This window comes from Mangrovicoccus algicola (assembly GCF_014903745.1).
Lineage (GTDB): Bacteria > Pseudomonadota > Alphaproteobacteria > Rhodobacterales > Rhodobacteraceae > Mangrovicoccus > Mangrovicoccus algicola.
In genome coordinates, this window is record NZ_JACVXA010000046.1 from 1 (window position 1) to 42,431 (window position 42,431).

A 42,431-nucleotide genomic window follows, 5' to 3' on the forward strand; every position below is an offset into this window, starting at 1 on the left:
TCAGGATCCCAAAACTGAATCCCTGTCACCGATAAGTGCAACAAGGTCTCCCGCAGCCCTGGCCTCATTCGCCTGCCGGAGCCGATGGCGCTGCTCTTTGCGCCATGGCGGCAGCTGTACTGGAGCCATGGCCGCGCGTGCGGAAGGCCAACCCTTGGGTTGATCCGTGACCCGGGCATTCGCCTGCGGCGATGATCGCAGGCAAATGCCCTCGCGGGCGGTGCGATCCGGATGCGGCCCGCGATGGCAGAGGCGGAAACCGGAGGGCGGCCGCCGGAAACGGGGAAATGCTGATGTCCGGCGTGAAGACGGCACAGACGGGTCGCCGGGGCCGCTCCCCTTCAGCGGGGGTGCGAAGGTATTGCGCATGGCGCGGCGGCCGACCGATGGCGGACGGATGTCCGGCCCGGGCGGCGAGGGCGGGGCAGGCCGTCCGCCCCGCCTGCCGGATCAGTTATTGGGGCAGGTGCCCAGGCTGCGGCAGGTCGCCCCCGCCGCGCCGCCGATCAGGGCCCCGGTGACCGGGTCGCCGGAAATCACCTGCCCGGCGGCGCCGCCGATCGCCATCCCCGTCAGGGCGCGTTCGCCGTCCGTCTGACCGCAGGCGGCGAGCGCGGCCATGCCGCAGAGCGCGGCCATCCATGTCATCCTTGTCATCTTCCAGTTCCCTCTCCTTGGGGTGCGGCGCGATCCGGCGCGGCCTTTCCGTGCGAATGCCGGGACCGGGCCGCGGGTTCCGCCGGTTGCACAGAATGCCGAGGGCTGCCGCCGCCGCAAGTCCCTTCGTCATCTGCCGGCCGCCGCCGGCGGCGGGCTGCCGCCGCAGCCGGGTTGCGCCCGCCGGGGCTGGCCTTTTCGGGGCGTGCGCCTAGAGTTCGGCGTGACCGGATGGGGGTGCCATGAAGATATTGCTGGTCGAGGATGATGACCGGATCGCGACATTCGTGGCGGAAGGGCTGGCCCGGGAGGGCCATGCGGTGGAACAGCTCGGCGATGGCCGTGCCGCGCTGGCGCGGTGCCTGGAGGCCGAGCCCGATGTGGCGGTGGTCGACCGGATGCTGCCGGGGCTGGACGGACTGTCGCTGGTGCGCGCGCTGCGCGCGGCCGGGGCGGCCATGCCGGTGCTGGTGCTGACCGCGCTGGATCAGGTGGACCAGCGGGTCGAGGGGTTCCGCGCGGGGGCCGATGACTATCTCGGCAAGCCCTTCCATTTCGCCGAGCTCCTTGCCCGGGTCGAGGCGCTTGGCCGGCGCAAGGGCGGCGCGGCGCCGGAGACCGCCCTGAACGTGCATGACCTGACCCTGGATCTGGTGACGCATCGCGCGACCCGCGCCGGGCAGGACATTCCGCTGCATGCACGGGAATACCGGCTGCTGGAACTGATGATGCGGCAGGCGGGGCGGGTGGTGACGCGCTCCATGCTGCTCGACCGGGTCTGGAACATCAATTTCGAACCGGGAACGACGGTGGTGGAGACCCATGTGAGCCGCTTGCGGGCCAAGGTGGACAAGCCTTTCGACTGTGCGCTGATCCATACCGTGCGCAATTTCGGCTACGTGATGCATGGGCCGCGCTGAGCGGCTGCGCCGGGCCGGGGCGGGCCTGACCTCGGGGGCCGCCTTCCGCGGCGCGCTTTACGGGATCGCCGCCTTCTGCGCGGTGCTGCTGCTGTCGGGCGTGGCGGTGCTGATGGCGGCGCGTCACGCGGTGATGGCCGATATCCAGGCGGGGCTGGCCGCGCAGCTGGCCATCGTCCAGGAAATGGCCGCTGCCAATGATCCCGTGGCCTTCGAGGCCACCGTGACCGACCTGGCGCGCCGCTTCGCCGCCGCCAACATGGTGGTCGCGGTCTATCAGCAGGGGCGCGTGGTTGCGGCCAATGCCGCGCTTCCGGCCACCCCCGCGACCTGGCGGCTGGTCGATGACGTCACGACGATCCGTGGCGAGACGCTGGAACGGGTGCTGGTGCTCAGCGGGCGGGCCGGCGGGTACACGGTGGTGCTGGGGCGCGACCTGGCCGGGGTGCGGCGGGTCAGCCATGCCATCGCCGGGGTGCTGGCCGGGGTGGGCGCGGTGATGGTGGCCACGCTGATTGCCATCGGCTGGGGGCTCAGCGCCCGGTCGGAACGGGCGCTCGGCCGGATCGAGGCGGCGCTGGACCTGGTCTCGCGCGGCGAGTTCGGGGCCCGCGCCCCGGTGGCGGCGGCGCCCGATCAGATCGACCGCGTGGCGGCCAAGATCAACATCCATCTCGACCGGCTGGAGGTGCTGATGGCCGAGGCGGCGAATCGTGCGGCGGCGATAGCGCATGACCTGCGGACGCCGCTGGCGCGCGCCATGCTCAGCGCCGAACGGCTGCTGGCCGCGACGGATGGCGGCGCGGAAGAGACGGAGGCCGCGGCCCTGGTCGAGGAGCTGGACCGGCTGGCGCGCATCTTCGACGCGATCCTGCGCATCGCCCGCATCGAAGGGGCGCAGGACGCGCGTCCGGCCGAACCGGTGGACCTGGGCAGCATCCTGGCGGAGGTCGCCGATCTCTACGGTGCCGCGGCAGAGGCGGCGGGACAGAGGCTGTCGGCCGAAGGGCAGGCCGTCGTCGCGGGCGATGCGGTGCTCCTGACCCAGGCCGCGGCCAACTTGGCCGCGAATGCGGTGGCCCATGCGGGGCCGGGGGCGCGGATCCGCCTGCGGGCGGGCGCGCCGGGGCCGGAAGCCGGGGCCGTGCTGGTCTGCGAGGATGACGGCAGGGGCGTCCCGGCGGCACAGCGGGGGCGGGTGCTGGATCCGTTCGTGCGGCTCGACCTGGCTGCGGAAGGAACCGGGCTGGGCCTGACCTTCGTGCGCGCGGTCGCCGAGCGGCACGGCGCGCGGCTGGAACTGGCCGATGCGGATCCCGGCCTGCGGGTGACGATGGTCTTTCCGGCGCGCCTTACGGATTTGTAAACTTCGCCGCATTGGGCCGTAAGGGGGTCTGCCCATCTGGATTGCGTGACCAACGAAACCCATGGAGGACAAGATGGCACAGCGCATGACCCCCGGCCGCAGGCTCGCGATTCTTCTGGCGACCGCGGCGGCCCTGGCCTCTCCGGCCGCGACCGTCGCCGTTGCCGCCGAAAGCGGCCGCGCCGCCGAACAGGCGCAGCAGGCGGCGCCGGCCGCAACCGATCCGGGCTATGCGACGCAGGACGCGCTGCTCCGGGCGTCGCAGGAAGGGCTGGAGGTGCTCGGCAAGGTGCATCAGGCGCGCGCCGAATTGCAGGAGGGCCAGTCCGACACGGCGGGCACGCTGCTGGAGGAGGCCTCGGCCACGCTGGATGACGCGGGCAAGGATCTGCGGCAGATGATGGTGGCGGATACCGAAAGCGCCACGGATGACCCGGTTTTCGTCCCTGTCGACGTGCAGATCGGCTATGGCGAAAGCTTCGTGCCGGACGATGCCTCGAAACAGGCGCTGGACGAGGCGGGGGCGCAGTTGCGCGCCGACCAGCCCGGCGAGGCGCTGAAGACCATGCGGCTGGCGGAGCTGGACATGCAGGTCGTCGCCGCGATGATGCCGCTGCAGGAGACCCTGGGGCATATCTCGGATGCGCGCACGGCCATTTCCGGCGGCGATACCGCGCAGGCGCAGGCCTCGCTGGCGGCGCTGGAGGACGGGGTCGTCGTGCGCGGATGGGATATCGACGCCATTCCGCGCCAGGGCGACGGATCCGTCCAGCAATCCTCGGCCGCTTCCGCCCTGTCGCAACCCGCGCCGGGACCGGCGCGGGCGCCGGTCACCGCGGCGGAGTGACCTTGCCCCGGTCCGGTCCCGCGAAGAGACATCCGGGACCGGGCCGGTTCAAGCGCGGCGCCATGCGCGCTAGGATGCCTCCGGTGACCGGCAGCGGAAGGATCGGCCGACATGGACATTCCCAGGCGTGCGGGGCTTGCCGCGCTGGCCGCCCTGGCGGCGAACGGGCTTTACCTGCTGTTCTCGGCCGTGCTGGGCCTTCTCGTGGCCGCCCTCGTCGGGGCGGCTCTCGGCTATGCCCTGCGCGGCGGCGGGGGTGCGGGGATCGCGCAGGGCGGGGCGCGCCTTGCGCGACGGGCTCCGGCCCCCGCCGTCCCTACGCCGCCATCGGAATTCACCGCTGCGGTGGAAGAACTGCGCCGCCTCGCGCGGCGCTGCGAGCCCGAGGCGCGCGCGCCGTTGCTGCGCATCGCGCGCCATTTGTCGGTGCTGTCGCGGGCGGAGCTTCCCGACACGGAAACCCGGCGGGAACGCGAGATCGCGGAGGAGTTGCGTGCCGGGCTTTCCCTTTTGCGCCGCCGCGGGGGTACGGTCGCGCCGGAGGCGGTGGCGCCTTTGCTGGCGCTGGCCGAGACGCTGGAGCGGGCCTCGGCCGAGGCCCGAAGGACGCGCGAGCACGCCTTTGCCGGGCAGGTCCGCGCGCTGGTCTCGGACCTGCGCCCCGATTGAGGGACGCCGCGCGCCGGCGGCCGGGCGCCCTCAGCGGCAGACGCGCTGGGCCGTCGTGCCGAAGGTCCGGTAGCGGCGCCAGAAATCGGAATGCCTGTCATTGTCCGATTGCCGGATATCCTGCGCCATCTGCGGATCGCGGAAGAATTTCGCCGCCATGCGCTGATCCGACCGGGTCAGGGTCTGGTCGGCGACACGCTGGATGCAGGTGCATAGCGGCGCCGAGGCGGCGGTGCGTTCGGAGCGCAGGCAGGCCTTCTCGATGCGGGCGGCCATCGCCGTGGTTGCGGTCAGGACGAGGGTGGCGGCGATCAGGCCGCCGACGCCGACCGCGCGCGCGGTCGGAAGACGGGTCTTCGCGGGGGACATGCTCTGCCTCGGTTTTTTTGAGTCTTGTGCGGCAAGAGTAGGAAAATCGGCCTCCCCGGGCAAGGGGCCGCCGGAATGCCGGTCGGCATTGACGCAGGATTGACGCAGGGGCGTTTCCCTGCGGCGGGGTCGCGGCCGAGGATGGCGGGCGGGCCCGCGCTCCGCCGGGCGGTTGCCTGCCTGTCGCCCTGCCGGGGGTCGCAGGCAAGTTCTTGTTGGGTTGCAGCGGCTTGCCCGCGGGCGGCGGGCATCGGCGCGGGATCGGGCGGCGCTGCGCGGCGCGAAGGTCGCGCATAGCCATTGACGGCGCGCGGAAAGCCTGCAAATGCAGCCGCATGACCGAGCTTTCCCGCATCCGAAACTTCTCCATCGTAGCCCATATCGACCACGGCAAGTCCACGCTGGCCGATCGCCTGATCCAGTCCACCAACACGGTGTCGGAACGGGAGATGAAGGAACAGCTGCTTGATGCCATGGATATCGAGCGGGAACGCGGCATCACCATCAAGGCGAATACCGTCCGGATCGAGTATATCGCCGATGACGGCGAACTCTACGTGCTGAACCTGATCGACACGCCCGGCCATGTCGACTTCGCTTATGAGGTGTCGCGGTCGATGCGCGCGGTCGAGGGGTCGCTGCTGGTCGTGGACTCCACCCAGGGCGTCGAGGCGCAGACCCTGGCCAATGTCTATCAGGCCATCGAGGCGGATCACGAGATCGTCCCGGTGCTGAACAAGATCGACCTGCCCGCTGCCGATTGCGAGCGCGTTGCCGAGCAGATCGAGGACGTGATCGGCATCGACGCCTCCGATGCGCTGCGCGTCTCGGCCAAGTCGGGGATCGGCATCAAGGAGACGCTGGAGGCGATCGTCACCCGGCTGCCCGCGCCCGGCGGCGATGCGGCAGCGCCGCTGAAGGCGATGCTGGTGGACAGCTGGTACGACGCGTATCTGGGCGTGGTGGTCCTGATCCGGGTCATGGACGGCGTCATCCGCAAGGGCGATCGCATCGTCATGATGGGCACCGGCGGCAAGTATCCGGTCGAACGTCTCGGCGTGTTCCGTCCCGCGATGCAGAATGTCGACGAGCTGGGCCCGGGCGAGATCGGGTTCTTCACCGCCTCGATCAAGCAGGTCCGCGACACCCGGGTCGGCGACACGATCACCCATGAGAAGAAGGGCGCGGACAAGCCGCTGCCCGGCTTCAAGCCGTCGGTGCCGGTGGTGTTCTGCGGCCTCTTCCCGGTCGACTCGGCCGAGTTCGAGGACCTGCGCAGCGCGATCGAGAAACTGGCGCTGAACGACGCCTCCTTCTCCTACGAGATGGAAACCTCCGCCGCGCTCGGCTTCGGCTTCCGCTGCGGCTTCCTGGGGCTGCTGCACCTGGAGGTGATCCGCGACCGGCTGGAACGCGAATATGACATCGAGCTGATCACCACCGCGCCGTCGGTGGTCTATCACCTGTTCATGAAGGACGGCTCGCAGACCGAGTTGCACAATCCCGCGGACATGCCCGATCCCAGCATCGTCAGCCATGTCGAGGAGCCGCGCATCAAGGCGACGATCATGGTGCCCGACGAATACCTGGGCGACGTGCTGAAACTCTGCCAGGACCGCCGCGGCATCCAGCTGGACCTGACCTATGCCGGGTCCCGCGCGATGGTGGTGTACGACCTTCCGCTGAACGAGGTCGTGTTCGACTTCTACGACCGGCTGAAATCGGTGACCAAGGGCTATGCCTCCTTCGACTACCAGATGGAGGGCTATCGCGAGGACAACCTCGTCAAGATGCAGATCCTCGTCAATGACGAGCCGGTCGACGCGCTCTCGATGATGGTCCATCGCGACCGGGCGGAGATGCGGGGCCGGGCGATGTGCGAGAAGCTCAAGGACCTGATCCCGCGGCACATGTTCAAGATCCCGATCCAGGCGGCGATCGGCGGCAAGGTCATCGCCCGCGAGACCCTGTCGGCGATGCGCAAGGACGTGACGGCCAAGTGCTATGGCGGCGACGCCACGCGGAAGAAGAAGCTCCTGGAGAAGCAGAAGGCCGGCAAGAAGAAGATGCGCCAGTTCGGCAAGGTGGAGATCCCGCAGGAAGCCTTCATCTCGGCGCTGAAGATGGACGAGTAGGGCCCGCAGCGGCCCGCCCCGGAAAAGGCGCCCCCGGCGGGGCGCCTTTCGCGTTTCAGATCGCCGCCAGAAGGCCTTCGCCGGCCGAGATCTCGCAGGTGCCGGGGCTTTCCTCGAGGTGCAGCGTCGTGACGACCCCGTCCTCGACCAGCATGGCGTAGCGCTTGGACCGGCCGATCAGCCCGGCGGGGGGCGCGGTGAAATCCAGCCCGAGCGCCCTGGTGAAGCTGCCATCTGCATCGCCCAGCATGGTGATCCCGGCCGCGGTCGCGCCGGTTGCCTCGCCCCAGGCCTTCATCACGAAGGGGTCGTTGACCGAGACGCAGACGATCTCGTCCACGCCTTTTTCCGCGAACCCGTCCTTGGTGCGGATGAAGGAGGGCACATGCGCCGAGCTGCAGGTCGGGGTATAGGCGCCGGGCACGGCGAAGATCACCAGCTTGCGGCCCTTGGTCAGCGCGCCGATCTCCACGGCTTCGGGGCCGGCCTCGCCCATTTTCACGAGCGTGCCCTCGGGCAGGGCCTGTCCGGGTTCGATGGTCATGGTCGCGCATCCTTCTCATGTTTGCGTCCGTTCCGCGGACCGTTATAGGGGCTCGCAGCGCCCGCGCCAGAGTCCACCGCGGGTGCGCGACGAAAGGTGAACCATGCGCATCATTGCCGGAGCCTGGCGCGGCCGCGCCCTGACCCCCGTCGGAAAGGGCGACCCGTCCCATCAGCTGCGCCCGACCACCGACCGGGTGCGCGAAAGCCTGTTCAACGTGATCGCGGGCGGCCGTTTCGGCGACCCGGTCGAGGGGGCGCGGGTGCTGGACCTGTTCGCGGGAACCGGCGCGCTGGGGCTGGAGGCGCTCAGCCGCGGCGCGACGTCGGCGGTCTTCGTGGAAAGCGGCCGGGTCGGGCAGAGGCTGATCCGCGCCAACCTGGCGCTGCTGGGCGCCCGGGGAAGGCTGATCGCGCGGGATGCCACGCGGCTGGGCCCGGCGGAGCCGGGCGAGGCGGCGGATCTGGTCTTCCTCGACCCGCCCTATGGCCGCGATCTGGGCGCCCGTGCACTGGCCGCGGCGCAGGCGGGCGGATGGATCGCCCCGGGCGCCCTGGTGGTGTGGGAGGAAAGCACCCCGCAAGCCGCCCCGCCGGGATTCGAGCTTCTGGAACAGCGCCGCTACGGCGACACGCATGCCAGTTTCCTGCGCGCGCCGGAGGCGGACAGCCCCGCGGAACCGGAACGGGGCTGACTCGCCGCCAAGGTCGTATTAAGGTTTTATTAACCTTTTCCCCGCCAGATCCGCGGGGGAGGGGCGTGCCGCGCCGCCCCGGTCCGGCCTGTCCGAGGAGCCTGCCGATGCGATATCCAGCCTGCCTGACCGCCGCCTTCCTGGCGATGGGAACCCCCGCCGCCGCCGTGGTCGTCAATGAAGGCTTCGCCGGAACCGGCGCATCGGGCGCCGTCGCGCTCTCGGCCTGGCTCGGGGCTGCCCCGGATTTCGACGCCGTGGCACGGTTGCGCACCGATGCCGGGGGGACCTGTTCGGGCGTGCTGATCGCGCCGGACGCGGTGCTGACCGCGCGCCATTGCGCCGACGCCGCCGCCACGGAAACCTGGAGCGCCGGGTTCATGAGCGGCGGCACGACCACCGGCTATCGCGTCAGCGCCGCCGCCAGCCTCAGCCCCGCCCCGGATGCCGGCCGGGCCTATTTCGACGGCAGCGACCTGACCGTCTTCACCCTGGACGGGCCGGTGGCGGGGATCGACCCGCTGCAGGTCTATTCCGGACCCTATCTGATCGAAAGCTTCGCCATGGTGGGCTGGGGGCTCTACGGCACCGGAACGACCGGTGCGGTCCAGGGGCCGTCGGCGGATCATCGCGGCTTTGCCGTCAACACGCTGGAGGCCTATCTGGCGGATCGCGACGGGGAAGTGTCGCTGCTGCTGGCGGATTTCGACAATGCGGCGGGGACCGAGAACAGCCTGGTCGATCATGTCGGCGTGCCCAGCGATGCGGCGGCGCTGGATTACGAGGGGCTGATCGCCCCGGGCGACAGCGGCGGCCCCATGCTGCTGCTGCGCGACGGGCGCTGGGTCGTGGGAGGGATCACCACGGGCATCCTGGGCTATGACGAGGCCGCCGACAGCGATTACGGCGATGTCGGCGTCTGGACGGCCATCAGCTCGGCCGCGGCGCGCGAGCTGGTCGCAAGCGCGGGGGGCGTGTTCCACGGCGCCATCGTGCCGCTGCCCGTCCCGGCCGCCCTCCTGGGAAGCGCGCTGGCCGGGCTCGCGCTGCTGCGGCGACGCCGCCGCGCGGGCTAGGCTCAGCCCGCGCTGGTGTGGAACCGGCCTGCGGGCGACAGGGTGAAGATCTCGCAGCCATCGGCGGTGACGCCGATCGAATGCTCGAACTGCGCCGAAAGCGACCGGTCGCGGGTCACGGCAGTCCAGTCATCGGGCAGGATCTTGGTCTCCGGGCGGCCCAGATTCACCATCGGCTCGATGGTGAAGAACATCCCTTCCTCCAGCACCGGGCCCGATCCGGGGCGACCGTAATGCAGGACATTGGGCGGGGCGTGGAAGACCCGGCCGAGGCCATGGCCGCAGAAATCCCGCACGACGCTCATGCGGTGGCTTTCCACGAAGCTCTGGATCGCGTGCCCGATATCGCCGAAGGTCGCGCCGGGGCGGACCGCCTCGATCCCCTTCATCAGGGAATCATGCGTGACCTGGATGAGCCGCTCGGCCTTGCGGGGCAGCTTGCCGGCGACATACATCCGGCTGGTATCGCCGAACCAGCCATCGACGATCACGGTGACGTCGATATTGAGGATGTCGCCATCCTTCAGGACCTTCGGCCCCGGGATCCCGTGACAGACCACGTGATTGACCGAGATGCAGCTGGCATGCTGATAGCCCTTGTAGCCGATCGTCGCCGACACGCCTTCGGAGCGGTCGATATGGTCGGTGATCGCCTGGTCGATATCGGCGGTGGTGGCGCCGGGGACGATCAGGGGCGCGACCTCGTCGAGGATTTCCGCGGCCAGACGGCCCGCGCGGTGCATCCCGGCGAAATCTGCAGCTTCGTGTATTCTGATGCCTTCGCGGGTCAGACGCCCGCGGCCCTGTCCTTCCAAGAACCCAGCTCCTTCTGTCTCGGGACACAGTGATAGAGCAAAGCGGGCACGGGGGCCAGAGGACGAATCATCACGCTTTCGCGCCGCGGGCGCCTCAGCGGCGCAGTGCGGCGAAAGCGGCCGAGGCGGCCCAGCCCGCCGCGATGGCGATGATCAGCGACAGCGCGCCGTAGACCAGCGGCTGTTCATGGGCCAGCGAGAAGGTCCAGCGTTCCAGCCCGACCTTGTGCACGTAGATGACCGTCTCGTAGCTATCGACCACCTGCCCCCCGCGCGTCAGGAAGATGCGGGTCTTGTAATTGCCGACCGTCAGGTTGGCCGGCATGCGGATCGAGGTCCGGAACAGCGTTTCCTGGTCCAGCGCCACGGCGCCTTCGCGCACGAGATAGCTGCCTTCGCCCTGGCGCAGCCGCTTCAGCGCGGCGAGGTAGGAGGGGGCGTCCTGCGCTTCCTCGGCGGCGCCGATCGTCCGCACCGCGCGGTCCAGCGAGACGCGGTGGCGCAGATCCTCGGTCTGGCTCAGCGCGACGGAGAGCGGCCGCGTGGTGGCCACGGCATAGAAACTGGGCGCGACATCGATCTCCACGGCGCCGCTGTTGATCCAGATGCCGAAGCGGCGCGCCTTCTTGCGCACGGTCACCGTCTCGGTGGGGCCCTGAACGGCGATCACCACGTCCAGCGGCAGGTCCGTGGGCGGCGGGGCCTCGCGCTTGACGGCGCCGAAGATCAGGATGCTGGATCCGTCGAAGGTCGCGGTGATCGCCACCTCGTCCTGGCTGAGGCCCAGCACCACCTCCTCGGCCTGGGCGGTCCAGGGCAGGATCAGCAGCAGGAGAAGGGCGGCAAGCCGTCTCAATGCGCGACCCTCTCGGCGATGGAATAAAGTTCCGCCGGGGTCAGCAGGAGGTCCAGCGCGATCTTGGCGCAGACCACCAGGACCATGCCCGCCAGAAGGATGCGCAGCTGCTCGGCCTTCAGCCGCACGGCGATGACCGATCCGATCTGCGCGCCGATCACCCCGCCGATCAGCAGGAGCACCGCCAGCACCGCATCCACGGTATAGTTTGTGGTGGCATGCATGATCGTGGTGAAGGCGGCGACGAAGATGATCTGGAACAGCGAGGTGCCGACCACGACCTTGGTGGGCATGTGCAGCAGGTAGATCATCGCGGGGACCATGATGAAGCCGCCGCCCACCCCCATCACCGCCGACAGCACGCCGACGAAGGCCCCCACCAGCACGACCGGGATCGCCGAGATATAGAGGCCCGAGGTGCGGAATTTCATCTTCAGCGGCCAGGTATGGACCCAGCCCTTCTGGGACCGCTTGCGCGGCACGTAATCCTTGCGGCGCGACCGGCGGATGGCATTGAGGCTCTCGATGAACATCAGCAGACCGATGACGCCCAGAAACAGCACGTAGCAGAGCTGCACCATCAGATCGACCTGGCCCATCTCGGTCAGGATCTCGAAGATCTTCACCCCGATCGCCGCGCCGACCATGCCCCCTGCCAGCAGCACGGTGCCCATTTTCAGATCGACGGTCTTGCGCTTGAAATGCGCCAGCACGCCGGAAAAGGACGAGGCGACGATCTGGTTGGCCTGGGTGCCCACGGCGACGGCCGGGGGGATGCCGATGAAGAACAGAAGCGGCGTCAGCAGGAAGCCCCCGCCGACGCCGAACATGCCCGACAGGATGCCGACGATCCCGCCCAGCCCCAGAAGGAGGAAGGCGTTCACCGAGACTTCCGCGATCGGAAGGTAGATCGTCATGCGAGGCCTCCCCGGGGCGTCAGCGTTCCTTCACATAGGGCGTGCCGCCCGCGCGCGGCGGGATGGCCTTGCCGACGAACCCCGCCAGGATCACCACGGTCAGGATGTAGGGCAGGGCCTGCATGAACTGCACCGGCAGGGCGATGCCCGCGATCTCGATCGACTGGAACCGGTTGCCGAGCGCGTCGAGCAGGCCGAACAGAAGGCAGGCGCCGAGCGCCGACCAGGGCCGCCACTTGGCGAAGATCAGCGCCGCCAGCGCGATGAAGCCGCGCCCCGCGCTCATGTCCTTGACGAAGCCCGCCGCCAGCCCGGTGGACAGGTAGGACCCGGCAAAGCCGCACAGAAGCCCGCAGATCATCACTGCGGCATAGCGCAGCCCGGTGACCGACACGCCCGCCGTATCGACCGCGCCCGGGTTCTCGCCCACCGCGCGCAGCCGCAGCCCGAAGCGGGTGCGGAACAGCACGTACCAGGTGGCCGGAACCGCGAGGAAGCCGAGATAGACCAGGATCGTATGTCCCGAGAGCAGGTCGCCATAGACGGGGCCCAGGACCGGCACGCCCGACAGGGCCTCGGCGAAGGGCAGGGTGATCGGCTGGAACCGGGCGCCGCCCTCCAGCTGCGGGGTGCGCCCGCCCTGGGCGAACCAGTCCTGCGCGATCAGCACGGTCAGGCCGGTGGCGAGGAAGTTGATCGCCACGCCGGAAATCAGCTGGTTGCCGCGGAAGGTGATCGAGGCCAGCCCGTGGATCGCCGAAAGCACCATCGAGGCCGCGCAGCCCGCCATCAGCCCCAGCCAGACATTGCCGGTCAGCGCCGCGGCGGCGGCCGAGAAGAAGGCCGCGATCAGCATCTTGCCTTCCAGCCCGATATCGAAGACCCCGGCGCGTTCCGAGAAGAGCCCGGCCAGGCAGGCGAAGAGCAGCGGCGTCGCCAGGCGCAGCGTGGAATCGAGGATCAGCAGGACGGTGTTCAGATCCATCAGGCGGCTCCCTTGCGGAGGCTGGCGAAGACCCGCTCCAGCGGCGTGCGGACCATCCCGTCCAGCGCCCCGGTGAACAGAATCACCAGCGCCTGGATGACCAGGATCATCTCGCGGCTGATCGCCGGGATCTCGAATTCAAGCTCGATCCCGCCCTGGTAGAGCGCGCCGAACAGGATCGCGGCCAGCAGCACGCCGACCGGGTGGTTGCGCCCCATCAGCGCCACGGCGATGCCGACGAAGCCCGCGCCCTGCACCGCGTCGAGCGTCAGGCGTTCGGCCTCGCCCATCACCGCGTTGATCCCCATCAGCCCCGCCAGCGCGCCCGAGATCAGCATCGTGACCATGATGATCCTCACCGGGCTGATCCCGGCATAGACGGCCGCCGGTTCGGATTTGCCGAAGGCGCGAATCTCGTATCCCAGCCGGGTGCGCCAGATCAGTATCCAGACCCCCCAGCAGGCCGCCAGCGCCACCAGGAAGGCGACGTTCAGCGGCGCGAAGCGGTTGAACGGGATGCCGAAGAGCCCCAGCACGTCATAGGCGGTCGGCAGGTGCGACCCCTCGGGGAAGCCCGCGCTTTCCGGCGCCATGCCCGGCGCCTTGAGGATGTTGACCAGCAGGTAGACCATCAGCGCCGAGGCGATGAAGTTGAACATGATCGTGGTGATGACGATATGGCTGCCGCGCCGGGCGTTCAGCCAGGCCGGGATCGCCGCCCAGGCCGCCCCGAAGACGGCGCCGCCGATGATGGCGGCCGGCAGGGCCATCCACCAGAAGGGCCAGTCGACCGCCAGGCAGACCAGCGCCACGCCCAGCCCCCCCAGCGCCGCCTGTCCCTCGCCGCCGATATTGAACAGCGAGGCGTGGTAGGCGACCGCGACGGCCAGGCCGGTGAAGATGAAATTGGTGGCGAAGAACAGCGTATAGCCCCAGCCGCGGGTCGATCCCATGGCGCCGTTGACCATGACCTTCAGCGCCTGCAGGGGGTTTTCCCCGATATAGAGGATGACGAGGCCGGAGACGAGGAAGGCCAGCGCCAGGTTGATCAGCGGGAGCAGGACCACGTCGGCCCATGCGGGAAGCTTCTGCATCAGGCGGCGCGTCCTTCCATCCCGGCCATCATCAGGCCCAGTTCGGTCTCGTCGGTCTGTCCCGGCAGGCGCTCGCCCATGATGCGCCCGTCGAACATCACCGCGATGCGGTCCGACAGGGACAGGATCTCGTCCAGCTCGACCGAGACCAGCAGGATCGCCTTGCCCGCGTCGCGCAGCTCGACGATGCGCTGATGGATGAACTCGATCGCGCCGATATCCACGCCGCGGGTCGGCTGGCCGATCAGCAGCAGGTCGGGATCGGCCTCGATCTCGCGGGCCAGCACGATCTTCTGCTGGTTGCCGCCCGAGAAGTTCTTGGCCGCCAGGTTCGGGTCATGCGGACGCACGTCGAACCGGGCCATCTTGGCATCCGTGTCCTCGCGCAGCGCGCGGTTGTCCATCATCAGCCCCTGGCAGTATTTCGGCAGGTCCTGGTAGCCGAAGCCGGTATTTTCCCAGGCCTTGAAATCCAGGATCAGCCCCAGCCGGTGACGGTCCTCGGGCACATGGGTGATGCCCGCGCGGCGCCGCGCGCGCGCATCCGATCCCGGGCCCGAGAGGCTCAGCGCCGCATCGTTCAGCGTGACCGCGCCGGTGGCGGCGCGGATGCCGCCCAGCACGTCCAGCAGGTCCGACTGGCCGTTCCCCGCGACGCCCGCGATCCCCAGGATCTCGCCCGCGCGCACCGTCAGGTCGATGCCGCGCAGCCGCTCCACCCCCTGGCCGTCGGTGACGCGCAGGTCCTTGACCTCCAGCACCGTCTTGCCGGGCCGGGCCGGGGCCTTGTCGACGCGCAGAAGGACCTTGCGGCCGACCATGCGCTCGGCCAGGTCCTGCGGGCTGGTCTCGGCGGTCTTCACGGTGTCGGTCATCTCGCCGCGGCGCATGACGCTGACCGTGTCGGTGATCTCCATGATCTCGCGCAGCTTGTGGGTGATCAGGATGATCGTCTTTCCCTCGGCCTTCAGTCCCCGCAGGATGCGGAACAGGTGGTCCGCCTCGGCGGGGGTCAGAACGCCCGTGGGTTCGTCGAGGATCAGGATGTTCGCCTCGCGGTAGAGCGCCTTGAGGATCTCCACCCGCTGCTGGTGGCCGACGCTGAGATCCTCGATCTTGGCATCCGGGTCCACGTTCATCTCGTAATCGCGCGCCAGATCCGTCAGGTGCTTGCGCGCCCGCGCCAGGGTCGGGCGCAGGAAGGACCCGTCCTCGGCGCCCAGCACGACGTTTTCCAGCACGGAGAAGTTCTCCACCAGCTTGAAATGCTGGAACACCATGCCGATGCCGGCCTTGATCGCCGCCTGGCTGTCGGGGATCTGGGTTTCGCGGCCGCCGATCAGGATCTCGCCGCTATCGGCCTTGTAGAACCCGTAGAGGATCGACATCAGCGTTGATTTCCCGGCGCCGTTCTCGCCGATGATGCCGTGGATCGTGCCCGGCATGACCTTCAGGGATATGTCCTTGTTGGCCTGGACCGGGCCGAAGGACTTGCAGATGCGGCGCAGCTCGATCGCGGGGGGCGGGGTCATGCGCGCGTCGCCCCCGCCCGCCGGGCGGCAGGCGCAGCCGTGGCTGCGGGAAGGGGCGGCAGGAAGGGAAGGGCAGCCATTCTGGGTCTCGCTCGGGTCGTGTGGCCCGGCGCGCGGTCTGGGCGCGCGCCGGGCGGGATCTGCTGGGCCGGGATCAGAGCGCCGGGCAGGCGCCGTCGGTGGAATAGTCGTGCACCTCGATCTCGCCCTCGATGATCTTCTGCTTGGTCGCCTCGACCGTGGCCTTCATCTCCGCCGAGATCAGCTCCTCGTTATACTCGTCCAGCGCCCAGTCGACGCCCTGGTTGGCCAGGCCCATCACCTGGATGCCGGGGGTGAAGCTGTCGGTCTCGCCTTCCTCGAAGATCTGGAAGACGGCATTGTCGACGCGTTTCAGCATCGAGGTCAGCACCGAGCCGGGATGCAGGTAGTTCTGGTTGCTGTCGACGCCGATCGAATAGACGCCCTCGTCGGCAGCCGCCTGCAGCACGCCGACGCCCGATCCGCCGGCCGCCGAATAGATCACGTCCGATCCCTGGGCGATCTGCGCGCGGGTCAGTTCGGCACCCTTGACCGGGTCGTTCCAGGCGGCGGGGGTGGTGCCGATCATGTTGACGATCACCTGCGCCTCGGGATTGACCGCCTTGACGCCCTGGGCATAGCCGCAGGCGAATTTCGAGATCAGGGGCACGTCCATGCCGCCGACGAAGCTGACCGTGCCGGTCTTGCTGGCCATCGCCGCCAGCACGCCGACGAGGAAGCTGCCCTGGTGTTCCTCGAAGACCACGGATTTCACGTTCGGCTGGTCGACCACGCCGTCGATGATGGCGAAATTCACCTCCGGGTAGTCGGGGGCGATCTTGTCGAGGGTGGAGATGTTCATGAAGCCGATGGTGATGACCGGGTTGGCGCCGCTCTCGGCCATGCGCCGCATCGACTGTTCGCGCTGCGCCTCGGACTGAAGCTCGGTCTCCTTGTAGGCGCCGCCCTTCTCGGAAATGTAGCGCTGCGCGCCGGTATAGGCGCTTTCGTTGAAGGACTTGTCGAATTTCCCGCCCAGGTCGATGATCAGGCCCGGCTCCGCCAGGGCGGCGCCCGCGGTCACGGCCAGGGCGGCCGCAGCGCCGAGCAGAGTGTTCATCATGGTCATTGGTCTTCCCCTCGTTGGACAGGTGCCGCGCGATCCGCTTGCGCCGCGGGCCTTTGCACCCGGTTCGAGCCGATAGAGCCGCAGCCCCGGCGCAGGGTCAACCGTTTTCGCGGCGATGCGGCAGGCTGGCGGGGCGCGCAAATGGGCATCTGCCCTATTTCCCGGCAGGCCCGGCAGCGGGCAGATCCCGGCTCAGCACCAGCGCATCGACGGGCCGTCCCGCCGGGTCGCGGTAATAGCCGCGGCGGCGCCCTGCCATGCCATAGCCCGCGCCCAGATACAGCGCTTCCGCGGCCGCGTTGTCCGCGGCGACTTCCAGGAAGGCGCGCTCGGCCCCGCGGTCGCGGGCGGCGGTTTCGAAGGCGGCCAGAAGGCGGCGGCCCAGCCCCTGCCTGCGGCAGGCGGGATCGACGGCGATGGTCAGCAGCTCCGCCTCTCCGGCGATGGCGCGGCCCAGGGCGAAGCCGCCCGGCAGGAGGGCGGCGAAGCAGCCGGGCCCGTCAAGCAGGGCGGCGATCTCGGCTTCGTTCCAGGGGCGGGGCGTGGTGAAGCTGGCCGCATGCAGCGCGGCCATCTCCGCCGGGGTCATTCCAGGATGACCGGGGCCGGGTCGCGCGGCGGTGCCGCATCGGCGGGGCGGATGTAAAGCGGCGCGGGGCGTTGCGGTGCCCGGTCCAGCCGTCCCGCCGCAACGCGGGCGATGGCCTCGGCCAGCGGCAGGGCGGCGGCGCGGGCATCGGGCCCCTCGCCGATCCGGGGCAGCGCGGCGGGCAGTTCCGCAGGATCGGCAACCATCGCGGGCTCGGCCAGCAGACCGGTGCCGAAGCCCTGGACATAGACGGCGCCGCGGCGCGCATCCAGCACGGCCAAGGCGGGGCGGGGCCCGCCTTCCGCCATCGCCTCCAGCACCGAGACGCCGATCGCCGGAATGCCCAGCGACAGCGACAGGCCGCGCGCGGCGGCGACCGACAGGCGGATGCCGGTGAAATTGCCCGGGCCGGTGCCGACCGCGATGGCGTCGAGACCGTCCAGGGCCAGCCCGGCATCTTCCAGTGTTTCCGCGATCAGCGGCATCAGCCGTTCGGCCTGGCCCTTCGCCATCTCCTCGCGGCGGGCGGACAGCACAAGGCCGTCCCGGAGGACGGCCGCGGCGCAATGCGCGCCGGATGTGTCGAAGGCAAGAAGCGTCGCCAAGGTCAGAGCGCGACCGGGCGGACTTCGATCACCTCGGGGATGTAATGGCGCAGCAGGTTCTCGATCCCCATCTTCAGCGTCAGCGTCGAGGAGGGGCAGCCGGCGCAGGCCCCCTGCATATGCAGGTAGACGATGCCCTTGTCGAAGCCGTGGAAGGTGATGTCGCCGCCATCCTGGGCCACGGCCGGACGCACGCGGGTGTCCAGCAGGTCCTTGATCTGGCCGACGATCTCGCCATCGGGCCCGTCATGTTCGGCATGGCCTGCCGGAGCGGGCTCGCCTTCCATCACCGGCGCGCCGGACTGGAAATGCTCCATCACCGCGCCGAGGATGGCGGGTTTCAGGTGGTCCCATTCGACGGCATCGGCCTTGGTCACGGTCACGAAATCGTGGCCGAAGAACACCGCGGTCACGCCCTCCACCGCGAAGATGCGCGCGGCGAGGGGCGAGGCGGCCGCGGCCTCGGCTGCGGGGAAATCGGCGGTCCCGGCCTGAAGCACGGTCTCGCCGGGCAGGAATTTCAGGGTCGCCGGATTCGGCGTGGATTCGGTCTGGATGAACATCGGCGCCTCCGTTTCGTCGCATATGAGCGGCGCGGGGCACGGAGTCAAGGTTTGGAACGATTCCAAACTGGCCGCGCCGCGCCATGGGCGCAAAGCCGCGCGCCCCGGGCCGGTCCTGCCCGGCCGCCTTCGGGGCGCCCGGGCGGAGCGCCGCCTCAGGTGATGTGTTCCAGCTGTTCCTTGGACAGGTTGCCGGGCACGACGGTGACGGGCACGCGCAGCTGCGGCATGGACTTGATCAGCTGCGTCACCAGGGGCCCGGGCCCCCCGGATTCGGTGGAGGCGCCCAGCACCACGACCCCGATCTCGGTATCCTCGGCGATCTGGGCCAGCACCTCGTGATAGGGTTCGCCCTCGCGGATCACCAGTTCGGGATCGATCCCCTGGCGGTCGCGCATCCACTTGGCGAAGACCTCGAAATGGGCGGTGATGCGTTCGCGGGCCTCGCCGCGCATGATGTCGCTCACCCCGATCCAGTGGTTGAACTCCTCGGGCGGAATGACCGACAGGATCGCCACCGCGCCGCCGGAATGCGCGGCGCGCATCGCGGCGAAGCGCATCGCGTTGAGGCATTCGCGGCTGTCATCCAGCACGACCAGAAACTTGCGCATCCCATTCCTCCGGCCCGGATCCTTCGCGGCACCTTGGGCAAGGGGGCCGCCTTTGGCAAGCCTTCCCCCGGCGATCAGCCCGCGGCGTCGCTGCGCGCCCAGGCCCAGTACAGATCCAGCGCCTGGCGCGTCACCGGGCCGTGGGGATAGCGCGTGCCGTCGAATTCCGTGACCGGCGTGACCTTGTTGAGATTGCCCGACAGGAACACCTCGTCGGCGGCATGGACATCCGCGAAGCTCATCACCGTCTCGTGCACGCTGACGCCCGCGGCCCGCAGGTTGGCAATGTGGCGCGCGCGGGTGATGCCCGCCAGGAAGGTGCCGTTGGCGATGGGGGTGAAGACCGCGCCATCCTTCACGATGAAGACATTCGCCGTCGCCGTCTCGGCCACGTTCCCGGCCATGTCCGCGACCAGCGCATTGTCGAACCCCTTGGACCGCGCCTCGGCCAGCATCCTTCCGTTGTTGGGATAGAGGCAGCCCGCCTTGGCATTGCAGACCGCGACTTCCAGCGTCGGGCGGCGGAACCGCGTGGTGGTCAGGCGCTGCGCCGCCTCGGGCGGGGCCATGGGCACGGTTTCCAGGCAGATGGCGAACCCGGCCGACCCGTCGGGCTGGACCGCGGTCTCGTTGCCGTCGATGCCCCAGTACATCGGCCGGATATAGATGGCCGATCCCTCGGGGAACAGCGCGCAGCCTTCCAGCGCGAGGCGGGCGATCTCCTCGGCCGCATGGGTCGGCTCCAGCAGCAGCGCCCGCGCCGAGCGGTTCACGCGCTCGCAATGGGCCAGGAGGTCGGGGGCCATCCCGTCGACGAACCGGGCCCCGTCGAAGACGGTGGAGGCCAGCCAGGCGCCGTGATCGGCCGCCCGCATGACCGCGACATCGCCTTCGTGCCAGGTGCCGTTGAAATAGGTGCGGATCTCGGTGCTGATCGCCATGGGGGACTCCTGCCTCTGTCGCAGGTACCCATGGGCGAGCCGGGGCCGGGATGCAAGCCGGCCCGGCCGGGACGGGATCAGTCCTCGTCTTCGGCGGTGGCGGCCCCGGCCGTGCCGCCGACCACGGCGCCCACGGGACCGGCAACGACGGCCCCGGCCGTCCCGCCGGTGGCGGCGCGGGTCGTGGCGCTCTCGCCGCAGGCGGCGAGCACGAGAAGCAGCGGAAGGGCGGCGGCGAGAGACAGGCGGGACATGGCGGATCCTCCTCCGTGGTGACATGTGCACCGGGAACGCCGGATCCGCATCCGGGTTCCGCCCGGGCCCCGCCCCGCGCGGAAAGCCGCCGCCCGGTTGCGGGGCGGCGGCGGAATCGTGTCAGCCGACCATGCCGACGATGTCATAGGCGCGTTTGAGGATCGGCTGCGCGACCTCGCGGGCGCGGGCAGAGCCTGCCGCCAGGATGCGGTCGATCTCGGCAGGGTCCTGCATCAGCCGCGCCATCTCGGTGGAAATCGGCGACAGCCGGGCCACGGCCAGCTCTGCCAGCTTCGGCTTGAATTCCGAGAATTGCAGCCCGCCCATTTCCGCCAGGACCGCGGCGGGCGTGACATCCGCCAGCGCGGCGTAGATGTTGACGAGGTTCTTCGCCTCGGCGCGCCCGTCCAGCCCGCCGGGCTCGGAGGGCAGGGCCTCGGGATCGGTCTTGGCCTTGCGGATCTTCTGGGCGATGGCATCGGCATCGTCGGTCAGGTTGATCCGGCTCATGTCCGAAGGGTCGGATTTCGACATCTTCTTGGTGCCGTCGCGCAGGGACATCACGCGGGTCGCCGAACCCTCGATCACCGGTTCGGGGATCGGGAAGAAATCGGTGCCGTAATCCGTGTTGAACTTGATCGCGGTGTCGCGGGCCAGCTCGACATGCTGCTTCTGGTCCTCGCCCACGGGCACATGGGTCGCGTGATAGACCAGGATGTCGGCGGACATCAGGTTGGGATAGACGAAAAGCCCGGTCGAGGCGCTGTCGCGGTTCTTGCCGGACTTGTCCTTGAACTGGGTCATCCGGTTCAGCCAGCCCATCCGCGCCACGCAGTTGAAGATCCAGGCCAGCTGGGTGTGCTCGGGCACGCCGGACTGGTTGAACAGGATCGACTTCGACGGGTCGACGCCGGTGGCGATGAAGCCCGCGGCCAGCATCCGCGTCGCCTCGCGCAGCTTCTCGGGCTCCTGCCAGACGGTGATCGCGTGGAGGTCGACGATGCAGTAGATCGTCTCGTAATCCTCTTCCTGCATCTCCCCGAAGCGCTTCAGCGCGCCGAGATAGTTGCCGAGGGTGAGATGTCCCGAGGGCTGGATGCCGGAGAAAACGCGCGGGGTGAAGCCGGCGCTACCTGCAGGGCCTTCGGATGACGTTTGGACCGCATCCATGGGATTTGCCTCCTTTGGGCATGGAATGTTAGGCCCGGCTCGCTTATCCGTGCCCCCGTCCTTGGTCAATCTGTCCCGGAGCCTGACGATGTCCCTGCGCCCGCAATCGCGTCCGCCCGCCGCCGTGAACCCGCTGCCTGCCTCGGTGCTGGGGCTGGCCGTGGTGATCTTCGGCATCGAATGCCTGTTCGAGCTGGCCGATCGCGGCATCATCGGCGGCACGGGCGGAATGGGGCTGCGGCTGGGCGCGCTGGAACATTTCGCCTTCTACGGGCAGGCGCTGGACTGGATGCTGACCAACCAGCGGTTCCCGCCGGAGCTGCTGGCGCGGCTGGTCACCTATCCGCTCTTGCATGTCGGTTTCGTGCAGGCGGTGATGGCCTGCGTCTTCATCCTGGCGATCGGCAAGATGGTGGGCGAGGCCTTCGGCAATGTCGCGGTTCTGGCGATCTTCTTCGGCGCCTCGGTCGGCGGGGCGCTGGCCTACGGGCTGATCCTCGACGCGACCTATCCGCTGATCGGCGCCTTTCCCGGGGTCTACGGCCTGATCGGCGGTTTCACCTTCATGCAATGGGTGCGCCAGAAGGCGGTGGGCGAAAGCCAGATGCGCGCCTTCCAGCTGATCGGGCTGCTGCTGGCGATCCAGCTGATCTTCGGCGCGCTTTTCGGGGCGGGCCAGGAATGGGTGGCGGATATCGCGGGCTTCGTCTGCGGCTTCGGCCTGTCCTTCCTGTTCGTGCCGGGCGGCTGGGCGCGGCTGAGGGACAGGCTGCGCAGCCGCTGAGGGGCGAGGCCGGCGCGGGTGCGCATCAGTTTCCGGCGTTTGATTAAATAATGTGCATAATCGGTGAATCGGCGGCGTGAGGCAATCTCGCCGCTTTTCCTCCTATCCCCCGCGTGCCACGGATTGGGGCAAGGGATAGAGGGTTCTGATGAGCACGACGTATTTCAACGAAATGTACGACCGCGGCGAGATCCGGCTGCCCTATGCCAATCTCGAAACCTGGCAGCGGGACATGCCGCAGGAATTGCGCAACCTCAAGCAGGCCGAGGCCGAGGCCCTGTTCCGCCGCATCGGGATCACCTTCGCGGTCTATGGCGAGGGCGGCGACCCGGACCGGCTGATCCCCTTCGACATGTTCCCGCGGGTCTTCACCCATGGCGAATGGACACGGCTGGAACGCGGGATCAAGCAGCGGGCGCGGGCGCTGAACGCCTTTCTCTGCGACGTCTACAACCGCGGCGAGATCGTCCGCGCGGGCAAGATCCCGGCGCGGCTGGTCTATCAGAACGAGGCCTTCGAGAAGGCCGTCTGCGGGATCAAGCCGTCCAAGAACGTCTACAGCCACATCGTCGGCATCGACCTGGTGCGCACCGGCCCGGACGAGTTCTTCGTGCTGGAGGACAATTGCCGCACGCCTTCGGGGGTCTCCTACATGCTGGAGAACCGCGAGATCATGATGCGGATGTTCCCCGACCTGTTCCGCGGCAACCGCATCGCCCCGGTGGAACGCTATCCGGACCTTCTGCGCAAGACGCTGGCCTCCGTGGCGCCGCCCAAATGCGACAGCGATCCGACGGTGGTGATCCTGACCCCGGGCCATTTCAATTCCGCCTATTACGAGCACAGCTTCCTTGCCGACCTGATGGGGGTGGAACTGGTCGAGGGCGCGGATCTGTATGTCGAGGGCGATTTCTGCTGGATGCGCACCACCCAGGGGCCGAAGAAGGTGGACGTGATCTATCGCCGGATCGACGACGCCTTCATCGATCCGCTGTGCTTCCGCCCCGATTCCATGCTGGGCATCCCCGGGCTGATGAATGTCTACCGCTCCGGCGGGGTGCAGATCTGTTCCGCCCCCGGCGCGGGCGTCGCCGATGACAAGGCGATCTACACATTCGTTCCGGAAATGGTGCGGTTCTATCTGGGCGAGGAGCCGATCCTGCAGAACGTGCCGACCTGGCAATGCGCGATCCCCGAGGATTTCGCCTATGTCATGGCCAATCTCGACGAGCTTGTCGTCAAGGAGGTCCACGGCTCGGGCGGCTACGGCATGCTGATCGGACCGCGCGCCTCCAAGGGCGAGCTCGAGGCCTTCGCCCACAAGATCCGCGAGCGGCCCGAGAATTACATCGCCCAGCCGACCCTTGCGCTGTCGACCTGTCCCACCTTCGTCAAGGACGGGGTGGCGCCGCGCCATGTCGACCTGCGCCCCTATTGCCTGGTGGGCGACACGATCGAACTGGTGCCCGGCGGTCTGACCCGCGTGGCGCTGACGGAAGGCTCGCTGGTGGTGAACTCGTCGCAGGGCGGCGGGGTCAAGGACACCTGGGTCCTGGCGGAGTGAGGACAGACCAATGCTGAGCCGGACGGCCGAAAACCTCTACTGGATGGCGCGCTACCTGGAACGCGCCGAAACGATGGCGCGCCTTGTCGAACTGGGCACGCGGATGCGGCTGATGCCCGATGCGGTGGATGGATACCGCAACGAATGGGACTCGATCCTGCAGGCCAGCGGCACCGCGGACGGGTTCGGACGCAAGCACAAGGACACGGTGGAGCGCAACATCGTCTCCTATCTGTTCTTCGACCACGAAAACCCATCCTCGGTCTTTTCCTGCCTGCTGCAGGCGCGGGAGAATGCGCGGATCGTGCGCACGGCGCTGACCTCGCCGGTCTGGGATGCGCTCAACAGCGCCTACCAGGAGATGAAGGAATACCAGCGCCGCCCGCGCAGCGAGATGGACATCTCGGAAATGACCGAATGGACCACGCGCCAGACGGCGCTGGTGCAGGGGGCGATGAATGCCACCATGCTCAGGAATGACGGCTATGACTTCCTCAACCTGGGCTACAATATCGAACGCGCCGACAATACCGCGCGGCTGCTGGACGTGAAGTACTACGTGCTGCTGCCGGATGCGGGCTATGTCGGATCGGGCCTGGACAACTACCAGTGGACGGTGATCCTGCGCGCGATGCAGATGCACCGGGCGTTCCACTGGGCCTATGGCGGCGAGGCGACGGCCGCCAAGATCCTCGACATGCTGGTGCTGAACCGGCAATGCCCGCGCTCGATCGTCTCGTCGGTGCAGGGGATCAACGATCATCTCGACCGGCTGGCGCGCGGCTATGGCCGCTCCACCGAGGCGCAGAGCCGGGCGCGGATGCTGCTGGCGGAGCTGATGGAGATCCGCGTGGGCAACATCCTCGAGGAGGGGCTGCACGAGTTCCTGGAGCGCTGCATGCGCGACATGGCCGATCTGGGCAGTACCGTGCATAGCTGCTACCTGCGCGGCAGCGCGCTGTGAGCGGCCAGGAGGACAAGGCATGAAACTGACAGTTTCCCACCGGATCGTCACGCGTTTCGACCCGCCGCGGCGCCGGCTGCTGCAGAGCCTGCGCACCTATCCCACCGATTGCGCCAGCCAGAAGGTGCTGTCCTGGGACGTGCGCGTGGCGGGGGCCGTCGCGGGGGCCGCCTTCACCGACGGGGCGGGGGATCACACCGTCACCTTCTCCTCGCCCGGCGAGGTGAGCGAGGTTGTGCTGGAGATCACCGGCGAGGTGCAGACCTTCGACACGCTCGGCGTGCTGCGCGACCTGAAGGAGAAGGGGTCGCCCGTCGCCTATCTGACGCCGACGCGGCTGGTCCGGCCCGATGCCGCGATCCACGCGCTGGCCTCCGAGGCCGTGGCCACGATCGCGGCGGAGGCCGGGCTCGACCGCGCGCATGCGCTGGCCCAGGCCGTCACCGGCGCCATCACCCGCGACCGCGATCCCGCCAGGGAGCCGATGACCGCGGCCGAGGCGCTGGAGGCCGGCAAGGGCGGTCCGTCCGATTACGCGCATCTGATGGTGGCGGCGGCGCAGTCCGTGGGGATGCCCGCGCGCTTCGTCTACGGCTATTTCAAGCGCTCGCGCGCCGAGTTCGAGACCGTGATCGAGGCCGAGGACCAGATCGGCGCGACGCTCGCGGGCCATTGGCCGGCCCATGCCTGGGCCGAGATCTGGGTCGAGGGCATGGGCTGGGTCGGGTTCGACGCGATGGAGGAATGCTGTCCCGACGAGGCCTATATCCGGCTGTGCTCGGGGCGCGACGGGGCCGATGCGATGCCGGTGCGGGCGGTGGCCCAGGGGATGGGCAGCGAGGCCCATGCGGTGGCGCTGGACGTGGCGGGCACGGATCAGTAGAAGGCCCGTCGAGGCGTTCCGATGCGTCCCGGACAGATCTTCCGCGTTCCGCCGGGCGGGGCGCGGCGGCGGTCCGCGGCGCGGAGGGCGCAGGAACCGGGCCGCGACCTGCGAGGATGACATGACCTATTGCGTGGGACTGCTGCTGAAAGCCGGTGTCGTCCTTCTGAGCGACACGAGAACCAATGCGGGGCTGGACAACATCGCCTGCTATCGCAAGACCTTCACCTTCGAAGTGCCGGGCGAGCGGGTCGTGACGATCCTGACCGCGGGCAGCCTCTCGGTGACGCAGACCGCCATCGCGCGGCTGCGCGACATGGTGGACGACCCCGAGGCGGACGAGACCACGTCGATCCTCAAGGCGCGCACCATGCTGGATGTCGCCGAGATCGTCGGGCGGGTGCTGTCGGACGTGCGCGCCGACATCACTGCCAAGCTGGAGCGGATGAGCCAGGCCACCGCCTCGGCCTCGCTGATGGTTGCGGGACAGAGGAAGGGCGGCGAGATGCGGCTCTTCCTCGTCTATCCCGAGGGGAATTTCATCGAGGCGACCGAGGACACGCCCTTCCTGCAGATCGGCGAGCACAAATACGGCAAGCCGATCCTCGACCGGGTGGTGACGCCGGACACGCCGCTGGCCGATGCCAAGAAGGCGGTCCTGCTGAGCATGGATTCCACGCTGCGCTCCAACCTGTCGGTGGGGATGCCGCTGGATCTGACGGTGATCGAGACCGATGCCTGCCGCGTCACCGAGAGCCGCCGGATCGAGGCCGATGATCCCACCTTCCGCGAGATGAGCACCGCCTGGTCGAACGCGCTGCGCCATGCCTTCACCGAAGTGGTGATCTGAGCCCGGCCGCGGCCGGGAGATCGGCCATCCGCTGACATCTCTCGGCGGCGGGCCGGGCGCGTCCGTCCGTGAAAGCCCGCCGCGCCGGGTCGTCTCGAGGGGAGGCGGCGCTGCGGCGCCGCGCCGCTTGTCATCGGCCCCGCGCCGGGTGCAAACTGCGGGGATCGCCCCGAAAGGTTGACCCATGCTCAGGATCAGGCAGGCCAGGCCGGAAGACCATACCGAGATCAGCGTTCTCGTCGTCACGACATTCGGCCAGAACAACGAACACCGGCTGATCGAGGCGCTGCGCGCCGCCGGGGCGGTGACGCTGGAACTGGTTGCGCTGCTGGAGGACCGGATCGTCGGGCATGTCTGCTTCTCGCGGTTCGACGTGCCGCCGGGCTGGTGGGTGCTGGCCCCGGTCTCGGTCACCACGGCGTATCAGAATCGCGGCATCGGCAGCGAGCTGGTCCGCTACGGTCTCGACCAGGCGCGGCAGCAGCGGGCCGGGGCGGTGGTGGTGGTGGGCAACCCCGATTACTACCGGCGCTTCGGCTTCGTCTTCGACGGCCCCGCCCACCTGTCCAGCCCCTATCCCGCGCAGTATACCGGGCTTTACCCGATCGCGCCCGAGACGGCGGCGGCGGCAGTGGCGCTGCGCTATCCGGCCGCCTTCGAAGAGGCGTGAGGCCCCCGCGCGGGGGCCGGAGGCTCAGGATCCGGGGAGGAGGATGCGGTTGACATGGCCCATCTTGCGGCCCGGGCGCGCCTCGGCCTTGCCGTATAGATGGATGGCGGTGGCGCCGTCGGCGGCAAATTCCGCGATCCGTTCCACATCGTCTCCGATCAGGTTCAGCATCTCGACATCGCTATGCCGTTCGGCGCGGCCCAGCGGCCAGCCCGCGACGGCGCGGACATGCTGCTCGAACTGGCAGATGGCGCAGCCGGTCTGGGTCCAGTGGCCGGAATTATGGACGCGGGGGGCGATCTCGTTGACCACCAGGCCGGATGCGGTGACGAAAAGCTCCACCCCCATCACGCCGACATAGTCGAGCGCCGAGAGGATGCGCCCGGCCAGCAGCACCGCATCCGTGCGCAGCCGCGGGGGGATCTTCGCGGGCACGGTGGTGGTGTGCAGGATGCCGTCGCGATGCACGTTCTCGCCGGGATCGAAACACGCCACGGCGCCGTCGGTGGCGCGCGCGCCGATCACCGAGATCTCGCAGGAGAAGTCGACGAACCCCTCGAGGATCGCCGGGGCGCCCTTGAGCGCGGCGAAGGCGGCGGCGGCCTCGGACGCGTCCTTGATGCGGACCTGGCCCTTGCCGTCATAGCCGAAGCGGCGGGTCTTGAGGATCGCGGGCGTGCCGGTCCGCGCCAGCGCGGCCTCCAGCGCGGCAAGGTCGGGGATGTCCGCATAGGGTGCGGTGGCAAGACCCAGGCCCGAGAGGAAGTCCTTCTCGGTCATGCGGTCCTGCGAGACCTCGAGCGCGCGCCGGCCGGGCCGGATCGGGGCCAGCCCGCCGAGAAGGTCGAGCGCCGCGGTGGGGATGTTCTCGAATTCGTAGGTGATGACATCGACCGCGCGGCCGAAGGCCTCCAGCGCGGCGGCATCGTCATAGGGGGCGGCAGTGTGGCGGTCGGCGACCTGCGCGGCGGGGCAGTCGGCAGCGGGATCGTAGACATGGCATTTCAGGCCCAGCCGCGCAGCGGCCAGGGCCAGCATGCGGCCGAGCTGGCCGCCGCCGAGGATGCCGATGGTCGAACCGGGGGCGAGGGGGGTGTCAGTCATCGACGGGCACCTCCGGGATCGAGGCGGAGAGCGCCTCGCGCCAGGCCGTCAGCCGCGCGGCGATGCCGGGATCCGAGGTGGCGAGGATGCCTGCCGCCATCAGCCCGGCATTGGCGCCGCCCGCCGCGCCGATCGCCATGGTCGCCACCGGAAAGCCCCTGGGCATCTGGACGATGGAATAGAGGCTGTCGACGCCCGAGAGCGCGCGGGTCTGGATCGGAACGCCGATCACCGGCACCCAGGTCTTCGAGGCCATCATGCCGGGCAGGTGGGCCGCGCCGCCGGCCCCTGCGATAATGGCCTTCAGCCCGCGCCCGGCGGCCTCGCGGCCATAGCTCCACAGCCGGTCGGGGGTGCGGTGCGCCGAGACGATGCGCGCCTCCCAGGCGATCCCCAGCTCGTCGAGGATCTCCGCTGCCAGTTTCATGGTGGGCCAGTCCGACTGGCTGCCCATGATGATGCCGACCTGTACCTGCGCTGTCACCGTTCCGCCTCGCATGCCATGTTCCCGGAAGCCCGCGATATACCGGCTTCGGGCCGGGCTGCAAACAGGCAAAACGCGCCGCGGCGGCAGGAGGCCCCGGCTCGGGGGCCGGGGCGGGACGGCGCCTCAGGCGATGATGTCGGGATAGAGCCGGTCCTCGATGCGCTGGATGTCGTCCTTCAGCGCCAGCTTCTGCTTCTTGAGGCGGCGCAGCGCCAGCTGGTCGGCGCGCCCGGTCTCCTCCATCGCGGCGATGGCCTGGTCGAGATCGCGGTGACCGCGGCGCAGCATCTCGATCTTGACCTTCAGGACTTCCTCTTCGGTCATTTCAATATGCGCGTTCATGTCCACCCTGAACCCTCTGCAGCGGTAGCGCCGATCATAGCCGGTTCGGGCCGGGCTGGGAAGCGCTGCGTCGCGGGATGCTTGCACCGCGCCGCGGCAACCCCATATTCTGGGGTGCGGCCGCCGCAAGGGGCCGCGCATCCGTCGCTTTATCCAAGGACGAGACATGACCAAGACGACGCTGGGAACGCATCCGTTCCTCCTGGGGTTCGAGCAGCTGGAGCGGCTGGTCGAACGGACCGCCAAGAGCGGCAACGAGGGCTACCCGCCCTACAATATCGAGCAGACCTCCGACCGGTCCTATCGCATCACCCTGGCCGTGGCCGGGTTCGGCGAGGACGACCTGTCCATCACCGTGGAGGATCGCCAGCTGGTGGTGCGCGGGCGCATGCCGGACGACCTGTCCGAACGGGTGTTCCTGCATCGCGGGATCGCCGGGCGCCAGTTCCAGCGCAGCTTCGTTCTGGCCGACGGGGTGGAGGTGCGCAGCGCCTCGATGGAGCACGGGCTGCTGCATATCGACCTGTCCCGGCCGGAACCGGAGAACGTCGTCCAGCGTATAGAGATCAGCAAGGGGTGAATGTCATGGCAGAGCCGAGAGAGACCCGCATCGACCAGATCGACCAGGTGCCGCGCATCGTCTATGTGCGCGCGGTGGACAAGGCCGCGCTTCCGCAGGATCTGCAGGAAGCCACGGCCGACATCCCCGCGCCCTATTCGCTGCACGCGCCCGACGGCGAGCGGCTGGCGATCGTGCGCGATCAGAAGCTGGCCTTCCTGCTTGCCCGCCAGAACGACCTGACGCCGGTCTACGTGAACTGAGGGAAATCGCGGGATCCGGCCGTGTCGGCCGGGATCGCCCGCAGCGGGCCCGGTCCGAGGGACCGAGCCCTTTTCGTTCAGCGGGGTGCGTCGGGCATGGCGGGGACGGGGTCGGGCAGGCCGTCCCAGACCGGTTCCGCGCCTCCGGGTCCGGTGAGGAAGCCGCCGCCCGGCAGGTCCAGCGGCGCATCGAAGGCCGGGCCCGCGGGTCCCAGGGGCGGGGTCGCGGCCGGGGGGCGGGGCCGGGCCTCGTCCTGATCCGGCGGCGCCGGAACCGGGCCGCAGGCCATGAGGCAGCTGTCATCCGTGCGCAGCGTGGCGGCGGAGAGGGATGCCGGCGGCAGCCCCAGGCAGATCGCCATCACTGCCAGCCCGGCAGTCGCGGCCAGCCTTTCCGTCTCCATCCGCAATCCTCCCTTTGCCGGCGCGCGTCGCGGGCCGGTCTCCCCCTTCATAGCGGGACAGGCGGCCCGATGTGTTAAGAAAATGCGGCTCAGCCCTCTTCCGCGGCCAGGAACCGTTCCGCCTCCAGCGCGGCCATGCAGCCCATCCCGGCCGAGGTGACCGCCTGGCGATAGACATGGTCCGTCAGGTCGCCCGCGGCGAAGACGCCGGGGATCGAGGTCGCGGTGCTGCCCGGGACGGTCTTGACGTAGCCGCCGTGATGGGTCTCCAGCTGGTCCCTGACCAGCTCCGAGGCCGGCGCATGGCCGATCGCCACGAAGAAGCCCGCGCAGGGGATCTCGGTGATCGCGCCGGTGGCGACATGGCGGGCGCGCACGGCCTCCACGCCCAGCGGCGATTCGGAGCCGGTGACCTCCTCCACGGTGTGATCCCACAGGACCTCCACCTTGGGATGCTTGAACAGCCGGTCCTGCAGGATCTTCTCGGCGCGCAGGCTGTCGCGGCGGTGGATCAGCGTCACCTTGGAGGCGAAATTGGTCAGGAACAGCGCTTCCTCGACCGCGGTATTGCCGCCGCCGATCACCACGACCTCCTTGCCGCGATAGAAGAACCCGTCGCAGGTGGCGCAGGCGGAAACGCCGAAGCCCTTGAACTTCTCCTCCGAGGGCAGGCCCAGCCAGCGCGCCTGCGCGCCGGTGGCCAGGATCAGCGCGTCGGCGGTATAGACCGTGCCGCTGTCGGACGTGGCGGTGAAGGGGCGCGCCGACAGGTCGACCGAGGCGATATAGTCCGAGACGATCTCGGCGCCCATGTCGCGGGCGTGGGATTCCATCTTGACCATCAGGTCGGGGCCCATGATGGAGCTTTCGCCCGGCCAGTTCTCCACATCGGTGGTGATGGTCAGCTGGCCGCCGGGCTGCAGGCCCTGCACCAGAACGGGGTTGAGCATGGCACGCGCAGAATATACGGCTGCGGTGTAGCCGGCCGGCCCGGAGCCGATGATCAGTACCTTGCTGTGTTTCGTGTCGCCCATGGTCGGTCCACCCCGTTCTTCTGGCTGCGGCTGGCGATATAGGCGCGAAGGCCGCAAGTGGAAACCCCTGCCGGCGCCGCCCCGTCATCTTCGCGCGTGGCGGAAAGGGGGAGCGGAGATATTGGAATTAATCCAAAAATATCCGTTCCATCAAGAAACAATATTGCGCGCTTTCCGGGATTTGCCTAGGTTGGCGCTGCATAGGAGAAAAAGAGCAGATGGCCGGATCCAAGCTTGACCCGATCGACCGGAAGATACTTGCGGAACTGCAGGCCGACGGACGCATGACCAATGTGGAACTGGCCAAGCGGGTGGGCATCTCGGCGCCGCCCTGCCTGCGCCGGATGCGGACGCTGGAGGAAAGCGGCTATATCCGCGGCTACCACGCCCAGGTCGACAGCCGCGAACTGGGATTCGAGGTCCAGGTCTTCGCCATGGTGGGGCTGGAGTCGCAGGCGGAGGCCGATCTGTCCGCCTTCGAGCAGAAATGCCGGGGCTGGCCGCTGGTCCGCGAATGCCACATGCTCAACGGCGAGGTCGATTTCGTGCTGAAATGCGTGGCGCCGGACCTGGCGACCTTCCACGGGTTCCTGATCAGCGAGCTGACCGCGGCGGAGAATGTCGCCAGCGTCAAGACCTCGCTGGTGATCCGCTCGGCCAAGGAAGAGCCCGGCGTTCCCTTCGAGGTGCTGGAGGAGCGGCTGAGCAAGAGCGCCTGACGGCGCGGTCCGGAGATGGAAAGGGCCGGAGCTTGCCGCTCCGGCCCGGAACTCGTGACCACGTACTCGTCACCAACCACGGGGCCTGTATGTGCCCTTCCCTGGCAGGCTTCAAGAAAAATTTTTCTGCATTGCAGAAAAGATTGTCGCCGGATCGCGGGCAATCCGGGTTCAGAGCCGGATGGCGGCGGCGAGCCGCCCATAATCCGGTTCGCCGCGATGAAAGCTCCGGCGGAATGAAAAGAACCGTGCAGGGTCCGAATAGGTGCAGTGGCGCGACCATTCCGCATGGCCGATTCCCGCCTCGCGCAGCCGCCAGGCGGCAAAGCCCGGCAGGTCGAACTGGTACTTGTCCGGGGCCTTGCCGCCCGCGAAGAACCGCTGATGGGCCATGTCCTCGTCGAGGAACCGCTCCATGAAATCCTGTCCGACCTCATAGGCCGCCTGGCTGATCGTCGGGCCGATCACCGCGGCGATGCGGTCGCGCCGCGCGCCGGCGGCCTCCATCGCCGCCAGCGTCGCCTCCAGCACGCCGCCGAGCGCGCCGCGCCAGCCCGCATGTGCCGCGCCGATCACCCCGGCTTCGGCATCGGCGAAGAGCACCGGCGCGCAATCGGCGGTCAGGATGGTCAGGACGAGGCCGGGCGTCGCGGTGACCACGGCATCCGCCTCGGGCAGCGGCGGCGTGGTGGCGGCCTCCACCGTCGCGGCGACGGCCGAATGAACCTGGTTGACCCCGGCCATGTCTTCTGCCCCGGCGCCCATCGCGCCTGCGACCCGGGCGCGGTTAATCCGCACGATCTGCGCCTGGTCGGAAGAGCCGAAGCCGCAATTTAGCCCCTCGTAGATCCCCGAAGAAGCGCCGCCCTTGCGGGTGAAGAACCCGTGGCGCAGCGGCGAGAGGGCGTCGGAAGTGATGATTTCTAGGGCCATTGGGTCAGTCCGGGAAGCGGGGGGCTGGCCGTCGAGGCAAGGCCCATCGTCTTGAACACCGTTCCCATTTCATCCGGGTGGGTCAAGCGCCGATGTGCGGCGATCAGGGACTCGCGCGGGGCATCCGCGAGGCCCCGGGACAGCGCGCGGGCGCGCTCGGTGATGCCCAGCCGTTCGAGGAACACGCCCTGCGGCACCATCGGCGAGACGGCGCAGCCGGGGGCGGCGCGGGCCAGGGCCTCGAAATCGACATGGGCGGTCAGGTCGGCCTCGCCCGGCGTCTCCAGGACGGGCACGCTGCGGTGGCGGCGCACCGCCTGCAGCGTGTCGCCGCGCGAGTGCCAGCCGCCGTAATCGATGAACAGCGCCGCGCCGCCATGGCGGGAAATCCGCGCGGCCACCGCCCCGGCCAGGGCGGGCAGGGCGGGGCAGGTTTCCACCATTTCCCCGGGCGCGGTATCGTCAAGCCGGTGATCCAGCAGCGCCAGCGGGGCGGCCGGGCCGAGCCCGAGGACCAGCCCGTCCGCATCCGCGCCGATCTGTCTTTCGCGCCAGCCCGCGGGGTCGCGGACGAACTGGCGGATCGGCAGCGCGTCGAGGAATTCGTTGGCGACGAGAAACAGCGGCAGCTCGGGCAGATCCTCCAGCCGGTCGATCCAGCGGGGCGCGGCTCCGGGCAGGGCGTCGCGCTGGATGCCGCGCAGCCGCGGCGAGGCCTCCACCAGCACCAGCCGCGCCGCCTCGCGGAAGCCCGGAACGGCCCCCGCCACGCGCCAGATATCGGCCATCAGCGTGCCGCGGCCGGGACCCGGCTCGGCCAGGCAGAAGGGCGCGGGGCGGCCGCGGTCGATCCAGGCCTGGGCCAGCCACAGGCCGATCATCTCGCCGAAGATCTGGCTGATCTCGGGGGCGGTGGTGAAATCCCCGGCCGCGCCGAAGGGATCGCGCGTGGTGTAATAGCCGTGCCGGGGGTGCAGCAGGCACTCGGCCATGTACTCCGCGACCGTGATCGGCCCGTCCAGCGCGATGCGGCGGCGCAGGATCTCCGCCAGGGGCGTCATGCCTTCGGGCGGCGCAGCGTCACCGCGAGGATCGCCAGACCCAGCGCCAGCATCGGCAGCGACAGGACCTGGCCCTGGGTCAGGCCCCAGTCGCCCAGCCGGATCACGTGGCCCCAGGGGTTGTCGGGCGTCACGAACTGGGCATCGGCCTGGCGGAAGGTCTCGACGAAGATCCGTGCCGCGCCATAGCCGGTGAAGAACACGCCCGTCACGCGTCCGGGACTGCGCAGCCAGCGCAGCCGCACCGCGACGAACCAGATCACGGCCCCCAGCAGAAGGCCTTCCAGCCCGGCTTCGTAGAGCTGCGAGGGATGGCGCGCGCAGCCGCCGTCCACGCCGGCGCAGGCCTGCGCGGCCCCGCCGGGGAAAATCACGCCCCAGGGAAGGTCGGTCGGCCGCCCCCAGAGCTCGGCATTGATGAAATTCGCGATCCGTCCCAGGAACAGCCCCGGCGTCACCGCCAGCGCCATGCAGTCGGCCACGGGGGCGGCGGCCACGCCATAGCGGCGGCAGAACAGCAGCCCGGCGGCGATCACCCCGATCAGCCCGCCATGGAAGGACATGCCGCCCTGCCACAGTTTCAGGATCTCGGCCGGGTGCGAGAGGTACCAGGAGGGCTGGTAGAACAGCACGAAGCCCAGCCGCCCGCCGAGGATCACGCCGAGGATCACCCAGGTCAGCAGCGCCTCCGCCTGGTCGGGTCCCATCGGCGGGCGTCCCTCGGGCCAGAGCGGCGGGCGCGACACGGCGCGGCGGATGATGAACAGGCCGGCCAGCAGGCCGATCACATAGGCAAGGGCATACCAGCGGAGCGCGAAGGCAAAGCCGCCGATCTGGAACGAGAAGATCTCGGGGGAGAGATCGGGAAAGGGAATCGCGAGCAGCATGGCCGCCTGATGGAAGCCGGGGCGGGCCAAGTCAACGCGGTTCGTCGCGCGATCGCACGGGATCGGGCGCGATGCCTTTTCCCCGGGGGCGGACTCCCCTACATGTGAGGAGGAGTGTTCGTGCAAATCACCCGAGACCAGAGGTTCCCATGCAGACCCGCAACCGCATTTTCGACGACCTGTCGCAGCTCATGACCAACGCGATGGGCGTGGCGCAGGGCGCCAGGGACGAGGCCGAGACGGCGATGAAGTCGATGATCGACCGCTGGCTGGCCGATCGCGACTTCGTCACCCGCGAGGAATTCGACGCCGTGCGCGCGATGGCGCAGAAGGCGCGCGAGGAGAACGAGGCGCTGAAGGCACGGCTTGACGCGCTGGAGGCGAAGGCCGGCTGAGCCTGCGCCGCGGGCTCAGTCCCGCGGCGCCGCCGCCCGGGCCAGGCGGTCATTGATCGCCCGGCCCAGCCCGTGATCGGGGATCGGCGCGACGGCGATGGCCGCGATCCCGGCCGCATCCATCCGGTGCAGCAGGGTGAACAGGTTCGCCGCCGCCTCCTCCAGGTCGCCCGAGGCCGACAGGGTCCAGTCCGACCGGACCGGGCCGAAACCCAGCAGCACCTCGCCGTCCCGCGCCTCGGTCGCGTTCAGCCGCACGCCCGCCTTCGGCGCATAATGGCTCGACAGCATGCCGGGCGCGATGGGCGCGGCATGGGTTTCGCGGTCGGCGCGCAAGAGCGGCTGGCTCAGGGCCTCCTCCAGCGCCTCCGCCGGGACGCCGCCCGCGCGCAGGAGCCGCGGCGCGCCGGTCAGGTCCAGGATCGTCGATTCCACCCCCACCTTGCAGGGCCCGCCATCCAGCACCGCGGCGATCCGCCCGCCCAGCCCGTCCATCACGTGACCGGCGGTCGTCGGGCTGATCCGTCCCGAGGGATTGGCCGAGGGCGCCGCCAGCGGCAGGCCGCAGGCGGCCAGCAGCCGCCGCGCCAGCGGATGGGCAGGCACGCGCAGCGCGATGCTGTCATGCCCGGCGCTGACCCGCGGCGCGATCCCGGCATCGGCGCGCAGCGGCAGAACCAGCGTCAGCGGCCCGGGCCAGAAGGCCTCCAGCCGCTCGGCCGCGGCCGGGATCTCGGCATAGCGCGCGGCCTGCGCCGCCTGCGCCAGATGGACGATCAGCGGGTTGAAGGCCGGGCGTCCCTTGGCGGCATAGATCCCCGCGACGGCCGCATCCGACAGGGCATTCGCGCCCAGCCCGTAGACGGTCTCGGTCGGGAAGGCGACGCAGCGCCCCGCCTGCAGATGCAGGGCGGCGGCGGCGATGCCGCTCTCGTCGGGAAGAAGCCGTTGCGTCGGGTCCATGATCTGTAACGTCGCGTTCCGGTTGCGCGGCCGGGGCCGGGCCGCGAAACTGCCCCCATGCGGCCCTATCGCCCGGGCCCCTGCATGGCAAGCCGGAGGAGAGCATCATGGGTTTCCGCGCCCCCGTTTCCGAATACCTTTTCCTTCTGGATCACGTCCTGGGATATGACCGGGTCGCCGCGCAGCCGCGCTTTGCCGAGGCCGGGCGGGATACCGCCGCGGCCGTCCTGGAGGAGGCCGGCAGGCTCGCCTCCGAGGTCCTGGCGCCGCTGCAGCGTCCGGGGGACCTGACCCCCGCACGGCTGCAGGACGGGCAAGTCGTCACCTCGCCGGGCTTCGCCGGGGGGTATCGCGCGATCGCCGAGGGCGGCTGGGTCGGCATCGCCGCCGGGACGGAGGCCGGGGGGATGGGCCTGCCGGTGAGCCTGTCGATGGCGGTGGGCGAGATGATGGCCGGGGCCTGCCTGTCGCTGCAGCTCTGCCCGCTCCTGAGCCAGGGCCAGATCGAGGCGCTGGAACATCACGGGTCGGAGGCGCTCAAGGCGCTCTACCTGCCGCGCCTGGTCTCGGGCGAATGGACCGGCACGATGTGCCTGACCGAGCCGCAGGCCGGGTCGGATGTCGGCGCCCTGACCACCCGGGCCGAGCCCGCCGGGGATGGCAGCCATCGCATCACCGGGCAGAAGATCTACATCACCTGGGGCGATCACGACATGGCGGAGAATATCTGCCACCTGGTGCTGGCGCGGCTGCCCGATGGCGGGCCCGGCACGAAGGGGATCAGCCTGTTCCTGGTGCCGAAATTCCTGCCCGATGCCGATGGCGCGCCGGGGGCGGCCAATGCCGTGACCACCGTCAGCCTGGAGCACAAGCTGGGCCTGCACGGATCGCCCACCGCGGTGCTGCAATTCGAGGCGGCGCAGGGCTGGCTGGTCGGCGCGCCGCACAAGGGCATGGCGGCGATGTTCACCATGATGAACAACGCCCGGCTGGGCGTCGCCATGCAGGGGGTCGGCATCGCCGAGGCGGCGCTGCAGGCGGCCGGGGCCTATGCGGCGGAGCGGCGCCAGGGCGAGACGCCGGAGCCTGGCGAATCCGCCATCCAGGGCCATGCCGACCTGCGCCGGATGCTGGCCGAGATGCAGGCCGATACATTCGCCGCGCGGGCCATCGCGCTGTCCTGCGCGGTGGCGATCGACATGGCGAGGGCGACGGGCGATGCGGCCTGGGCGGCGCGCGCGGCGCTGCTGACCCCGGTGGCCAAGTCCTTCGGCACGGAAACCGGCATGCGCGTGGCCGAGACCGGCGTGCAGGTCCATGGCGGCATGGGCGTGATCGAGGAGACCGGTGCCGCGCAATTCTGCCGCGACGTGCGGGTGACGGCGATCTACGAGGGCACGAACGGCATCCAGGCGATGGACCTCGCCGGGCGCAAGCTGGGCGATGGCGGCAAGGCGGCCTTCGGCCTGATCGACGAGATCCAGGATGCCGCGGGCAGTCTGCGCGGGCGCCATCCGGATCTGGCCGGGCCGGTCTGGGATGCGGCGGAAGGGCTGCGCGAGGCGACGGAGCGGATGCTGGCGGCCGGTCTGACCGACCGTTTCGCCGTGGCGGCCCCCTATCTGCGCGGCTTCGCGCGGGTGCTGGGCGGCTGGCATCACCTGCAGGCGGGGGCGGCGGAGGAAGCGCGGTTGCCGCTGGCGCGGTTCTACATCCGGCGGATGCTGCCCGAGGCCGGCCCGCTCCTGGCGCAGGCGGGGCTGGGAGCGGCGGATCTTTACGCCGTGCGCCCGCCGGGCCGGACGGTTTAGGCCGCGAAGATTGCGCCGGGCGCCGATCCTTGGCAGGAGCGGGGGCGGAGCCAGGCAGGAGAGACCGTGACCCGTTCCCAGACCGAGGCGGCCCCGCCGCTGCGCCACCCCTTTCCCGATCCGCCCGCGGAGGGCGCGGCCGTGGAGATCGCGCCGGGCGTGCTGTGGATGCGCCTGCCTTTGCCGATCGCGCTGGACCATGTGAATGTCTATGCGCTGGCCGATGACGACGGCTGGACCATCGTCGATACCGGCATGGACACGCGCCGCAGTCGCGCGGTCTGGCAGCGGCTGCTGGACGGGCCTCTGGCCGGGCGGCCGGTGGCGCGGGTGCTGGTGACGCATCACCATCCCGACCATGTGGGGCTGGCGGGGTGGTTCCGGGCCGAGCATGGCGCCGAGATTATGATGACCCGCACCGCCTGGCTCTTCGCGCGGATGCTGCGGCTGGACGAACAGGCCGTGCCGCCGCCCGAGACGCTGGAGTTCTGGCGCCGCGCGGGGATGGACCCGGCGGTGCTGGCGGCGCGGCAGGCCGAACGGCCGATGAATTACTGCGATATCGTGGCGCCGATGCCGCTGGGCTTCCGGCAGATCGCCGAGGGCGACCTGCTGGATCTGGGCGGCCGGTCCTGGCGGGTGCGCCTCGGCGGCGGCCATGCGCCCGACCAGGCGACGCTGTGGAGCGAGGATGGCACGCTGGTGATCGCGGGCGACCAGATCCTGCCCGGCATCTCTCCCAATATCGGGGTCTACGCGACCGAACCGAAGGCCAATCCGCTGGCCGACTGGATCGAGAGCTGCACCCGGCTGGCGCACCATGCCACGCCCGGCCAGCTGGTCCTGCCGGGACACAAGCTGCCCTTCACCGGCCTGCCCGCGCGGCTGGCGGCGCTGATCGCCAGCCATCACCGGGCGCTGGCGCGGCTGCGCGCGCATCTGGCGGTGCCGCATTCGGCGGCGGAATGCTTTCCCGCGCTCTACCGCCGCGACATCGGGCCCGGGGAATACGGGCTGGCGCTGGTGGAAGCGATCGCGCATGTGAATTATCTGGAAGCCGCCGGGGAAATCTCGGGCGGGCTGCGGGACGATGGGGCCATCGCCTGGCAGATCAGGGACAGGTGACATGACGAAGAACACAACCGGCCGCGTGACTTTGCCGGAATTTCCTCCTAGCATCGCGCGAGGGACACAGGAGGAGACGGGCCATGGCGGATTACAAGCACGGGTCGATGGACATCACCGAGCAGGAGAAGACCTTCGCGGGATTCGTGACCTTCACGACCCGCGCGGTGATCGCGATCATCGTCTTCCTGCTGTTCCTGGCGCTGGTCGGGGCCTGAGGCTCAGCCGCCGGGCCTTCGGCGCCGGGCTTGCCTCGTCGCTGCTTGCGGCCTGCGCGGAACCCGTGCGCGATCCGCCCGAGGCGGTGGCCGCGGCGCATTTCCGGTCGGGCAACCCGCCTGCTCTGACACTGTACACGAATGTGCGCATCGCCACCGGCAAGGGCGCGCATACCGCGCTGGTGATCGACGGGCCGGAACGCGTGGTGTTCAACCCCGCGGGCACCTGGCATCACCCCAAGGCGCCGCGGATCGATGACGTGCATTACGGCTTCACCGAGCCGATGGAGGCCTGGTTCGTCGATTACCACGCGCGCGAAACCTATTATGTGCGCCAGCAGAAGCTGCAGGTGCCGATGGCCACCGCCGCGCGGGCGCTGCAGCTGGCGGAGGAGACGGGGCCCGTGATGGCGACCTTCTGCACGCTGCGCACCAGCCAGATCATCGCCGCGCTGCCCGGTTTCGAGGATTTCCCGCGGACGCTGTTTCCCGATGTCGCCAGCGAGGCCTTCGCGCAATATCCCGGCGTGGAGACCAGGACCTTCCACGATGACAGCCCCGATGACCGCAGCGATATCGGCGGCATCGGCGGTTACGGCTATATCGGGCAGGGCGTCCGGGTGGAGGGCTGAGGCGTGGGCCGGGGGCTGGATCAGGCGAAAAGCGCCAGCCCCGCGGCCAGCGTGCCGAACCCGGCCGCCACCGACCACAGCACCGAGCGCGTCCAGATCCCGGCGATCACCGTCGCCGCGGCGGCCAGCAGCCGCGCGGGATCGGGCGCGCCGCCGGTGGCTTCGGGCCACAGGACCAGCGGCGCGACCAGCCCCGGCAGCACGGCCATGGGGGTATAGCGCAGCATCCTGAGCGCCCATTCGGGAAAGCGGCGCTGTCCCACCAGCCCGAGAAAGGAAAACCGGATCACGAAGGTTCCGATCGCCAGCCCGGCGATCACGGCCCAGACGGTGACGGCATCGGGGGTCATGCGCGGCGCTCCATCCAGATCTCGGTCTGCGCCCCGGCGGCCATGGCGGCGATGGCCGCGAGGATCAGCCCCAGCGAATAGGGCATCCAGGACAGCGCCAGCGCCAGGGCGACCGAGGTGCCTGCCGCCGCCAGATGCGCCAGCGTCTTCAGCCCCGGCGCGACCAGCGCGAGGAAGGTGACCGGCACGGCGAAATCCAGCGCGATCCCCTCCGGCACGGCCGCGCCCATGCGCGCCCCGCAATAGGTGGCCAGGAACCAGACCGGGGCGATGGTGGACATGGTGGCAAAGAAATATCCCAGCTTCTGCGGCAGCGGCCTGCCGGGCTCGCGCTCATAGGCGGCCTGGGCCAGGGCATAGCTCTGATCGACCAGAAGATAGGCGACCAGCCCTCTCTGCCACAGCCTGGCCTTGCCCAGATGGGGGGCCAGCGCGGCGGAATACATGGCCATGCGCAGGTTGACCGCCAGCGAGGTCAGCAGGATCACCGCCAGCGGCGCATTGTCCTGCAGCAGCTGCAGCGCGGTGAACTGGGCCGCCCCGGCGATGACCAGCACGGTGAACCCCATCACCTGCGCGATGGGCAGCCCCGCCTCGGCCCCGGCCACGCCGAAGAGCATTCCGAAGGGCACGATCACGATGAGAAAGGGAATCGAATCGACGAGCCCGCGCCGGATCGCGGCGCCCATACCGGTTTGCATGACCGAAACATCCTGTTTACGCACGCCCCGCGCTACGCCAGACTTGCCGCGGATGCAATTGGCTCCCGTCCCCGGGGCGGACTTTGCGTAAGAAACCGGATCGGAGGCCGGAACGATGACGACGCCCCTGGGGGTGATCCTCGCAGGCGGGCAGGGCCGCCGGATGGGCGGGGCCGAGAAGGGCCTGCTGATGCTGGGCGGGCGCTGCCTGCTGGACCGGGCCATCGACCGGCTGGGGGTGCAGGTCGCGGGCCTGGCGGTCAATGCCAACGGCCCGGCCGAATGCTATGCCGAATTCGGCCTGCCGGTTCTGCGCGATACCGTGCCGGGCCATCCCGGGCCGCTGGCCGGGGTGCTGGCGGGGCTGGACTGGGCGGCTGCGCAGGGGGCGGAGCGGATCGTGACCGTCGCGGTGGACACGCCCTTCTTCCCCGCGGATCTGGCCGCGCGGCTGGAGCGCACGGCCGGGCGCGCGGGCACGTCCATCGCCATGGCTGCCACCGAGGAGGAGGGCCGCCTGTTCCGGCAGCCGGTATTCGGGCTCTGGCCGGTGGCGCTGCGCGGGGATCTGCGCAGCGCGCTGGGGCAGGGGGTGCGCAAGGCGCGGTTCTGGGCCGACAGCCACGGTACGGCCACGGCCCTGTTCGCGGCGGAGGCCTTCTTCAACATCAACACCCCCGCCGATCTGGACCGCGCGGCCGCCATGCTGCCCGAGGCGGAGGGCTAGGCCCCGCATCCGCCGCGGGACGCGGGCGCAGACCGGGCCGGCATGGCGCCGAAAGCCGCCTTTCGCGCGGGTCCCGCCCCGGGGGCAGAGAGGCTCAGCCGAACATGCCGACGGCGCGCCCGAGCAGCATGAAGGCGCGGCCGCTGCGGGTCTCGGCCAGGCGGACCAGGGTGGCATCCTCCATCTTCTCGGCGCGCGCGGCCAGCATCAGGTCGAAATGGCGCAGGAAATGGTGCACGGCATCGCGGAAGACCGGGTCCTCGCGCAGCGCCGCGCCGCAGGTGGCCAGCGCCCCGGGGTCGCGGATGCCGCCCAGGGCCGAGAGCGCGCCGCCGCGTTCGCCCGCCGCGAAGCGCCGCCAGAGTTCGGGGCGCGGATGGTCCGGCGGCAGGTCGTCCATGTAGAGCCCCGCCTGGGACAGGAGCGTCAGAGCATCCTGCGCGGCCTGCACCAGCGGGGCGGTGCGCGGGGATTTCAGCGCCAGGCGCAGCGCGCGGAACCCGTCGGTATCCTCCGGGTCCTGCGGGAAGTTCAGCGCGTGCAGGAAATCCGCGATGGTCAGCGGCGGCGGCGGCGGCGCGGCCCCGAGGGCAAGGCTGCCCTGGCCGGTGCCCGCCGCGGCGGCGCCGGGGGGCGTGTCG

At 69.6% G+C, this 42,431-nt stretch carries 50 protein-coding genes and 1 pseudogene; 22 read left to right on the plus strand and 29 right to left on the minus strand.

All coding sequences use genetic code 11. The features are described from left to right. Positions 1–450: 450 nt before the first annotated feature. Complete coding sequence (locus ICN82_RS14420) at positions 451–657, minus strand: hypothetical protein (RefSeq protein ID WP_193184033.1); 207 nt, start codon at positions 655–657, stop codon at positions 451–453. A gap of 242 nt (positions 658–899) precedes the next feature. Between ICN82_RS14420 and ICN82_RS14425 the strand changes: the two genes are divergently transcribed. The 4 genes from ICN82_RS14425 (at position 900) to ICN82_RS14440 (ending at position 4,459) form a co-directional block, all read left to right on the plus strand. Beyond that, positions 900–1,577 (plus strand): response regulator transcription factor, encoded by a 678-nt coding sequence (locus ICN82_RS14425; RefSeq protein WP_193184034.1) that lies wholly within the window; start codon positions 900–902, stop codon positions 1,575–1,577. Then, entirely contained in the window at positions 1,564–2,943 is a 1,380-nt protein-coding gene (locus ICN82_RS14430; RefSeq protein WP_193184036.1) for an ATP-binding protein, read from the plus strand. Before ICN82_RS14425 ends, ICN82_RS14430 begins: the two co-directional genes overlap by 14 nt. Before the next feature lie 73 nt (positions 2,944–3,016). After that, positions 3,017–3,790, plus strand: a complete 774-nt coding sequence (locus ICN82_RS14435; protein ID WP_193184039.1) for a YfdX family protein — start codon at positions 3,017–3,019, stop codon at positions 3,788–3,790. Positions 3,791–3,901: 111 nt separating this feature from the next. Next, positions 3,902–4,459, plus strand: coding sequence for a hypothetical protein (locus ICN82_RS14440; RefSeq protein WP_193184041.1), 558 nt, complete (start codon positions 3,902–3,904; stop codon positions 4,457–4,459). Positions 4,460–4,489: 30 nt separating this feature from the next. On the opposite strand, the gene ICN82_RS14445 is transcribed toward ICN82_RS14440, so the two are convergent. After that, a complete protein-coding gene (locus ICN82_RS14445; protein ID WP_193184043.1) occupies positions 4,490–4,828 on the minus strand; it encodes a hypothetical protein in 339 nt (112 codons plus the stop codon). Positions 4,829–5,163: 335 nt separating this feature from the next. Here ICN82_RS14445 and lepA point away from each other — a divergent pair, with 335 nt between their 5' ends. Then, positions 5,164–6,963, plus strand: a complete 1,800-nt coding sequence (gene lepA / locus ICN82_RS14450) for a translation elongation factor 4 (RefSeq protein WP_193184045.1) — start codon at positions 5,164–5,166, stop codon at positions 6,961–6,963. A 55-nt stretch (positions 6,964–7,018) separates the two neighbouring features. On the opposite strand, the gene ICN82_RS14455 is transcribed toward lepA, so the two are convergent. After that, positions 7,019–7,507 carry a peroxiredoxin gene (locus ICN82_RS14455; protein WP_193184047.1) on the minus strand — a complete coding sequence of 163 codons (489 nt, stop codon included), beginning with the start codon at positions 7,505–7,507 and terminating at the stop codon, positions 7,019–7,021. Positions 7,508–7,610: 103 nt separating this feature from the next. Between ICN82_RS14455 and rsmD the strand changes: the two genes are divergently transcribed. Then, positions 7,611–8,201, plus strand: coding sequence for a 16S rRNA (guanine(966)-N(2))-methyltransferase RsmD (rsmD, locus tag ICN82_RS14460; protein WP_193184049.1), 591 nt, complete (start codon positions 7,611–7,613; stop codon positions 8,199–8,201). Between the two features lie 107 nt (positions 8,202–8,308). Next, positions 8,309–9,277 carry a trypsin-like serine peptidase gene (locus ICN82_RS14465; RefSeq protein WP_193184051.1) on the plus strand — a complete coding sequence of 323 codons (969 nt, stop codon included), beginning with the start codon at positions 8,309–8,311 and terminating at the stop codon, positions 9,275–9,277. Positions 9,278–9,279: 2 nt separating this feature from the next. Here ICN82_RS14465 and map read toward each other — a convergent pair whose 3' ends face one another. The 14 genes from map to trpS all read right to left on the minus strand — a co-directional run bounded on the left by map (position 9,280) and on the right by trpS (position 21,360). Then, positions 9,280–10,092 (minus strand): type I methionyl aminopeptidase, encoded by an 813-nt coding sequence (gene map / locus ICN82_RS14470; RefSeq protein ID WP_226898509.1) that lies wholly within the window; start codon positions 10,090–10,092, stop codon positions 9,280–9,282. Between the two features lie 94 nt (positions 10,093–10,186). Next, a complete protein-coding gene (locus ICN82_RS14475; RefSeq protein ID WP_193184053.1) occupies positions 10,187–10,948 on the minus strand; it encodes a TIGR02186 family protein in 762 nt (253 codons plus the stop codon). Further along, positions 10,945–11,865, minus strand: a complete 921-nt coding sequence (locus tag ICN82_RS14480; protein ID WP_193184055.1) for a sulfite exporter TauE/SafE family protein — start codon at positions 11,863–11,865, stop codon at positions 10,945–10,947. Before ICN82_RS14480 ends, ICN82_RS14475 begins: the two co-directional genes overlap by 4 nt. 19 nt (positions 11,866–11,884) lie before the next feature. Next, complete coding sequence (locus ICN82_RS14485) at positions 11,885–12,850, minus strand: ABC transporter permease (protein WP_193184057.1); 966 nt, start codon at positions 12,848–12,850, stop codon at positions 11,885–11,887. Continuing rightward, positions 12,850–13,944 (minus strand): ABC transporter permease, encoded by a 1,095-nt coding sequence (locus ICN82_RS14490; protein ID WP_193184059.1) that lies wholly within the window; start codon positions 13,942–13,944, stop codon positions 12,850–12,852. Before ICN82_RS14490 ends, ICN82_RS14485 begins: the two co-directional genes overlap by 1 nt. Beyond that, complete coding sequence (locus tag ICN82_RS14495; RefSeq protein ID WP_193184061.1) at positions 13,944–15,476, minus strand: ABC transporter ATP-binding protein; 1,533 nt, start codon at positions 15,474–15,476, stop codon at positions 13,944–13,946. The genes ICN82_RS14490 and ICN82_RS14495 overlap by 1 nt, the downstream gene beginning before the upstream one ends. Positions 15,477–15,630: 154 nt before the next feature. Next, a complete protein-coding gene (locus ICN82_RS14500) occupies positions 15,631–16,626 on the minus strand; it encodes a BMP family lipoprotein (protein WP_193184063.1) in 996 nt (331 codons plus the stop codon). A gap of 154 nt (positions 16,627–16,780) precedes the next feature. Next, positions 16,781–17,215, minus strand: a complete 435-nt coding sequence (locus ICN82_RS14505) for a GNAT family N-acetyltransferase (protein ID WP_193184065.1) — start codon at positions 17,213–17,215, stop codon at positions 16,781–16,783. After that, on the minus strand, positions 17,212–17,820 hold the full coding sequence (gene tsaB, locus ICN82_RS14510; protein WP_193184067.1) for a tRNA (adenosine(37)-N6)-threonylcarbamoyltransferase complex dimerization subunit type 1 TsaB: 609 nt from the start codon (positions 17,818–17,820) through the stop codon (positions 17,212–17,214). The genes ICN82_RS14505 and tsaB overlap by 4 nt, the downstream gene beginning before the upstream one ends. Before the next feature lie 2 nt (positions 17,821–17,822). Further along, positions 17,823–18,383: a NifU family protein gene (locus ICN82_RS14515; protein ID WP_193184069.1), complete on the minus strand. Its 561-nt coding sequence runs from the start codon at positions 18,381–18,383 to the stop codon at positions 17,823–17,825. Positions 18,384–18,538: 155 nt separating this feature from the next. Beyond that, positions 18,539–18,994 carry a universal stress protein gene (locus ICN82_RS14520; protein WP_193184071.1) on the minus strand — a complete coding sequence of 152 codons (456 nt, stop codon included), beginning with the start codon at positions 18,992–18,994 and terminating at the stop codon, positions 18,539–18,541. Positions 18,995–19,068: 74 nt separating this feature from the next. Then, positions 19,069–19,935 carry a branched-chain amino acid aminotransferase gene (locus tag ICN82_RS14525; protein ID WP_193184073.1) on the minus strand — a complete coding sequence of 289 codons (867 nt, stop codon included), beginning with the start codon at positions 19,933–19,935 and terminating at the stop codon, positions 19,069–19,071. Between the two features lie 77 nt (positions 19,936–20,012). Continuing rightward, on the minus strand, positions 20,013–20,189 hold the full coding sequence (locus tag ICN82_RS14530) for a hypothetical protein (protein ID WP_193184075.1): 177 nt from the start codon (positions 20,187–20,189) through the stop codon (positions 20,013–20,015). Between the two features lie 121 nt (positions 20,190–20,310). Further along, positions 20,311–21,360, minus strand: a complete 1,050-nt coding sequence (trpS, locus tag ICN82_RS14535; protein WP_193184077.1) for a tryptophan--tRNA ligase — start codon at positions 21,358–21,360, stop codon at positions 20,311–20,313. 88 nt (positions 21,361–21,448) lie between these two features. Between trpS and ICN82_RS14540 the strand changes: the two genes are divergently transcribed. The 6 genes from ICN82_RS14540 to ICN82_RS14565 all read left to right on the plus strand — a co-directional run bounded on the left by ICN82_RS14540 (position 21,449) and on the right by ICN82_RS14565 (position 27,075). Further along, positions 21,449–22,144, plus strand: a complete 696-nt coding sequence (locus ICN82_RS14540) for a rhomboid family intramembrane serine protease (protein ID WP_193184079.1) — start codon at positions 21,449–21,451, stop codon at positions 22,142–22,144. Between the two features lie 148 nt (positions 22,145–22,292). Further along, positions 22,293–23,708: a circularly permuted type 2 ATP-grasp protein gene (locus tag ICN82_RS14545; RefSeq protein WP_193184081.1), complete on the plus strand. Its 1,416-nt coding sequence runs from the start codon at positions 22,293–22,295 to the stop codon at positions 23,706–23,708. 10 nt (positions 23,709–23,718) lie between these two features. Then, positions 23,719–24,672: an alpha-E domain-containing protein gene (locus ICN82_RS14550; protein WP_193184084.1), complete on the plus strand. Its 954-nt coding sequence runs from the start codon at positions 23,719–23,721 to the stop codon at positions 24,670–24,672. 19 nt (positions 24,673–24,691) lie between these two features. Continuing rightward, entirely contained in the window at positions 24,692–25,555 is an 864-nt protein-coding gene (locus ICN82_RS14555) for a transglutaminase family protein (protein WP_193184085.1), read from the plus strand. A gap of 121 nt (positions 25,556–25,676) precedes the next feature. After that, positions 25,677–26,405 carry a peptidase gene (locus ICN82_RS14560; protein WP_193184087.1) on the plus strand — a complete coding sequence of 243 codons (729 nt, stop codon included), beginning with the start codon at positions 25,677–25,679 and terminating at the stop codon, positions 26,403–26,405. Positions 26,406–26,589: 184 nt separating this feature from the next. After that, positions 26,590–27,075 (plus strand): GNAT family N-acetyltransferase, encoded by a 486-nt coding sequence (locus tag ICN82_RS14565; protein ID WP_193184089.1) that lies wholly within the window; start codon positions 26,590–26,592, stop codon positions 27,073–27,075. 24 nt (positions 27,076–27,099) lie between these two features. On the opposite strand, the gene ICN82_RS14570 is transcribed toward ICN82_RS14565, so the two are convergent. The 3 genes from ICN82_RS14570 to ICN82_RS14580 form a co-directional block, all read right to left on the minus strand. Continuing rightward, a complete protein-coding gene (locus ICN82_RS14570) occupies positions 27,100–28,179 on the minus strand; it encodes a 5-(carboxyamino)imidazole ribonucleotide synthase (RefSeq protein ID WP_193184091.1) in 1,080 nt (359 codons plus the stop codon). Beyond that, on the minus strand, positions 28,172–28,663 hold the full coding sequence (purE, locus tag ICN82_RS14575; RefSeq protein WP_330999013.1) for a 5-(carboxyamino)imidazole ribonucleotide mutase: 492 nt from the start codon (positions 28,661–28,663) through the stop codon (positions 28,172–28,174). The genes ICN82_RS14570 and purE overlap by 8 nt, the downstream gene beginning before the upstream one ends. Before the next feature lie 126 nt (positions 28,664–28,789). Continuing rightward, on the minus strand, positions 28,790–29,008 hold the full coding sequence (locus ICN82_RS14580; protein WP_193184095.1) for a YdcH family protein: 219 nt from the start codon (positions 29,006–29,008) through the stop codon (positions 28,790–28,792). Between the two features lie 166 nt (positions 29,009–29,174). Between ICN82_RS14580 and ICN82_RS14585 the strand changes: the two genes are divergently transcribed. Further along, positions 29,175–29,588, plus strand: a complete 414-nt coding sequence (locus tag ICN82_RS14585; protein WP_193184096.1) for an Hsp20 family protein — start codon at positions 29,175–29,177, stop codon at positions 29,586–29,588. 5 nt (positions 29,589–29,593) lie between these two features. Further along, positions 29,594–29,830: a DUF1150 family protein gene (locus ICN82_RS14590; protein ID WP_193184097.1), complete on the plus strand. Its 237-nt coding sequence runs from the start codon at positions 29,594–29,596 to the stop codon at positions 29,828–29,830. Positions 29,831–29,907: 77 nt separating this feature from the next. Here the strand turns inward: ICN82_RS14590 and ICN82_RS14595 are convergent, their stop codons facing one another. After that, positions 29,908–30,234 carry a hypothetical protein gene (locus ICN82_RS14595; RefSeq protein ID WP_193184098.1) on the minus strand — a complete coding sequence of 109 codons (327 nt, stop codon included), beginning with the start codon at positions 30,232–30,234 and terminating at the stop codon, positions 29,908–29,910. A gap of 89 nt (positions 30,235–30,323) precedes the next feature. Beyond that, on the minus strand, positions 30,324–31,268 hold the full coding sequence (gene trxB / locus ICN82_RS14600; protein WP_193184099.1) for a thioredoxin-disulfide reductase: 945 nt from the start codon (positions 31,266–31,268) through the stop codon (positions 30,324–30,326). A gap of 218 nt (positions 31,269–31,486) precedes the next feature. Between trxB and ICN82_RS14605 the strand changes: the two genes are divergently transcribed. Beyond that, complete coding sequence (locus ICN82_RS14605) at positions 31,487–31,987, plus strand: Lrp/AsnC family transcriptional regulator (RefSeq protein WP_193184100.1); 501 nt, start codon at positions 31,487–31,489, stop codon at positions 31,985–31,987. Positions 31,988–32,158: 171 nt separating this feature from the next. On the opposite strand, the gene pgeF is transcribed toward ICN82_RS14605, so the two are convergent. From pgeF to lgt, 3 genes are read right to left on the minus strand one after another with little or no spacing between them, the layout of a single operon-like run. After that, positions 32,159–32,920, minus strand: a complete 762-nt coding sequence (pgeF, locus tag ICN82_RS14610) for a peptidoglycan editing factor PgeF (protein WP_193184101.1) — start codon at positions 32,918–32,920, stop codon at positions 32,159–32,161. Then, complete coding sequence (locus tag ICN82_RS14615) at positions 32,911–33,981, minus strand: class I SAM-dependent methyltransferase (RefSeq protein ID WP_193184102.1); 1,071 nt, start codon at positions 33,979–33,981, stop codon at positions 32,911–32,913. The genes pgeF and ICN82_RS14615 overlap by 10 nt, the downstream gene beginning before the upstream one ends. After that, on the minus strand, positions 33,978–34,868 hold the full coding sequence (gene lgt, locus ICN82_RS14620; protein ID WP_193184105.1) for a prolipoprotein diacylglyceryl transferase: 891 nt from the start codon (positions 34,866–34,868) through the stop codon (positions 33,978–33,980). Before lgt ends, ICN82_RS14615 begins: the two co-directional genes overlap by 4 nt. A gap of 149 nt (positions 34,869–35,017) precedes the next feature. Between lgt and ICN82_RS14625 the strand changes: the two genes are divergently transcribed. Next, complete coding sequence (locus ICN82_RS14625) at positions 35,018–35,263, plus strand: accessory factor UbiK family protein (RefSeq protein ID WP_193184107.1); 246 nt, start codon at positions 35,018–35,020, stop codon at positions 35,261–35,263. Between the two features lie 15 nt (positions 35,264–35,278). Here the strand turns inward: ICN82_RS14625 and ICN82_RS14630 are convergent, their stop codons facing one another. Next, positions 35,279–36,226 (minus strand): L-threonylcarbamoyladenylate synthase, encoded by a 948-nt coding sequence (locus tag ICN82_RS14630; RefSeq protein WP_193184109.1) that lies wholly within the window; start codon positions 36,224–36,226, stop codon positions 35,279–35,281. Between the two features lie 107 nt (positions 36,227–36,333). On the opposite strand from ICN82_RS14630, the gene ICN82_RS14635 reads away from it, so the two are divergent. From ICN82_RS14635 to ICN82_RS14650, 4 genes are all read left to right on the plus strand, one after another. Then, on the plus strand, positions 36,334–38,037 hold the full coding sequence (locus ICN82_RS14635) for an acyl-CoA dehydrogenase (protein ID WP_193184111.1): 1,704 nt from the start codon (positions 36,334–36,336) through the stop codon (positions 38,035–38,037). A 66-nt stretch (positions 38,038–38,103) separates the two neighbouring features. After that, entirely contained in the window at positions 38,104–39,162 is a 1,059-nt protein-coding gene (locus ICN82_RS14640; protein WP_330999014.1) for an MBL fold metallo-hydrolase, read from the plus strand. Positions 39,163–39,245: 83 nt separating this feature from the next. After that, a complete protein-coding gene (locus tag ICN82_RS14645; protein ID WP_193184113.1) occupies positions 39,246–39,380 on the plus strand; it encodes an aa3-type cytochrome c oxidase subunit IV in 135 nt (44 codons plus the stop codon). A gap of 65 nt (positions 39,381–39,445) precedes the next feature. Further along, positions 39,446–40,012 carry a hypothetical protein gene (locus ICN82_RS14650; protein WP_193184115.1) on the plus strand — a complete coding sequence of 189 codons (567 nt, stop codon included), beginning with the start codon at positions 39,446–39,448 and terminating at the stop codon, positions 40,010–40,012. A gap of 20 nt (positions 40,013–40,032) precedes the next feature. On the opposite strand, the gene ICN82_RS14655 is transcribed toward ICN82_RS14650, so the two are convergent. Both ICN82_RS14655 and ICN82_RS14660 read right to left on the minus strand, forming a co-directional pair. Further along, the gene (locus tag ICN82_RS14655; protein ID WP_193184117.1) at positions 40,033–40,362 is read right to left on the minus strand and encodes an AzlD domain-containing protein; all 330 of its coding nucleotides are present in this window, start codon (positions 40,360–40,362) and stop codon (positions 40,033–40,035) included. Next, positions 40,359–41,063 (minus strand): AzlC family ABC transporter permease, encoded by a 705-nt coding sequence (locus tag ICN82_RS14660; protein WP_193184119.1) that lies wholly within the window; start codon positions 41,061–41,063, stop codon positions 40,359–40,361. Before ICN82_RS14660 ends, ICN82_RS14655 begins: the two co-directional genes overlap by 4 nt. Before the next feature lie 115 nt (positions 41,064–41,178). Between ICN82_RS14660 and mobA the strand changes: the two genes are divergently transcribed. Then, entirely contained in the window at positions 41,179–41,790 is a 612-nt protein-coding gene (gene mobA, locus ICN82_RS14665) for a molybdenum cofactor guanylyltransferase MobA (protein ID WP_193184121.1), read from the plus strand. Positions 41,791–41,884: 94 nt separating this feature from the next. Here mobA and ICN82_RS14670 read toward each other — a convergent pair. Next, positions 41,885–42,431, minus strand: a pseudogene (locus ICN82_RS14670) (hypothetical protein); the annotation flags it as partial.

Bases quoted from the DNA above. Each gene is read 5' to 3' on its own strand.
- ICN82_RS14420 (WP_193184033.1), bottom strand. From the start codon at position 657: ATGACAAGGATGACATGGATGGCCGCGCTCTGCGGCATGGCCGCGCTC.
- ICN82_RS14425 (WP_193184034.1), top strand. From the start codon at position 900: ATGAAGATATTGCTGGTCGAGGATGATGACCGGATCGCGACATTCGTG.
- ICN82_RS14430 (WP_193184036.1), top strand. From the start codon at position 1,564: ATGGGCCGCGCTGAGCGGCTGCGCCGGGCCGGGGCGGGCCTGACCTCG.
- ICN82_RS14435 (WP_193184039.1), top strand. From the start codon at position 3,017: ATGGCACAGCGCATGACCCCCGGCCGCAGGCTCGCGATTCTTCTGGCG.
- ICN82_RS14440 (WP_193184041.1), top strand. From the start codon at position 3,902: ATGGACATTCCCAGGCGTGCGGGGCTTGCCGCGCTGGCCGCCCTGGCG.
- ICN82_RS14445 (WP_193184043.1), bottom strand. From the start codon at position 4,828: ATGTCCCCCGCGAAGACCCGTCTTCCGACCGCGCGCGCGGTCGGCGTC.
- lepA (WP_193184045.1), top strand. From the start codon at position 5,164: ATGACCGAGCTTTCCCGCATCCGAAACTTCTCCATCGTAGCCCATATC.
- ICN82_RS14455 (WP_193184047.1), bottom strand. From the start codon at position 7,507: ATGACCATCGAACCCGGACAGGCCCTGCCCGAGGGCACGCTCGTGAAA.
- rsmD (WP_193184049.1), top strand. From the start codon at position 7,611: ATGCGCATCATTGCCGGAGCCTGGCGCGGCCGCGCCCTGACCCCCGTC.
- ICN82_RS14465 (WP_193184051.1), top strand. From the start codon at position 8,309: ATGCGATATCCAGCCTGCCTGACCGCCGCCTTCCTGGCGATGGGAACC.
- ICN82_RS14480 (WP_193184055.1), bottom strand. From the start codon at position 11,865: ATGACGATCTACCTTCCGATCGCGGAAGTCTCGGTGAACGCCTTCCTC.
- ICN82_RS14485 (WP_193184057.1), bottom strand. From the start codon at position 12,850: ATGGATCTGAACACCGTCCTGCTGATCCTCGATTCCACGCTGCGCCTG.
- ICN82_RS14490 (WP_193184059.1), bottom strand. From the start codon at position 13,944: ATGCAGAAGCTTCCCGCATGGGCCGACGTGGTCCTGCTCCCGCTGATC.
- ICN82_RS14495 (WP_193184061.1), bottom strand. From the start codon at position 15,476: ATGACCCCGCCCCCCGCGATCGAGCTGCGCCGCATCTGCAAGTCCTTC.
- ICN82_RS14500 (WP_193184063.1), bottom strand. From the start codon at position 16,626: ATGACCATGATGAACACTCTGCTCGGCGCTGCGGCCGCCCTGGCCGTG.
- ICN82_RS14505 (WP_193184065.1), bottom strand. From the start codon at position 17,215: ATGACCCCGGCGGAGATGGCCGCGCTGCATGCGGCCAGCTTCACCACG.
- ICN82_RS14515 (WP_193184069.1), bottom strand. From the start codon at position 18,383: ATGTTCATCCAGACCGAATCCACGCCGAATCCGGCGACCCTGAAATTC.
- ICN82_RS14520 (WP_193184071.1), bottom strand. From the start codon at position 18,994: ATGCGCAAGTTTCTGGTCGTGCTGGATGACAGCCGCGAATGCCTCAAC.
- ICN82_RS14525 (WP_193184073.1), bottom strand. From the start codon at position 19,935: ATGGCGATCAGCACCGAGATCCGCACCTATTTCAACGGCACCTGGCAC.
- ICN82_RS14530 (WP_193184075.1), bottom strand. From the start codon at position 20,189: ATGTCCCGCCTGTCTCTCGCCGCCGCCCTTCCGCTGCTTCTCGTGCTC.
- trpS (WP_193184077.1), bottom strand. From the start codon at position 21,360: ATGGATGCGGTCCAAACGTCATCCGAAGGCCCTGCAGGTAGCGCCGGC.
- ICN82_RS14540 (WP_193184079.1), top strand. From the start codon at position 21,449: ATGTCCCTGCGCCCGCAATCGCGTCCGCCCGCCGCCGTGAACCCGCTG.
- ICN82_RS14545 (WP_193184081.1), top strand. From the start codon at position 22,293: ATGAGCACGACGTATTTCAACGAAATGTACGACCGCGGCGAGATCCGG.
- ICN82_RS14550 (WP_193184084.1), top strand. From the start codon at position 23,719: ATGCTGAGCCGGACGGCCGAAAACCTCTACTGGATGGCGCGCTACCTG.
- ICN82_RS14555 (WP_193184085.1), top strand. From the start codon at position 24,692: ATGAAACTGACAGTTTCCCACCGGATCGTCACGCGTTTCGACCCGCCG.
- ICN82_RS14560 (WP_193184087.1), top strand. From the start codon at position 25,677: ATGACCTATTGCGTGGGACTGCTGCTGAAAGCCGGTGTCGTCCTTCTG.
- ICN82_RS14565 (WP_193184089.1), top strand. From the start codon at position 26,590: ATGCTCAGGATCAGGCAGGCCAGGCCGGAAGACCATACCGAGATCAGC.
- ICN82_RS14570 (WP_193184091.1), bottom strand. From the start codon at position 28,179: ATGACTGACACCCCCCTCGCCCCCGGTTCGACCATCGGCATCCTCGGC.
- ICN82_RS14580 (WP_193184095.1), bottom strand. From the start codon at position 29,008: ATGAACGCGCATATTGAAATGACCGAAGAGGAAGTCCTGAAGGTCAAG.
- ICN82_RS14585 (WP_193184096.1), top strand. From the start codon at position 29,175: ATGACCAAGACGACGCTGGGAACGCATCCGTTCCTCCTGGGGTTCGAG.
- ICN82_RS14590 (WP_193184097.1), top strand. From the start codon at position 29,594: ATGGCAGAGCCGAGAGAGACCCGCATCGACCAGATCGACCAGGTGCCG.
- ICN82_RS14595 (WP_193184098.1), bottom strand. From the start codon at position 30,234: ATGGAGACGGAAAGGCTGGCCGCGACTGCCGGGCTGGCAGTGATGGCG.
- trxB (WP_193184099.1), bottom strand. From the start codon at position 31,268: ATGGGCGACACGAAACACAGCAAGGTACTGATCATCGGCTCCGGGCCG.
- ICN82_RS14605 (WP_193184100.1), top strand. From the start codon at position 31,487: ATGGCCGGATCCAAGCTTGACCCGATCGACCGGAAGATACTTGCGGAA.
- pgeF (WP_193184101.1), bottom strand. From the start codon at position 32,920: ATGGCCCTAGAAATCATCACTTCCGACGCCCTCTCGCCGCTGCGCCAC.
- ICN82_RS14615 (WP_193184102.1), bottom strand. From the start codon at position 33,981: ATGACGCCCCTGGCGGAGATCCTGCGCCGCCGCATCGCGCTGGACGGG.
- lgt (WP_193184105.1), bottom strand. From the start codon at position 34,868: ATGCTGCTCGCGATTCCCTTTCCCGATCTCTCCCCCGAGATCTTCTCG.
- ICN82_RS14625 (WP_193184107.1), top strand. From the start codon at position 35,018: ATGCAGACCCGCAACCGCATTTTCGACGACCTGTCGCAGCTCATGACC.
- ICN82_RS14630 (WP_193184109.1), bottom strand. From the start codon at position 36,226: ATGGACCCGACGCAACGGCTTCTTCCCGACGAGAGCGGCATCGCCGCC.
- ICN82_RS14635 (WP_193184111.1), top strand. From the start codon at position 36,334: ATGGGTTTCCGCGCCCCCGTTTCCGAATACCTTTTCCTTCTGGATCAC.
- ICN82_RS14645 (WP_193184113.1), top strand. From the start codon at position 39,246: ATGGCGGATTACAAGCACGGGTCGATGGACATCACCGAGCAGGAGAAG.
- ICN82_RS14655 (WP_193184117.1), bottom strand. From the start codon at position 40,362: ATGACCCCCGATGCCGTCACCGTCTGGGCCGTGATCGCCGGGCTGGCG.
- ICN82_RS14660 (WP_193184119.1), bottom strand. From the start codon at position 41,063: ATGCAAACCGGTATGGGCGCCGCGATCCGGCGCGGGCTCGTCGATTCG.
- mobA (WP_193184121.1), top strand. From the start codon at position 41,179: ATGACGACGCCCCTGGGGGTGATCCTCGCAGGCGGGCAGGGCCGCCGG.